The sequence below is a fragment of the Mesorhizobium cantuariense genome, assembly GCF_042647205.1.
Lineage (GTDB): Bacteria > Pseudomonadota > Alphaproteobacteria > Rhizobiales > Rhizobiaceae > Mesorhizobium > Mesorhizobium cantuariense.
Genome location: NZ_JBHRVD010000001.1, coordinates 6910884 through 6968147, shown reverse-complemented (window position 1 = coordinate 6968147; position 57264 = coordinate 6910884). Strand labels below are relative to the sequence as shown.

General features: G+C 64.4%; 50 protein-coding genes and 1 pseudogene (2 of these 51 running past the window's edge). 18 read left to right on the top strand and 33 right to left on the bottom strand.

Annotated features, from left to right (window positions below):
• From ACFOJ9_RS34090 to ACFOJ9_RS34070, 5 genes are all read right to left on the bottom strand, one after another.
• Positions 1 to 393 carry the start of a Gfo/Idh/MocA family protein gene (locus tag ACFOJ9_RS34090; protein WP_378985832.1) on the bottom strand. Its footprint begins 669 nt before the window's first position, so only the first 393 of its 1062 coding nucleotides appear in the window; it begins with the start codon at positions 391 to 393; its stop codon lies beyond the left edge, outside the window.
• A gap of 247 nt (positions 394 to 640) precedes the next feature.
• Positions 641 to 1480, bottom strand: coding sequence for a carbohydrate ABC transporter permease (locus tag ACFOJ9_RS34085; RefSeq protein ID WP_127265686.1), 840 nt, complete (start codon positions 1478 to 1480; stop codon positions 641 to 643).
• A 226-nt stretch (positions 1481 to 1706) separates the two neighbouring features.
• Positions 1707 to 2636 (bottom strand): carbohydrate ABC transporter permease, encoded by a 930-nt coding sequence (locus tag ACFOJ9_RS34080; RefSeq protein ID WP_378985829.1) that lies wholly within the window; start codon positions 2634 to 2636, stop codon positions 1707 to 1709.
• A gap of 229 nt (positions 2637 to 2865) precedes the next feature.
• Entirely contained in the window at positions 2866 to 4125 is a 1260-nt protein-coding gene (locus ACFOJ9_RS34075; RefSeq protein ID WP_378985827.1) for an ABC transporter substrate-binding protein, read from the bottom strand.
• 2 nt (positions 4126 to 4127) lie between these two features.
• Entirely contained in the window at positions 4128 to 5087 is a 960-nt protein-coding gene (locus ACFOJ9_RS34070) for an N-acetylmuramic acid 6-phosphate etherase (protein ID WP_378985825.1), read from the bottom strand.
• Between the two features lie 198 nt (positions 5088 to 5285).
• Here ACFOJ9_RS34070 and ACFOJ9_RS34065 point away from each other — a divergent pair, with 198 nt between their 5' ends.
• The 5 genes from ACFOJ9_RS34065 to ACFOJ9_RS34045 are packed head-to-tail and all read left to right on the top strand — an operon-like array spanning position 5286 to position 10286.
• Positions 5286 to 6167 carry a BadF/BadG/BcrA/BcrD ATPase family protein gene (locus ACFOJ9_RS34065; RefSeq protein ID WP_378985823.1) on the top strand — a complete coding sequence of 294 codons (882 nt, stop codon included), beginning with the start codon at positions 5286 to 5288 and terminating at the stop codon, positions 6165 to 6167.
• The gene (locus ACFOJ9_RS34060) at positions 6164 to 6946 is read left to right on the top strand and encodes a GntR family transcriptional regulator (protein ID WP_063169682.1); all 783 of its coding nucleotides are present in this window, start codon (positions 6164 to 6166) and stop codon (positions 6944 to 6946) included. Before ACFOJ9_RS34065 ends, ACFOJ9_RS34060 begins: the two co-directional genes overlap by 4 nt.
• Positions 6947 to 6960: 14 nt before the next feature.
• On the top strand, positions 6961 to 7995 hold the full coding sequence (locus tag ACFOJ9_RS34055) for an SIS domain-containing protein (protein ID WP_378988236.1): 1035 nt from the start codon (positions 6961 to 6963) through the stop codon (positions 7993 to 7995).
• Positions 7992 to 9164 (top strand): N-acetylglucosamine-6-phosphate deacetylase, encoded by a 1173-nt coding sequence (gene nagA, locus ACFOJ9_RS34050; RefSeq protein WP_378985820.1) that lies wholly within the window; start codon positions 7992 to 7994, stop codon positions 9162 to 9164. Before ACFOJ9_RS34055 ends, nagA begins: the two co-directional genes overlap by 4 nt.
• Before the next feature lie 9 nt (positions 9165 to 9173).
• On the top strand, positions 9174 to 10286 hold the full coding sequence (locus ACFOJ9_RS34045; protein ID WP_378985818.1) for an NAD(P)/FAD-dependent oxidoreductase: 1113 nt from the start codon (positions 9174 to 9176) through the stop codon (positions 10284 to 10286).
• Positions 10287 to 10310: 24 nt separating this feature from the next.
• Here the strand turns inward: ACFOJ9_RS34045 and ACFOJ9_RS34040 are convergent, their stop codons facing one another.
• The 5 genes from ACFOJ9_RS34040 to ACFOJ9_RS34020 all read right to left on the bottom strand — a co-directional run bounded on the left by ACFOJ9_RS34040 (position 10311) and on the right by ACFOJ9_RS34020 (position 19794).
• Positions 10311 to 11825: a malonate--CoA ligase gene (locus ACFOJ9_RS34040; RefSeq protein WP_378985816.1), complete on the bottom strand. Its 1515-nt coding sequence runs from the start codon at positions 11823 to 11825 to the stop codon at positions 10311 to 10313.
• Between the two features lie 181 nt (positions 11826 to 12006).
• Positions 12007 to 12753 carry a GntR family transcriptional regulator gene (locus ACFOJ9_RS34035; RefSeq protein ID WP_378985814.1) on the bottom strand — a complete coding sequence of 249 codons (747 nt, stop codon included), beginning with the start codon at positions 12751 to 12753 and terminating at the stop codon, positions 12007 to 12009.
• Between the two features lie 331 nt (positions 12754 to 13084).
• Positions 13085 to 13759, bottom strand: coding sequence for a ribulose-phosphate 3-epimerase (gene rpe, locus ACFOJ9_RS34030; protein WP_378985812.1), 675 nt, complete (start codon positions 13757 to 13759; stop codon positions 13085 to 13087).
• 214 nt (positions 13760 to 13973) lie between these two features.
• The gene (locus tag ACFOJ9_RS34025; RefSeq protein ID WP_378985810.1) at positions 13974 to 17825 is read right to left on the bottom strand and encodes a DUF7929 domain-containing protein; all 3852 of its coding nucleotides are present in this window, start codon (positions 17823 to 17825) and stop codon (positions 13974 to 13976) included.
• 10 nt (positions 17826 to 17835) lie between these two features.
• Positions 17836 to 19794 carry a hypothetical protein gene (locus ACFOJ9_RS34020; protein ID WP_378985808.1) on the bottom strand — a complete coding sequence of 653 codons (1959 nt, stop codon included), beginning with the start codon at positions 19792 to 19794 and terminating at the stop codon, positions 17836 to 17838.
• 490 nt (positions 19795 to 20284) lie between these two features.
• On the opposite strand from ACFOJ9_RS34020, the gene dnaK reads away from it, so the two are divergent.
• The 10 genes from dnaK (at position 20285) to ACFOJ9_RS33970 (ending at position 27994) form a co-directional block, all read left to right on the top strand.
• Positions 20285 to 22201, top strand: a complete 1917-nt coding sequence (dnaK, locus tag ACFOJ9_RS34015) for a molecular chaperone DnaK (protein ID WP_378985805.1) — start codon at positions 20285 to 20287, stop codon at positions 22199 to 22201.
• A gap of 8 nt (positions 22202 to 22209) precedes the next feature.
• Positions 22210 to 22416 carry a hypothetical protein gene (locus tag ACFOJ9_RS34010; RefSeq protein ID WP_378985803.1) on the top strand — a complete coding sequence of 69 codons (207 nt, stop codon included), beginning with the start codon at positions 22210 to 22212 and terminating at the stop codon, positions 22414 to 22416.
• Positions 22413 to 23543, top strand: coding sequence for a molecular chaperone DnaJ (gene dnaJ, locus ACFOJ9_RS34005; RefSeq protein WP_378985801.1), 1131 nt, complete (start codon positions 22413 to 22415; stop codon positions 23541 to 23543). The genes ACFOJ9_RS34010 and dnaJ overlap by 4 nt, the downstream gene beginning before the upstream one ends.
• 169 nt (positions 23544 to 23712) lie before the next feature.
• Positions 23713 to 24318, top strand: a complete 606-nt coding sequence (gene pmtA / locus ACFOJ9_RS34000) for a phospholipid N-methyltransferase PmtA (protein WP_378985799.1) — start codon at positions 23713 to 23715, stop codon at positions 24316 to 24318.
• A gap of 355 nt (positions 24319 to 24673) precedes the next feature.
• Positions 24674 to 25270: an NADPH-dependent FMN reductase gene (locus ACFOJ9_RS33995; RefSeq protein WP_378985796.1), complete on the top strand. Its 597-nt coding sequence runs from the start codon at positions 24674 to 24676 to the stop codon at positions 25268 to 25270.
• Positions 25267 to 25980 (top strand): orotidine-5'-phosphate decarboxylase, encoded by a 714-nt coding sequence (gene pyrF, locus ACFOJ9_RS33990; protein ID WP_378988233.1) that lies wholly within the window; start codon positions 25267 to 25269, stop codon positions 25978 to 25980. Before ACFOJ9_RS33995 ends, pyrF begins: the two co-directional genes overlap by 4 nt.
• Before the next feature lie 28 nt (positions 25981 to 26008).
• The gene (locus ACFOJ9_RS33985; protein WP_378985793.1) at positions 26009 to 26296 is read left to right on the top strand and encodes a DUF1330 domain-containing protein; all 288 of its coding nucleotides are present in this window, start codon (positions 26009 to 26011) and stop codon (positions 26294 to 26296) included.
• Positions 26297 to 26758: 462 nt separating this feature from the next.
• Positions 26759 to 27073 carry an ArsR/SmtB family transcription factor gene (locus tag ACFOJ9_RS33980; RefSeq protein ID WP_378985790.1) on the top strand — a complete coding sequence of 105 codons (315 nt, stop codon included), beginning with the start codon at positions 26759 to 26761 and terminating at the stop codon, positions 27071 to 27073.
• Positions 27074 to 27075: 2 nt separating this feature from the next.
• Positions 27076 to 27540: an SRPBCC family protein gene (locus tag ACFOJ9_RS33975; RefSeq protein ID WP_378985788.1), complete on the top strand. Its 465-nt coding sequence runs from the start codon at positions 27076 to 27078 to the stop codon at positions 27538 to 27540.
• 43 nt (positions 27541 to 27583) lie between these two features.
• Positions 27584 to 27994 carry a GFA family protein gene (locus ACFOJ9_RS33970; protein WP_378985786.1) on the top strand — a complete coding sequence of 137 codons (411 nt, stop codon included), beginning with the start codon at positions 27584 to 27586 and terminating at the stop codon, positions 27992 to 27994.
• Between the two features lie 379 nt (positions 27995 to 28373).
• Here ACFOJ9_RS33970 and ACFOJ9_RS33965 read toward each other — a convergent pair whose 3' ends face one another.
• From ACFOJ9_RS33965 to ACFOJ9_RS33940, 6 genes are all read right to left on the bottom strand, one after another.
• Positions 28374 to 29432 (bottom strand): D-alanine:D-lactate ligase-like protein, encoded by a 1059-nt coding sequence (locus ACFOJ9_RS33965; RefSeq protein WP_378985784.1) that lies wholly within the window; start codon positions 29430 to 29432, stop codon positions 28374 to 28376.
• A 127-nt stretch (positions 29433 to 29559) separates the two neighbouring features.
• Complete coding sequence (locus ACFOJ9_RS33960) at positions 29560 to 30441, bottom strand: SMP-30/gluconolactonase/LRE family protein (protein WP_378985782.1); 882 nt, start codon at positions 30439 to 30441, stop codon at positions 29560 to 29562.
• Complete coding sequence (locus ACFOJ9_RS33955) at positions 30441 to 31079, bottom strand: 2-dehydro-3-deoxy-6-phosphogalactonate aldolase (protein ID WP_378985780.1); 639 nt, start codon at positions 31077 to 31079, stop codon at positions 30441 to 30443. The genes ACFOJ9_RS33960 and ACFOJ9_RS33955 overlap by 1 nt, the downstream gene beginning before the upstream one ends.
• Positions 31076 to 32035: a 2-dehydro-3-deoxygalactonokinase gene (locus ACFOJ9_RS33950; protein ID WP_378985778.1), complete on the bottom strand. Its 960-nt coding sequence runs from the start codon at positions 32033 to 32035 to the stop codon at positions 31076 to 31078. Before ACFOJ9_RS33950 ends, ACFOJ9_RS33955 begins: the two co-directional genes overlap by 4 nt.
• A complete protein-coding gene (locus ACFOJ9_RS33945) occupies positions 32032 to 32799 on the bottom strand; it encodes an SDR family NAD(P)-dependent oxidoreductase (protein WP_378985776.1) in 768 nt (255 codons plus the stop codon). Before ACFOJ9_RS33945 ends, ACFOJ9_RS33950 begins: the two co-directional genes overlap by 4 nt.
• Before the next feature lie 163 nt (positions 32800 to 32962).
• Positions 32963 to 34312, bottom strand: a complete 1350-nt coding sequence (locus tag ACFOJ9_RS33940) for a putative bifunctional diguanylate cyclase/phosphodiesterase (RefSeq protein WP_292658899.1) — start codon at positions 34310 to 34312, stop codon at positions 32963 to 32965.
• 296 nt (positions 34313 to 34608) lie between these two features.
• Here ACFOJ9_RS33940 and gshB point away from each other — a divergent pair, with 296 nt between their 5' ends.
• Positions 34609 to 35550 carry a glutathione synthase gene (gene gshB, locus ACFOJ9_RS33935; RefSeq protein ID WP_378985774.1) on the top strand — a complete coding sequence of 314 codons (942 nt, stop codon included), beginning with the start codon at positions 34609 to 34611 and terminating at the stop codon, positions 35548 to 35550.
• A gap of 183 nt (positions 35551 to 35733) precedes the next feature.
• A pseudogene (locus ACFOJ9_RS33930) lies at positions 35734 to 37282 on the top strand (YifB family Mg chelatase-like AAA ATPase).
• Here ACFOJ9_RS33930 and ACFOJ9_RS33925 read toward each other — a convergent pair.
• The 9 genes from ACFOJ9_RS33925 to ACFOJ9_RS33885 all read right to left on the bottom strand — a co-directional run bounded on the left by ACFOJ9_RS33925 (position 37279) and on the right by ACFOJ9_RS33885 (position 46299).
• Complete coding sequence (locus tag ACFOJ9_RS33925) at positions 37279 to 38340, bottom strand: ABC transporter ATP-binding protein (RefSeq protein WP_378985772.1); 1062 nt, start codon at positions 38338 to 38340, stop codon at positions 37279 to 37281. The pseudogene ACFOJ9_RS33930 and the gene ACFOJ9_RS33925 sit on opposite strands and share 4 nt — an antisense overlap.
• Before the next feature lie 5 nt (positions 38341 to 38345).
• Entirely contained in the window at positions 38346 to 39158 is an 813-nt protein-coding gene (locus ACFOJ9_RS33920) for a carbohydrate ABC transporter permease (protein WP_378985770.1), read from the bottom strand.
• A complete protein-coding gene (locus ACFOJ9_RS33915; RefSeq protein ID WP_378985768.1) occupies positions 39158 to 40033 on the bottom strand; it encodes a carbohydrate ABC transporter permease in 876 nt (291 codons plus the stop codon). Before ACFOJ9_RS33915 ends, ACFOJ9_RS33920 begins: the two co-directional genes overlap by 1 nt.
• A gap of 75 nt (positions 40034 to 40108) precedes the next feature.
• Complete coding sequence (locus ACFOJ9_RS33910; RefSeq protein WP_378985766.1) at positions 40109 to 41401, bottom strand: ABC transporter substrate-binding protein; 1293 nt, start codon at positions 41399 to 41401, stop codon at positions 40109 to 40111.
• A gap of 123 nt (positions 41402 to 41524) precedes the next feature.
• A complete protein-coding gene (locus tag ACFOJ9_RS33905) occupies positions 41525 to 42541 on the bottom strand; it encodes a Gfo/Idh/MocA family protein (RefSeq protein WP_378985764.1) in 1017 nt (338 codons plus the stop codon).
• Positions 42538 to 43254 carry an N-acetylmannosamine-6-phosphate 2-epimerase gene (locus tag ACFOJ9_RS33900; RefSeq protein WP_378985762.1) on the bottom strand — a complete coding sequence of 239 codons (717 nt, stop codon included), beginning with the start codon at positions 43252 to 43254 and terminating at the stop codon, positions 42538 to 42540. Before ACFOJ9_RS33900 ends, ACFOJ9_RS33905 begins: the two co-directional genes overlap by 4 nt.
• Positions 43255 to 43309: 55 nt before the next feature.
• On the bottom strand, positions 43310 to 44206 hold the full coding sequence (locus ACFOJ9_RS33895) for an N-acetylmannosamine kinase (protein ID WP_378985760.1): 897 nt from the start codon (positions 44204 to 44206) through the stop codon (positions 43310 to 43312).
• The gene (locus ACFOJ9_RS33890) at positions 44190 to 45017 is read right to left on the bottom strand and encodes a MurR/RpiR family transcriptional regulator (protein WP_378985758.1); all 828 of its coding nucleotides are present in this window, start codon (positions 45015 to 45017) and stop codon (positions 44190 to 44192) included. Before ACFOJ9_RS33890 ends, ACFOJ9_RS33895 begins: the two co-directional genes overlap by 17 nt.
• A 139-nt stretch (positions 45018 to 45156) precedes the next feature.
• Complete coding sequence (locus ACFOJ9_RS33885; protein WP_378985756.1) at positions 45157 to 46299, bottom strand: GNAT family N-acetyltransferase; 1143 nt, start codon at positions 46297 to 46299, stop codon at positions 45157 to 45159.
• Between the two features lie 332 nt (positions 46300 to 46631).
• Between ACFOJ9_RS33885 and ACFOJ9_RS33880 the strand changes: the two genes are divergently transcribed.
• A complete protein-coding gene (locus tag ACFOJ9_RS33880; RefSeq protein ID WP_378985754.1) occupies positions 46632 to 47171 on the top strand; it encodes a J domain-containing protein in 540 nt (179 codons plus the stop codon).
• Between the two features lie 47 nt (positions 47172 to 47218).
• Here ACFOJ9_RS33880 and ACFOJ9_RS33875 read toward each other — a convergent pair whose 3' ends face one another.
• The 8 genes from ACFOJ9_RS33875 to ACFOJ9_RS33840 all read right to left on the bottom strand — a co-directional run.
• Positions 47219 to 49387, bottom strand: coding sequence for a malate synthase G (locus ACFOJ9_RS33875; RefSeq protein WP_378985752.1), 2169 nt, complete (start codon positions 49385 to 49387; stop codon positions 47219 to 47221).
• Between the two features lie 151 nt (positions 49388 to 49538).
• Positions 49539 to 51587, bottom strand: a complete 2049-nt coding sequence (locus ACFOJ9_RS33870; RefSeq protein WP_378985750.1) for a hydantoinase/oxoprolinase N-terminal domain-containing protein — start codon at positions 51585 to 51587, stop codon at positions 49539 to 49541.
• Between the two features lie 293 nt (positions 51588 to 51880).
• Positions 51881 to 52963 (bottom strand): transposase, encoded by a 1083-nt coding sequence (locus ACFOJ9_RS33865; protein ID WP_056580349.1) that lies wholly within the window; start codon positions 52961 to 52963, stop codon positions 51881 to 51883.
• A 208-nt stretch (positions 52964 to 53171) separates the two neighbouring features.
• On the bottom strand, positions 53172 to 53798 hold the full coding sequence (locus tag ACFOJ9_RS33860) for a CDGSH iron-sulfur domain-containing protein (protein WP_378985748.1): 627 nt from the start codon (positions 53796 to 53798) through the stop codon (positions 53172 to 53174).
• A gap of 110 nt (positions 53799 to 53908) precedes the next feature.
• On the bottom strand, positions 53909 to 54280 hold the full coding sequence (locus ACFOJ9_RS33855) for a hypothetical protein (protein ID WP_378985746.1): 372 nt from the start codon (positions 54278 to 54280) through the stop codon (positions 53909 to 53911).
• Positions 54281 to 54404: 124 nt separating this feature from the next.
• Positions 54405 to 54761, bottom strand: coding sequence for a hypothetical protein (locus tag ACFOJ9_RS33850; protein WP_378988230.1), 357 nt, complete (start codon positions 54759 to 54761; stop codon positions 54405 to 54407).
• 48 nt (positions 54762 to 54809) lie between these two features.
• Positions 54810 to 56297: a pyridoxal phosphate-dependent decarboxylase family protein gene (locus tag ACFOJ9_RS33845; RefSeq protein ID WP_378985745.1), complete on the bottom strand. Its 1488-nt coding sequence runs from the start codon at positions 56295 to 56297 to the stop codon at positions 54810 to 54812.
• Between the two features lie 12 nt (positions 56298 to 56309).
• Positions 56310 to 57264, bottom strand: the 3' portion of a protein-coding gene (locus ACFOJ9_RS33840) for a PLP-dependent cysteine synthase family protein (RefSeq protein WP_378985743.1). It continues 134 nt past the right edge of the window; only the last 955 of its 1089 coding nucleotides appear in the window; the start codon falls outside the window, past its right edge; the stop codon is at positions 56310 to 56312.

The following is a 57264-nucleotide window of genomic DNA, read 5'->3' as shown; positions in this document are numbered from 1 at the left end:
CCAGGACGGGTGATGGCGCAGGATGTAGCCGATCACCAGCTTCTTGCCATTGGCCTTGGCGGCCGCGACGACGCGTTTGGCATCGGCCACCGTCGTTGCCAGCGGCTTTTCGACGAAGACATGGCAGCCGGCCTCGAACGCCCTCACCGCATAGTCGGCATGGCTGTCGGAGTAGGTGGCGATGCAGGCGACGTCAGGCTTTTCGTCGCGCAGCGCCTCGTCGAAGGAGCGTCGGATGCCGTAGCCGGAAAGCCCTTCCGGCAGCGGCGCGTCGGAGCGGTTGACCAGTGCTGCGATCTGGAAACCCGGATTGGTGTGATAGGCCAGCGCATGGCTGCGGCCCATATTGCCGAGGCCAGCGACGACGACACGAAGGGGCGATTCAGAGCTCACCTAGCTACTCCAGATATTCCAGTTTCTTCTTGAAAGGGTGTCACCCCACCCGGCGCTTCGCGCCGACCTCCCCATCGAGGGGAGGTGGGACGTCGGCGCGAACATCCCATCGCCAACAAGGCTATTCTGAACCGCGACCGCTGGCGGTCGAGAATGAAGCTGTAGCCTTCTACCTCCCCTTGATGGGGAGGTCGGCGCAAAGCGCCGGGTGGGGTGAAGGCTCCAGCAGAGATTTGTAGGTCTCCGCTCACTTGACGGCTCCGGAGGTGATGCCGCGGATCAGCTGCCGCGAGAAGATGACGTAGAGGATCAGCACCGGCATGATCGCCAGCGAGAGTGCTGCCAGGATGGCGTTCCAGTTGGTGACGAACTGGCCGAGGAACAGCTGGGCGCCTAGCGTCACCGTCTTGGTTTCTTCCGACGGCGCCAGGATCAGCGGAAACCACAGGTCGTTCCAGATCGGGATCATGGTGAAAACGGCGACGGTTGCCATCGAGGGCCTGACCAGCGGCAGCACCAGCCGGAAGAAGATGGTGTATTCGGACAGGCCGTCGATGCGACCGGCATTCTTCAGATCGTCGGACACCTGCTTCATGAATTCCGACAGGATGAAGACGGCCAACGGCAGGCCTTGCGCGGTGTAGACCAGGATCAGTGCCGTCAGCGTGTTGACCAGTCCGCTCGCCACCATCAATTGCAGGATGGCGACGGTGCCGAGGCGGATCGGGATCATGATGCCAAGCGCCAGATAGAGCCCCATCAGCGAATTGCCGCGGAAGCGGTATTCCGACAGTGCGAAGGCTGCCATGGCGCCGAACAGGAGCACGAAGAACAGTGAGGCTACGGTGACGACGAGGCTGTTCTGGAAATAGTGGATGAAGTCGCCCTGGCCGATCACGGTCGTGTAGCCGATCAGGTCGAAGGTCTTTGGCGTCGGCGGCGTCAGCGGCGCGCCGAAGATGCCCGCGCGGGATTTAAACGAATTCATGATCACGAGGATCACCGGAAACAGCGCGATCACTGTGTAGGTCAGCAGGATCGCGTGGGCGCCGATGGTGCGGGGCACGGAACGGGTGGCGGTGCTCATTGGAAAGTCTCCTGAACAATCGCGATCCGTGAGGTCGGCGCCCTGGCACCCCCCTCTGTCCTGCCGGACATCTCCCCCGCAAGGGGGGAGATTGGCAGTTTTAGCGTTGCCGCACATCTTGCAACGCTGGAGATTGGCGAAGGTCGAAATGACATCTGATCTCCCCCCTTGCGGGGGAGATGGCCGGCAGGCCAGAGGGGGGTGCTCAAGCTCGACATTTCATCCCTCAGAACTGGTAGCGACGCAGGCGCGTCTGCACGAGGAAGAGGTAGACGCAGACGCCGCCGAGGATGATCAGGAACATCATCGTGGCGATCGCCGCACCCATGTTGGGATCGCCAGTCTGCAGCTGGAAGCCGAAGAAGGCGCGGTAGAGGAAGGTGCCGAGAATGTCGGTGGAATAGTTCGGCCCGGCAAGCGCGCCTTGCGCGGTGTAGATCAGGTCGAAGGCGTTGAAATTGCCAACGAAGGTCAGGATCGAGATGATGCCTATCGACGGCAGGATCAGCGGCAGCTTGATCTTCCAGAACTGCGACAGGCCGGTGATGCCGTCGCATTCGGCGGCCTCGATCACCTCTTCGGGGATCGACAGCAGGGCTGCGTAGATCAGCATCATCGGGATGCCGACGAACTGCCACACCGAGATCAGGCTGAGCGCGGTCAGCGCATATTGCTCCTTGCCTAGCCATGGCGTGAACAGGCTTTTCAGGCCGACAAGATCCATCAGATGCGGCGCCACGCCCCATAGCGGCGACAGGATAAGCTTCCAGGCAAAACCGACGATGACGAAGGACAGGATGGTCGGCACGAAGATCGCCGTGCGGTAGAAGGCGGCAAATCTCAGTTTCGGGCTGGACAGAAGCGCGGCCAGCATGACACCGATCGGGTTCTGCACGATCATGTGGATGATGAAGAACCAGACATTGTTCCTCAGCGCGTTCCAGAAACCCACCGACCAGTTGGGATCGCCGAACAGCATGCGGAAGTTTTCCAGCCCGACGAAGACCTGGTGCTGCTCGATGTTGCGGAACAGCGACAGCTGCAGCGTGCCGGCGAGCGGCAGGATCATGATCGCCGTGTAGACGAGCACCGCCGGCGCCAGAAAGATGGCGATGTGCCAGCGGAACGGTCTTTTCGGTCTGATATCTGCAGCCATGAGTTCGGTCCCCGCTGATCAGGTTGGCAAATGCCGCCAAAGGCGCGGCGCCTCCCTCCCCCTCGAGGGGAGGGTGCCTCGCGAAGCGAGGCGGGTGGGGTCGGTCAAGGCAGCGCGCCATCGACATTTGACCGTGCTTTCCAGCAACGATCAAGTCGCGGCCTGCCTCCACGCCTTCGGCGACATCTCCCCCTCAAGGGGGGAGATAAGCAGCGTTCAGTCTGAGCTCTTACTTGGCCGGCTTGTACCAGCTGTCGAGACCGGTCTGCAGCTTCTTGGCCGCGGCTTCCGGCGTATCGGTGCCGTTGATGACGTTAGCCGATTCAACCCAGGTCTCGTTTTCGAGGTTCGGCGTGCCGCGCGACAGGATCTGGTAGGTCGAGCGGATCGTCGACTTGCACTTGCCGCGCCAGGAGACGAATTCCTGCGCCAGCGGGTCTTCCATCTTCACCGGCGCGGAGTTCAGGCTGAAGAAGCCCGGCAGCGCATTGGCGTAGATGGTGGCGAAGTCCGGCGAGGCGACCCAGGACAGGAAGGTCTTGGCTGCATCGGCGTTCTTCGAAGCCGCATTCAGGCCCATGCCGATATCGGTATGGTCGGAGATGTAGCAGGTGTCGCCGGCCTTCTCGACCGGCGGCGGGAAGGCGCCCATCTTGAACTGCGCCTGGGTGTTGAACAGGCCGATTTCCCACGAGCCGGCCGGGTAGATGGCGGCGCGGCCGAGCGTGAACAGGTTCTGGCTGTCCGGATAGGTCTGGGCTTCAAAGCCGTCGCCGAGATACGGCTTCCACTTGGCCAGTTCCTCATACGGCGCGACCCAGTCCTTGTCGGTCAGCTTCTGATCGCCCTTGATCAGCGCCGCGCGGCCGTCCTCGCCTTTCCAGTAGTTGGGGCCGATGTTCTGGTAGCCCATGGTCGCGGCTTCCCAGAGGTCCTTGGTGCCCATCGCCATCGGGATGTAGGTGCCGTCGGCCTTGATCTTATCGAGCGCGGCGAAGAACTCGTCGCGGGTCTCCGGCACCTTGATGCCGAGCTTGTCGAAGGCGTCCCTGTTGTAGATGAAGCCGTGGATGACCGAGGCCATCGGCACGCAGAAGCTCGCCTTGCCGTCGTCGGTCTGCCAGGCGGACTTGGCCACCGGCGAGAAGTTTTCCATGCCAGGCAGCGCCGAGAGGTCGGCGAGGTTGCCCTTCTTGAACAGTTCAAGCGATTTGTCGAACGGGCGGCAGGTGATCAGGTCGCCCGCCGAGCCGGCGGCGAGCTTGGCGCCGAGTGCGGCGTCATATTCGGTTGGAGCCGACGGTGCGAACACCACCTTGATGCCCGGGTTCTTGGCTTCGAAAGCCGGGATCAGCTTGTCCTTCCAGATGGCAAGGTCGTCGCCGCGCCAGCTCTCGATGTTAAGTGTTACGTCGTCGGCATAGGCAACCCCGGCCGAGCCGAGAATGCTGGTGCCTAGAAGCAGTGCCGTCAGTAGTTTCGTTGTCATGCTCAGTCTCCCTGTTGACCTTTTTCAGGTTCGGTTTTGATGAGAACGGAGGCTTTTGGCGCCTTGCTCCCCTCGATCGCGGAAAGGGCCGGCCGCAGCTTCTGGCCGGCCTCTTCCAGTATCTTCTGCGCCGCGTCAGTGCTGTCGACGCCGGCGGCAAGCAGAATGGCGGTCTTGACCGCGCCGCCGCTCTTCTCGAGCAGGCGGGCCGCTTCGTCCGTGCCGCGCCCGCTGACGGCGGCGACGATGCGCGCCGCGCGGTCGCGCAGCTTGATGTTGTCGGCCATCAGGTTGACCATGTAGCCGTCATGAACATGGCCGAGATGCACCGCGGTCAGCGTCGACAGCATGTTGAGAGCGATCTTCTGGGCGGTGCCCGCGCCCATGCGCGTCGAGCCGGCGATCAGCTCCGGCGGCGTTTCGAGCAGGACGGCCACATCGGCCAGCTTGAGCAGCGGCGTGTCCTTGTTGTTGGCAATGCCGATGGTGGCGGCGCCCCGACGGGCGGCTTCCTCGATCGCCTTGACGGCATAGGGCGTCGTGCCGCTGGCGGAAATGGCGATCAGGCAGTCGCCCTTGCCGAGGCCAGCCTTGGCGACCGCCCTTGCTGCCTCCTCGGTATCGTCTTCCGGGCCGCCGGCCAGTGTCCGGAAAGCTTCGTCGCCGCCGGCGATCAGGATGGCAATGCGGTCACGATGAATGCCGAAGGTGCCCGGCAACTCCAGCGCGTCGGCCAGCGCCATCAGGCCCGAGCTGCCGGCCGCCGCGTAGGCAAGCTTGCCGCCACTCTTCAGCCTGCCGGCGATGATTTCGGCCGCACTGGCGATGGATGGAATGGCGTGGCGCACGACCTTGGCGGCTTCGATCTGCGCATCGGCCAAATAGGAAAGGATGGCGTCCGGGGCCTGGATATCCAGCCCCTCGGCATTCTGGTGAAGCGCTTCGGTGCGCGTTTCGGCCATCCCGGTTCCTCCAATACCAGAACAATACCAAAAAAATACCACTTGTCCACACGCATTAACGAATTCGCTGGCCGGAAATCGCTGAGCCGACGAAATGCATAGGCTTTTCAATAAAATACGGCTTAATCTTTTTGAAACGGAAATTAACCCTTGGCTATTGGTATTTTATTGGTATTATCCGCCTGGAGGAGAAATCACGTGAATTTCGTACTCGGAATCGATGGCGGCGGCACCAGCTGCAGGGCCGCCCTGGCAACAGCGGATGGCGCCGTTGTTGGCCGCGCCAAGAGCGGCGCCGCCAACATCCGCACCGATCTGACCGGCGCCCGCTCGAACATCGTCGAGGCCGCCAGGCAGGCGTTCATCGCCGCCGGGCAGGATCCGGAGCTGATCCCGCAAACGCCCGCAATTCTCGGCCTTGCCGGCGCCAATGTCGGCACCTACCGGCAGCAGCTCGAGGCGATCCTGCCATTCAGCATCAGCCGCGTCGAGACCGACGCCGAAATCGCGCTGGAAGGCGCTGTCGGCTCCGGCGACGGCGCCATGGCGATCCTCGGCACCGGTACCGCCTACATGGCGCGCAAGAACGGCAAGTCGCGCGCCATCGGCGGCTGGGGCTTTCAGGTCGGCGACCAGGGCAGCGGCGCCCGCATCGGCCGCGACCTGCTCGAACAGACGCTGCTTGCCTATGACGGCGTCCGCGCCGGTTCGCCGCTGACGCAGAGCATGCTGGCGGTTTTCCGCAACAATCCGGAGGACGTGGTCGAATTCACCACCAATGCCAAGCCTGGCGATTTCGGCGGCTTCGCACCCAAGGTGTTCGAGCATGCCGAGAAGGGCGACAGCGTCGCCAACTGGATCCTGGACAGGGTGGTCGCCGATGTCGAAGCCTCGCTTGGCGCGCTCGACCTCGCGGACGACGCGCCGCTTTGCCTGCTCGGCGGGCTGGCGCCGCTCTACGCGCCGCGCCTATCAGCGCGCTACCGGGCACTGCTGAAGCCGCCGCTCGACGACGCGCTGGGCGGCGCGGTGCAGATAGCGGTCCGCCTTTTCGCCAGACACGCGGAGGCGGCGCGATGAGCGAGGCCGCCGACCAGATCTTCGCCACGCTGAAACATCAGGCGCAAAGCGGCGCGCCGCTCTATCTGCAGCTTCGCAAGAGCATCGAGGACGCGGTCAATCGCGGCCTGATCGGACCGGGCGACGCGCTGCCCTCCGAGCGCGACATCGCCACCAAGGCCGATATTTCACGCGTCACCGTGCGCAAGGCGGTGCAGGATCTGGTCAAGGGCGGCATCCTGGTCCAGCGGCACGGCTCCGGCACCTTCGTGGCGCCGCGCATGGAGCGCGTCGAGCAATCGCTGTCGCGGCTGACCTCGTTTACCGAGGACATGGCGCGGCGCGGCATGGTGGTGCGTTCGGCATGGCTCGACCGCGGCCTTTACGCGCCCTCGCCCGACGAGATGATGGTGCTTGGCCTGTCGTCGAACGAACTCGTGGCGCGCGTGGCGCGCCTGCGCATCGCCAACGACACGCCGTTGGCGATCGAACGCGCCTCGCTGTCGGCCAGCGTGTTGCCCGACCCGGCTGATATAGGCTCCTCGCTCTATGCGGCGCTGGAATTGACCGGCAACCGGCCGGTGCGGGCGGTGCAGCGCATTTCCGCCGCCAATCTCGGCGACAGCGACGCACGCCTGCTCGAAGTGCCGCCCGGCATCGCCGGCCTGCACATCGAACGCATCTCCTATCTGGCGAGCGGCAAGGTGATCGAATTCACCCGCTCCATCTACCGGGGCGACGCCTATGATTTCGTCGCCGAACTGCGGCTGACAGGGCCGAGCGAAGAGGGCCGACCATGAGCACAGAGCCGACCATGTCGACAGAAATGACCCATATGCGGCGCGAGATCGAGGAGATCCCGCAAGCGGTCGCCCGCCTGCTCGACGGCTCCGGCGCCGTGCTGACCGAGGCCGGGCGCGGCATCCGCGAACGCGACCCGCAGTTTGTCGTCACCGTGGCACGCGGCTCCTCCGACCATGCCGCCACCTTCATGAAATATGCTGTCGAGCTGACCGCCGGCCTCGCCGTCGCATCGGTCGGACCGTCCATCGCCTCGATCTATGGCCGCAAGCTCAGGCTCGCCGGCTCGGCCTGCCTGGCGATCTCGCAGTCGGGCAAGAGCCCCGACATCGTCGCCATGGCCGAAACCGCGCGAGCCGGCGGCGCGCTGACCATCGCCATCACCAACACCGCCGATTCGCCGCTGGCGCGCGCCTCGGACTATGCGATCGATATCCTGGCCGGCCCCGAGCGCAGCGTGGCGGCCACCAAGACCTTCATCAATTCCGCTGTCGCCGGTCTCGCCCTGATGGCGCATGCCACCGGCGACGATGCGCTGCTGGCGGCACTCGCCCAATTGCCCGGGCATTTCCGCAACGCGATCGCCTGTGACTGGATGACGGTGCTGGCCGAAACGATCGAGAAGCAGAAATCGCTGTTCATCCTCGGCCGCGGCCCGTCGGCGGCGATGGCCAACGAAGCGGCGCTGAAATTCAAGGAGACCTGCGGCATGCATGCCGAGGCCTACAGCGCCGCCGAAGTCATGCATGGCCCGCTGGCGCTGATCGGACCCGATTTTCCGGTGCTAGCGCTGGCCGCGCGCGATGCGTCCGAACCGTCCATCACTGAGGCCGCCGACAGCCTGGCGGCCAAGGGCGCGCCGGTGTTCGTCACCTCGGCACTTGCCCAGCGCGCCGTGCGCCTGCCGCATATCGCCACCGGCCATCCGCTGACCGATCCGCTGACGCTGATCGTCTCCTTCTACATGTTCGTCGAGGCCTTTGCCCGCCATCGCGGCCTCGATCCGGACGCGCCGCGCAATCTTCGCAAGGTGACGGAGACAGTATGAGCGACCGTTTTGCCCTGACTGGCGCCCGCATTTTCGACGGCGACGACTGGCATGAAGGCCACGCACTGGTCGTGCGCGACGGCCTCGTCGAGGCTATTTTGCCCACGAGCGCCATTCCTTCGGATATCCGCGTCGTCGATACCGGCGGCGGCGTGCTGGCGCCGGGCTTCGTCGACTTGCAGGTCAATGGCGGTGGCGGCGTCATGCTCAACGACCATCCCGATGTCGCTTCGCTCGAAACCATCTGCAAGGCGCATGCGCCCTTCGGCACGACGGCGTTGCTGCCGACGCTGATCACCGACACGCCCGACATCACCGCCGCCGCGATTGCCGCCGGCGAAGCGGCAGCGCTGAGGAAGCTGCCGGGCTTCCTCGGCCTGCATCTCGAAGGCCCGCATTTGTCGGTCGCCCGCAAGGGCGCGCATGATCCGGCGCTGATCCGGCCGATGACGGATGCCGATCAGGCGATGCTGATCGCGGCGCGGAAAAAACTGCCGGTGCTGCTCACCACCGTGGCGCCGGAATCCGTCGAACCGGCACGCGTCACAGCACTCGCCAAGGCGGGCATCATCGTCAGCCTCGGCCATTCCGACACCGGCTACGCCACCGCCAGCACCTTCGCCGAAGCCGGCGCGAGCGTGGTCACCCATCTGTTCAACGCGATGAGCCAGATCGGCAACCGTGAGCCCGGGCTGGCGGGCGCGGCCATCGACATCGGCACCTTGTCCGCCGGGCTCATCGCCGACGGCATCCATGTCGATCCCGCCACCATCAAGATCGCGCTGCGCGCCAAGCAAGGCCCCGGCAAGATCGTGCTGGTCAGCGACGCCATGGCGACAATCGGCACCGACATGACCTCGTTCACGCTCAACGGCCGCACCATCTACCGCAGGGACGGCAGCCTGCGGCTCGCCGACGGAACGCTGGCGGGCGCCGATCTCGACATGATCTCGGCCGTGCGATTCATTCACCGCGTCGTCGGGCTCGAGCTTTCCGAGGCCTTGCGCATGGCCTCGCTCTATCCGGCGCAGGCGATAGGGCAATCGCATCGACTCGGGCGATTCGCCAACGGCACGGCGGCCGATATCGTCGCGCTGTCGGACGATCTCGACATCAGAAGCGTCTGGATCGGCGGCGACAAGGTTTTTGCAGCCGACAGTGCCCGGTGATATCAGACCATGCATGACGTCGATTGCGTCGTTGCGGGAGCGGGTGTCGTCGGGCTCGCCATCGCCAGGGCGCTCGCTCTGTCGGACCGCGAGGTGCTGGTGGTCGAACAGGCCGGCGCGATCGGCACGGTCACCAGTTCGCGCAATTCGGAAGTCATCCATGCCGGGCTCTACTACACACCGGGCAGCCTGAAAGCCCGGCTCTGCGTCGAAGGCCGCGAGCGGCTCTACGCCTATTGCCGCGAGCACAACATCGCCCACGCCCGCACCGGCAAGCTGATCGTCGCGGTGGAACCGGAACAGCTGGACAGGCTGGGCGCGATCCGGACCAATGCGCGGAGCTGTGGAGTTGGCGATCTCGAAGTTTTGACACCGGCACAAGCCGAAAGCTTCGAACCCGCGCTGCGATGTGCCGGGGCGTTGCTGTCGCCATCGACCGGCATCATCGATAGCCAGGCGCTGATGCTCTCGCTGCGCGGCGACGCCGAGGCCGCCGGCGCATCCTTCGCCTTCCTCACCACCGTTGCCGGAGCTGCAATCGAAGCCGATGGGATGCCGATCGATACGCATGATGCCGATGGCGAGACCTTCACGTTGAAGGCGGGAGCCTTCGTCAACGCCACGGGCCTCGATGCGCAGGCCCTCGCCGGCCGCATCGAGGGCTTCCCGGAAGGTCTTGTTCCGCCGCTCTGGCTAGCGCGCGGCAGCTATTTCTCACTCTCGGGACGGTCGCCCTTCTCGCGGCTGATTTATCCCGTGCCGGTCAATGGCGGCCTCGGCGTCCATCTGACCCTCGACCTTGCCGGCAGCGCGCGTTTTGGCCCGGATGTCGAATGGATCGACAGCGTGGATTATACGGTCGATCCCGGCCGAAGCGCCGCCTTCTACGAGGCGATCCGGCGCTACTGGCCTGGGCTTGCCGACGGCGCCCTGCAGCCCGCCTATGCCGGCATCCGGCCGAAACTGTCCGGGCCGGGCCAGCCGGCGGCCGACTTCATGATCCAGGGACCGGCCGACCATGGCACTGGGGCGATCGTCAATCTGTTCGGCATCGAGAGCCCCGGCCTGACGGCAAGCCTGGCGATCGCCGAGCATGTTTGCGAACTACTGTATCCGGGTTGACCGGCTGCCGGCGCATTTCCAGTTTCAGGATGTGTAGAGACCCTTGTAGGTGTCGCGCAGCAGGTTCTTCTGCACCTTGCCCATGGTGTTGCGCGGCAGTTCGTCGACGAAGATCACCCGCTTCGGGTGCTTGTATTTCGCCACGCGTTCAGCGATGGCGCCGAGAATCTCGGCCCCGGTGATCTGCGATGACGGCGCCCGCACGACGACAGCGGTGACGCCTTCGCCGAAATCCGGATGGGCAACGCCGATGACGGCGCTTTCGCTAACCCCGTCAAGCGCGTCGATCTCGCCTTCGAGTTCCTTCGGATAGATGTTGTAGCCGCCGGAAATGATCAGGTCCTTGCCGCGGCCGACGATGTGGACGTAGCCGTCGGCATCGATGATGCCGAGATCTCCAGTGATGAAGAAACCGTCGGCGCGGAATTCCGCCTTGGTCTTCTCCGGCATGCGCCAATAGCCGCCGAAGACGTTGGGGCCCTTCACCTCGATCATGCCGACCTCGCCCTGCGCAAGTGCCGAGCCGCTGTCGGGATCGGCGATGCGAAGCGTGACGCCGGGCAAGGGAAAACCAACCGTACCGGCGCGCCGCTCGCCCTCATAGGGGTTCGAGGTGTTCATGTTGGTCTCGGTCATGCCGTAGCGTTCGAGGATCGCGTGGCCGGTGCGCTCGCGCCAGGCCTTGTGCGTCTCGGCCAGCAGCGGCGCCGAACCGGAAATGAACACACGGATGTTTTTCGCCGCCTCGCGGCCCAGCCCATCCTGCTGCAGCAGGCGCACATAGAAGGTCGGCACGCCCATCAGGGCGGTGGCGCGCGGCAGCAACGAGACGATGCGGGCCGGATCGAACTTCTGCTCGAACAGCATCGCGGCGCCGGCCATCAGGATGACGTTGGTGGCGACGAACAGGCCGTGCGTGTGGAAGATCGGCAGCGCGTGGATCAGCACGTCATCTCCGGTGAAGCGCCAGCGCTCGACCAGCACCCGCGCGTTCGAAGCAAGGTTCTCGTGGCTGAGCATGGCGCCTTTCGAGCGACCGGTGGTTCCCGACGTGTAGAGGATCGCCGCGAGGTCGCCCTCGCCGCGAACCACGTCATGAAAATCCGACGGCAGCCGCGAGGCCTGATCGGTCAGCGATCCCTCGCCGTCGCGACCGAGTGTGACGGTGGTAGCACCCGATTTCTGCGCCAGCGCATCGATGTCGGCTGCCCTCGCCGGATCGCAGACGACCAGTCGTGGTTCGGCATCGTCGAAGAAATACTCCAGCTCGGTCAGTGTGTAGGCGGTGTTAAGCGGCAGGAAGACGGCGCCGGTGCGCAGGCAGGCGAGATAGAGCAGGACCGCTTCCGGGCTCTTCTCGACCTGCACGGCAACGCGGTCACCGGGTTCGACACCCAGTTGCCGGAGTGCATGCGCCAGCTGCGCCGAGCGCGCCAGCATATCGCCATAGGTGAGCGAGCGGCCATCATCGGTTTCCATCAGCAGACGCCCCGGCGCCGGCATCCGGGACCGGAACGCATCGAACAGATGATTGCTCATGAAGACTTCCCTGGGGTGGCGGAACGGCGGGCCTGCGCATGCGCCTGGAGCGGCATGCATCGGCGGCGAAGAGTTCGCGGTTCCTGGCCGCGCCGTCAAGACCGCGGACAGCGTTTCACGCCCGTCGTGCCAACGCCGAGGCTGCAAGCAATGGGTCGCAAAGACCTGCCGGAAACGGCCACTACCGCCGCGCGCGTGCGCCCTTGCCGGCGACCGCCTGTGACTCGTCGTTCTGCTCGAAGCGTTTCATGCACATGGCGGCGGTCAACTGGTAATGATTGATCAGTGCCTCGACGGCACCGTCGGCATTGCCATCCAGGGCACATTCGGCGATCAGGCGATGCTCGGCGAAATCGTCGCGCTGGACGCCCTCGCCGTCATTGGCCATTTGCCGGTAGCGATAGGCGTGATCGGAAAGCTGATCGCAGAACCCCACCAGCCATTGCGACCGGCAGGCCGAAATCAGCACCCTATGGAAGATACGGTGCAGCCGCTCCCAATCCGGATTGAGCGAGACGAGGTTCTGCGGCGAAAACCGCGACGCGCGGCCCAGGCGATGCAGCGCCAGGACGAGTTGTTCTTCCCATTCGGCCGTGCGGTGGGCGATGGATTCGCGAAGCGCCCGCTCCTCGAGCCAGCAGCGGGTGCGCGTCAGCTCTTCGAGCTCCGACGCGCTGACCGGCATGATGAAGAAGCCGCGCTGGTCGTGGCGCCCGAGAAGCCCTTCCGAGGCGAGACGGTTGAGAGCCTCGCGGACAGGGGAAGCGCCGGCGCCATATTTGGAAACCACCCATTCGACCCGTAGCTTGCTCTCGGTTTCGAGAACACCGCCGAGAAGATCGTCCCGCAATTGCTGATAGACCGTGCTGGCAAGCGTGCTTTTGGGTCCTGCAGCGTCGTCGTTCAGATTGGCAGCTCCGTATGTCACAGCGACTCCTTGTCCCCAAGACTTGTCTTGGGCAATTCGAGTCCGACAGCATTTTCGTACTTGTACCCTATAACGCGCGCCGCCTTGTGCTCAAGCAGAAGATCACGCTATTGTACTTTAGCACAAAGGAATATGCGGCATTCCGAAGCGCGATGCTGTAATTCCGCGCATTCCCACAACCTGCGGAAACTTAACATGTTTTGTATGCACGCAGAAGAATCTGTTCTTTTGTACGCGCGCAACCATCTGTTCTGCCGTGCGTATAGACGGCGAACACCCGAATCGAATCAGACTGCAGGGACGGGATTGACGAAGGGATGAATGCCGTGGGTTAACCGGCGTTGTCGGCTGCCGTCCTGATCGCTTGAATGTTTGCCCGGTAAGCTTCGACGCTGCCGCCTTTGAAGATGGCGGCGCCCGCCACCAGCACGTCGGCGCCGGCAGCGGTGACCAGCGGCGCGGTTTCGGCTGAAACACCGCCGTCGATCTCGATGCGGATCGGCCGGTCGCCGATCAGCGCCTTGACCCGCTTCACCTTGTCGACGATCGCCGGAATGAAGGCCTGACCGCCGAAGCCCGGATTGACGGTCATGATCAGGATCAGGTCGAGCCGGTCGAGCACATATTCGACCACGCTTTCAGGCGTTGCCGGATTGAGCGACACACCGGCCTTCTTGCCAAGGTTCCTGATGGTCTGCAGCGAACGGTCGAGATGCGGCCCGGCCTCGGCATGCACGGTCAAGCCGTCGCAGCCGGCCTCGGCGAAAGCGGCCAGATAGGGGTCGGCCGGAGCAATCATCAGATGGCAGTCGAAGAAGGCCTTGGTGCGGTTGCGGATCGCCTTGATCACCGGTGGGCCAAAGGTGATGTTGGGGACAAAGTGCCCGTCCATCACATCGAGATGGATCCAGTCGGCGCCGGCCGCCGCCACCGCTTCGACCTCATCGCCGAGCCTGGAAAAATCCGATGCCAGCACCGATGGTGCTATCAAGGTCTTTTTGCTCATAGGTGCGGCCTTTCCGAGCGCCCTTTTCATCCGGCCACTCTGGATCGACTGCCTAATGTGCTCCAGCCGACTTGTCGAGTGCGCGGGCGCTGCACGGGCCGGGTAGCGTTGTGGCGTCTCCGATCGTTGCAGCCAATTTCCGCTTGCCCCGGAGCCATAAGAAAAACCCGCCGGATTACTCCGGCGGGTTTCTGGTCTGGCGTCGAGCAGATGATTATTGCTGCTGGAGTTTCAGGATTCTGTCTGGGACCGGATCCTGCTGCTGTTCGACCTGCGGGCTGCGCCGTGGCAGTACCTGCTGCAGCAGCAGGCCCGGGTTGAGCTCCAACGACGGTTGCCCGCGGACCGGCCGGCAGTTCGGATACCGCCCGATCGTGCCTTCCGGGCAGCGCCGCCTGATGATCGGCTGGCACTGGCCATTGATCATCTGCGAGCCCGGTGCGCATTCCACCTCCTGTCTGGGCTTGCGGCATGCACCGTTGATCACCTGCGTCCCACGCGGACAGACACACTCGCCGCGCTTGTTATGGACCTGGCCGCGTATGTCGCACTGCTCCTGCGTCGGCTGCTTGCGCCGGCAGGCATTGCCCTGCACCTCGGTACCCCTCGGGCAGACACAATTGCCGTTGGCGTCATGGACCTGGCCACGGATCGTGCATTGCTCAGGCTTCGGCCGGATCGGGCGGCAGGCTCCGTTTCTGACCTCGGTACCCCTTGGGCAGACACAATCGCCGTCGGCGTTGTGAACCTGACCACGGATCGTGCACTGCTCGGGCTTTGGCCGCATCGGACGGCAGGCGCCATTGCGCACCTCGGTCCCTCTCGGGCAGACACAATCGCCATTGGCGTTGTGGACCTGGCCACGGATCGTGCACTGCTCCGGCTTCGGCCGGATCGGACGGCAGGCGCCATTGCGCACCTCGGTCCCTCTCGGGCAGACACAATCGCCATCGGCATTGTGGACCTGGCCACGGATGGTGCACTGCTCGGGTCTGTCGGTCCTGACGCATTTGCCGTTCTCAAGCCCGGTTCCGCGTGGGCAGACGCAGCGTCCGTCCTCGGTGCGGATCTGGCCTTCGAGCAGCACGCAGCGCTTCGGCTCTTCCGGCTTCGGCACGATACCCCCGCCCGGCGAGCACTGGCCGTTGCGGAAGGTGGAGCCTTCCGGGCAGACGCAGCGACCCGCATCGTTCATGACGAAGCCTGCCGAGCATTGCTTCTTCGTTTCCTGGTTGATGGTGAAGGGATGGCAAGCATAGGCCTTGCCGCGATCGCCCTGCACATTGGTCTGGTCGCCGCCGAGCACGTCGCCGCCGCCCTGCACCCGCGTGTCGGGAGAGAGCACGCCAACACAGTTCTGGCCGCTGACGTTGCCCTGCAGATTGGCCAGGCGGCCGTCGTCGGGAATAACCACGGTGACATGATGCACCTGGCTTTCGCCTGCGCCGAGCGTCAGGTTGGCAATGCAGGACAGCGGCAAGGTTGCCGGCTCCGGCGAACAGCCGAAGGGCGGTTGGATCGATATGATCGAAACGCCTTCCAGCCTGCCGAGACCCTCCACGCCGATCGCATCGCCAATGCGGACCGGCCCGGAGAAGGGGGTCGTTCCGTCATTGGTGATGGTGATCTCGAACGAGCAGGGTTGGCCGAGCTTGCATTCGCGGTCGCCGGTCTTCTCGACACGGATGGTCGAAGAGCCGCCGCCCTTGGCGCAGGCCTGGCCGATCGGATAGACGATGTCGTCACCCGGGGCCGGACCATACGAACCGCGCGCGCAGTTCTCGAACGCGCCATTGGCCGAAACCGTCACGTCGAAGTGGCGGCTGGTTCCGGGTGTCATGACGGCACCGGGAATCTGGCACGACAGCGCATTGGCCGGAACTGGTCCGCACGCCCATTCCGCGCCGTCAGGGGTGACGGTCTGGATCTGGACGGGCGCGCCGCCAGCCACCAGCGTGGCGGCATCGTTGACCCGCACCGGACCGGTGGGGGCAGCGGTGCCAAGGCTGATGACGGTGATGCGGCAAGAGATGACCGCGGCACCGGCGAGCGAGCCGTTGCACACCTTGGTGATGCGCAGGGTCGGCTTGCCGCCGTTGGGATGACGGAAGCGTTCCTTGGCGCAGGCCTTGTTGTTGGTGAGGTCGTTTTCACCAGGGATGGCCTTCACCGCGGCGCAGTTCTCCACCGTGTCCGACTGGTAGCCGGCCGGCATGACCGCCTTGACGACGATCGGTGTCGAGGCGCCCGCAGGCAGCGAGATCCCCGCATTGTCGCAGCGGAACTGGCCGGGGCCGTTCGGTCCGCATGTCCAGGGTGGGCTCGGGCCGAAGGTCGAGGAGGCCGGGGCGCCGCCCGGATAGCTGTCGATCACCGTCAGCGGCCCGTTATAGGTCGATGTGCCGTTGTTGATGATGTCGATCACGAAGTAGCAGATGCCGTCGGCCGTGCAGACCGGGATGCGGGCACGCTTCTTCAGGATCAGGTCGACCTTCTTCTCCACCGGCGGCCGGCAGTCGCGGTCACGGTCGCCACGCCGGCAGACCGGGATCGAGGCACAGCCGCGATCGTTCGACTGGCTGCCGAACAGCGGCTTGCCGCTGGCCCCGTAATTATAGGTGGCGCAGTTGCGCAAGACGCTGCCCTGCCAACCTCCGGCCGGCTTGAAGCCGAGCTTGAGATCGACGGAAGCTCCCGGATTGAGCGTGGTCACCGGATAGGTGCACGTCATCGGGGTGGTGCCGGGCACGCAGACCCAGGGCGGATTGGGCCCTGAATCGAGCGTCGATCCGGCCGGCAGCGTCACCTCGTCGAGCACGATCTTGCCGTGGTAGGCACCGGTACCGACATTGGTGACCCTGATGGTGAAGTCGCAGCCGCCGCCCATCGTGCAACGCGTCACGTCGGCGCGTTTCTCGACCTTGAGGTCCGGCTCCTTGTCCTTGGGCGGGCACCTCTGGTCACGCGGGATGACGATGTCGATCGTCTGCGTGCAGCACAGGCCCCAGCCTTCCTTCGGACCGGCATAGGTCTCGATGCCGGTGACGATGAGGTGGATGACGTCGCCGGGCGATGCGCCGACGATCTTCCAGTTGAGCACACCGCCGCCCGCCGGCACCAATTGGGTGTCGGGTATGATGGTGATGCCGGGCGTGGTCGTCGACACCTGCACCCGCTTGCCGCCCATCTCCGGGCCGACCGGCATGTGGTAGATGAAGGCGCCGCCGCCGGGCACGCAGTCGACCGTGCCGCGTTCCACCTTGAAGCATTCCTTGCCGGGAGGTGGCGGTGGCGGGTTGCACTTGGTGACGTCGATCTTGATCGAGGTCTTCACGCCGGTCTTGAAGTCGCCGTCGTCGGGTTTGCTCGGATCCTGCGACGGGATGACGGTCCCGGCGCCCGGTCCGGCGGTCACCGTGATCAGGCCCTGGTTGTCGACGATCGTCGGCGCGGGAAATGCCGCATGATCGATCTTGGCCGTGATCGCGAAGTTGATGACGCGCTCGTTGGCAGCACCGACGCCGTCGAGATCGGAAGTAGAGATGCGGAAATCGGAAACGGTGGCAGTATCGTTCGGATTTGCCGACGTGCTGATCGTCGCCCCCGGCAGCGGTCCACCAGACGAATCCGTACCGTCGCCGGACACATTGACGTTGACGATCTCAAGGCCGTGAGGAAGCTGGTCCTTGAAGTCGACCCGGACCTTCTTCAGCCTGGCCTCGAGGCTCGGGTCGGCAAGGCCCTGCGGATCGCCGCGCAGGCCGAAGCTCAGCGAATAGACGACGTAGTCGCAGCCTCGTTGAGTGCCTTTCTTGGTGAAGAAGGGTACGACCCGGTCGGGCCTCGGAGTGATGACGCGCGAACTGTCGAGATCGAGCTTCAGCTCCGGGGTGATCGGGACGGCGTCTTCCGCAAAGCCTTGCACCGGGGTCAGCATGGCGACCGCGATACCGGCCGCCATCAGCCAGCGCGCGCCGCGCCTGGCGTATGACAGGGGTTTCATGATCGTCTCCATGACGGTTGTTTGAGTGTTCGTTGCAAGCGGGGAGAGTGCGAGATTTTTCATCTTCCCCTCCTCAACGTTCGCAGCTGACGGCTGGGGTTCTGAGCGGCAAAGTCATCTTGCAGCAAGGGTAGTAGCCACCCTTGTCCTTGTCGGACTTCCTGTAGAAGCAGAGCCCGACATCGACTGTGTCGCCCGGATAGTGGCCGGTGATGTCGACCGTGTAGGGCTTGCCGGGCGCATGCGACTGGGATGACGTCACCCCGACGCCTGGCGTCCTGGACTGGGCCTTGATCGAATCGCCGCCGAAGCCGGCATGGTCATGGAGATAGAGATCGGCCTGGAGGCCGCGAGGCGCGCAGTAGTACCTGATATCCTCGACATCGATGCACGGAGGCAGATTGCCGGGCGGTGGGAAGTCCGGCGGGTAGAAGGGGGGCAGGTAGCCGCCCGGGATTTCTTCATAATAGCCGGCGCGGCCCTCGCAAGGATGCCAGACGGCAACGTCGCCGACATGACCCTCGACCTCCGGGTCTTCGAAATAACCGTCGAAATCGACGAACCAGGAGCCGAAGGGCGGCACATTGGCCGGCTTGACCAGCTCTTTCGGCGTGATCTGCACGCCATGCACGGCCAGCGGCCCGCCAGCGGTGAGCTGTTCGGCGAGAGCCGGATTGTCGCGCAGCTTGTCGCCTGACTTGACCAGCGTCTGCGTGCAGACCGAGGTGTCGAGATTGCCGTCGGCGTCATAGCCATATTGCAGGTCGAGACCGCCGGCCGACTGCCGGTTGCCCTGCGGGAAGCCGACCGCATATTCCTGCGGCATTTCCACCCAGACCGATTCGGTTGCCGGATCGTCCGGGTTCTCGCGCCAATAGCGGATGACCTCGCCCTTGCCGGAATCGGCGAACTGGCTGTAGTCGTAGCGGTTCTCGACCGGGCCGCGCTGGGCCAGGTACATGAAGCCGCTGTTGTCGAAGGCGATATCGGTGACGGCGTAGTCCTTGTCGGCCTTGACCGTCAGTTCCCAACGCGGGTCGCCGGCAAAGGTGCCGTCGCGGGCGATGCCCACCGACCAGATTTCCGACTTTTCGCCGACCGAGTAATAGAGCCGGCCGCCATGATAGGAGACGCCCCAGACGCGGCGCTCGTCCTGCGTGTAGCCCCAGCTGTCGGGGTCTTCGCTGTCGAAGGCAGCACCCTGTATGTCCATCACCGAACCATCGTCGGCGACGGGAGCCAGCCCATGCGCGGGACGGCCGGCAACGCCATGGTCGAAGCTGTCGATCAGATTGCCGTCGGCGTCGATGCGATGGATCAGGCCGGTGTCAAGGTCGGAGGCAAAGAACTGGCGGTGGCTGGCGTCGAAGGTGAGATTGCCGATGCCGGGCCCGCTGTTGGTGTCGATGTCGGCGAATTTGGAGACCTGGCCGGTGATGCCGTCGATTTTCCAGACGGTGCCCGGCCCGCCACCGTTTTCGGTGCCGAACTGGCCCTCCATGAAGGTGGCGCCGGCCGCGCCGCGACGCTGCCGCTCGGGGCGGCCGTCATCGTCAGCGTCCGGCGTGACGATGCGGATGCCATGCAGCGAGGTGGAGCCGGCGTAGAGATCGGGAATGCCTGACGGAACGCCGTCGCGCACGCCGTCGTCATAGGTGACGCCGAACACCTGGCCGATCTGCTCGGCCGTCACTTCGAAGGGCGGCGGCGTGTTGACGAGCTGGCCGGAGGCTGGTCCGCCCAGATGCGAGACGTCGAAGACGCGCAAGGTGGCGCGGGTGGGATCGATGAAGGTTTCGTCGACCGGATCGACGCCGGGCGGCAGGCCCTCGTCGAAATTGGGAATGATGGTGCCGGAAAATCCGGTCACCGCCATCGAGCCGGGATAGATGATCTGGGTTTCCTGCGCCTGCGCGGCGCCCAGCCACAGACCGGCGGAGAGCGCCAGCGCCAGCAATCCGCTGCCTGCATGCGCAGCGCGGCGCAGGCCGCCGTCAAGAGAAGACGCGAACGAGCCGCGGATGCGAGACATGACACTCCCCCCGTAGTCGACGGGAGAAACGCCCGGTCTGGCCGTGCAAATCAGGGCAAGGCGCGGCGTTCCGGCTCGTTCTTCCCTGATCGAATTGTCTGCTTTCCTCATTGTCACGATACGCCTGCTCTTACGCAGGGTCAACGGAATCAGCGGAAAGCCCAGCGCATCGACCCCATCCCGAAGGCGGTGGTCGCGCCGAGCTCCTGTTGCTCCCGGAGACCGCGGAGTCTCTGGGTTCTTGGTCATGGGGGGCTTCCTTTCCGGGCCGCACCATGCGGCACCTGGACATCAGTCGCAGGCGGAGGTGGAAAGGTTCATGGAAGCCTTGCGCAGAATGCTTGCGCGCGATGCCGCCTGTTCTTATATACGCGCCAAGCCGTTCGGCGCCGGAATGCCGGTTGCCGGAACGGGATTTCTTGTGAACAGGGGCTTTCGTCGGAACGCCTTACCGGGTCCTGAGAGCCTGCTTAGCGGAGAGACTAGAAAAATGGCAAAAGTAATCGGTATCGATCTCGGCACCACCAACTCCTGTATCGCCATCATGGATGGCAAGGAGCCCAAGGTGATCGAGAATGCGGAAGGCGCGCGCACGACGCCTTCCATCGTCGCCATCTCAGGCGACGACGAACGTCTCGTCGGCCAGCCGGCCAAGCGCCAGGCGGTCACCAATCCTGAAAACACCATCTTCGCGGTCAAGCGCCTGATCGGCCGCCGCTATGACGATCCGGTGACGGAGAAGGACAAGAAACTTGTCCCCTACAAGATCGTCAAGGGTGACAATGGCGATGCCTGGGTCGAGGCCGGCGGCAGGAAGCAGTCGCCCTCGCAGATCTCGGCCATGATCCTGCAGAAGATGAAGGAGACGGCGGAAGCCTATCTCGGCGAGAAGGTCGAGAAGGCGGTCATCACCGTTCCGGCCTATTTCAACGACGCCCAGCGCCAGGCAACCAAGGACGCCGGCAAGATCGCCGGCCTTGAAGTGCTGCGCATCATCAACGAGCCGACCGCGGCCGCACTCGCCTATGGCCTCGACAAGAAGGAAGGCAAGACCATTGCCGTCTATGACCTTGGCGGCGGCACGTTCGACATTTCGGTGCTCGAAATCGGCGACGGCGTGTTCGAGGTCAAGTCGACCAATGGCGACACTTTCCTCGGCGGCGAGGACTTCGACATGCGCCTGGTCGAATATCTGGCGGCCGAGTTCAAGAAGGAACAGGGTATCGACCTGAAGAACGACAAGCTTGCCCTGCAGCGCCTCAAGGAGGCGGCTGAAAAGGCCAAGATCGAGCTGTCGTCCACCACGCAGACCGAGATCAACCTGCCCTTCATCACCGCCGACGCGACCGGTCCGAAGCACCTGACGCTGAAGCTGACGCGCGCCAAGTTCGAGCAGCTGGTCGACGATCTCGTCCAGCGCACCATCGATCCCTGCAAGGCGGCGCTCAAGGATGCCGGCCTGAAGGCCGGCGAGATCGACGAAGTGGTCCTGGTCGGCGGCATGACCCGCATGCCCAAGATCCAGGAGATCGTGAAGCAGTTCTTCGGCAAGGAGCCGCACAAGGGCGTCAACCCCGATGAGGTCGTCGCACTCGGCGCCGCTATCCAGGCCGGCGTGCTGCAGGGCGACGTCAAGGACGTGCTGTTGCTCGACGTGACGCCGCTGTCGCTCGGCATCGAGACGCTGGGTGGCGTGTTCACGCGGCTGATCGAACGCAACACGACGATCCCGACCAAGAAGAGCCAGGTGTTCTCGACGGCCGAAGACAGTCAGTCGGCCGTGACCATCCGCGTCTTCCAGGGTGAGCGCGAAATGGCCGCCGACAACAAGGCGCTCGGCCAGTTCGACCTGGTCGGCATTCCGCCGGCGCCGCGCGGCGTGCCGCAGATCGAGGTCACCTTCGACATCGACGCCAACGGCATCGTCAACGTCTCGGCCAAGGACAAGGGCACCGGCAAGGAGCACCAGATCCGCATCCAGGCATCGGGTGGCCTTTCGGACGCCGACATCGAGAAGATGGTCAAGGATGCCGAGGCCAATGCCGAGACCGACAAGAAGCGGCGTGCGCTGGTCGAGGCTCGCAACCAGGCCGAGGCGCTGGTGCACTCTTCCGAGAAGTCGCTGAAGGAATATGGCGACAAGGTTTCGGAAGCCGAGCGCACGGCGATCTCCGACGCGATCGCGGCCCTGAAGACCGCGACCGAAGGCGACGACGCGGCCGACATCGAGGCCAAATCGCAGGTGCTTGCCGAGGCTTCGATGAAGCTCGGCCAGGCCATGTACGAGGCCTCGCAGAAGGAAGCGGCCGAAGCCGACGCCAAGGCCGATGCCGCCAAGGACTCTGACGTGGTCGATGCCGATTTCGAGGAAATCGACGAGGACGACGACAAGAAGAAGTCGGCCTGAACCGTTTGATGGCAAGATATGCGGAAAGCCCGGCGCAAGGCCGGGCTTTTTTGCAACCCCTTGCAGAAAAACAGCGGATCTCGCCAAAAAAATGCGGGCAAACCCGCGGCGACACTGGCATCGCGGTTCCATCGCACCTAAATCGAAACGTCGGTGCCGCAAAAGACGCAACAATGCTTGAAGACGTTGAGCATCCGGACAGCGGGAAAAAATGAAAGCTGATTTCTACGAAACGCTGGGCGTCCAGAAAGGCGCCGACGAGAAGGAGCTCAAGGGCGCTTTCCGCAAGCTCGCCATGCAGTTCCATCCCGACCGCAACCCCGGCGATCATTCCTGCGAGCACAAGTTCAAGGAAATCAACGAAGCCTACGAGACGCTGAAGGACCCGCAGAAGCGTGCGGCCTATGACCGCTTCGGCCACGCCGCCTTCGAACAGGGCGGCATGAATGGCAGCGCGCAAGGCTTTGGCGCCGGCGGCTTCGCCGATATTTTCGAGGATATTTTCGGCGACATGATGGGCGGGCGCCAGCGCCGCTCGTCGGGCGGCCGCGAACGCGGTGCCGATCTGCGCTACAATATGGAAATCTCGCTGGAAGAGGCTTTTGCCGGCAAGACCGCGCAGATCCGCGTGCCGGCGTCGATCTCATGCTCGGAATGCTCGGGCAGCGGCGCCAAGCCCGGCACCCAGCCCGTCACCTGCTCGATGTGCAACGGCCACGGCAAGGTGCGCGCCACGCAAGGCTTCTTCTCGATCGAGCGCACCTGCCCGCAATGCCAAGGGCGCGGCCAGACGATCAAGGATCCATGCCCGAAATGCGCCGGCCAAGGCCGCGTCACCGAGGAGCGTTCGCTATCGGTCAACATCCCGGCCGGCATCGAGGACGGCACCCGCATCCGCCTTGCCAATGAAGGCGAGGCCGGCCTGCGCGGCGGACCGTCGGGCGACCTTTATATTTTCCTGGCGGTCAAGCCGCACGAGTTCTTCCAGCGCGACGGCGCCGACCTCTATTGCAATGTGCCGATCTCGATGACGACAGCCGCTCTGGGCGGTTCCTTCGAGGTGACGACGCTGGATGGCACGCAGACCAAGGTGAAAGTGCCGGAAGGCACTCAGAGCGGCCGCCGGTTCCGGCTCAAGGGCAAGGGCATGCCGGTGCTGCGCCAGCCCAACATCGGCGATCTCTACATCGAGACAGCGGTGGAGACGCCGCAGAACATGTCGCGGCGCCAGCGCGAGCTGCTGGAGGAGTTCGAACAGCTCTCCTCGCAGGACAATTCGCCTCAATCGAGCGGCTTTTTTTCCCGCATGAAGGATTTCTTCGAGTCCTTCGGCGAGCGTTGATGGGCGCTGGCCGGCGGCGGAAGCCGGTTTGGGCAGCGAAAATTCGCGAGACGGGTCGCGCCTTGAGACGCGACGAAAATTATCTTATCCACGACATGAGCCTGGCCCCGCCTTGCCTTGCACCGCTCAGGTGTTATGTAACTTGCGGGGAGCACTGAGGAGAGCTTGCATGACACGTGGCCCTGGACTGCGGAAGGCGCTTGTCGAGAAGTTCGACGACGAACTCAAATTCTTCAAGGGCTGGATCGACAAGCCGAAGACGGTCGGCTCGATCGTGCCGACCAGTTCGATCACCGCCCGCAAGATGGCCTCGATCGTCAATCCGAAATCCGGCCTGCCGGTGCTCGAGGTCGGGCCCGGCACTGGAGTCATCACCCGCGCCATCCTGGCCCAGGGCGTGCGGCCCGAAAACCTCTACGCGGTCGAATATTCCACGGATTTCGTGCGTCACCTGCGGCGGCTCTATCCCGGCGTCAACGTCATCGAGGGCGACGCCTTCAACCTCAACGCCACGCTTGGCGACAAGAGCGGGATGATCTTCGATTCCGTCGTTTCGGGCGTGCCGCTGCTCAACTTTCCGGTCGCCCAGCGCATCGCCTATATCGAGAGCCTGCTCGACCGCATCCCGTCCGGACGGCCGATCGTGCAGCTGACCTATGGCCCGATGTCGCCGATCCCGGCCGGCCGCGGCAATTATACGGTCAAGCATTTCGATTTCATCCTCCGCAACATCCCGCCGACCCAGCTGTGGATCTACCGCCGCGAAGCGCATTAGTTCCTCCGCGCGGGGTTGTTCGCGGATCGCCAGTGCTGACCGAATACCTTGGCGATGGCGGGAACATCCCTCGCTTCGTCATCCACGGGCGGAGCAAGGAGCGCAGCGACGCAGCGCAGACCCGAGGATCCATGCCGCGACTTCCGAGCGCCGCTACGGCGCAAGATTCTGCACCGCGGCACTCTTCGATCAAGGTCGCGGCATGGATCCCAGGGTCTCCGCGACGGAGCTTCGCTCCTGCTCCGCCCAGGGATGACGAAGCCCGGGGGCTTCTGCTAATCCCAAACGTTTTATCGCGCCAGCGCGTTGATTTGCTCGATCCTTGGCTGTACCTGTCCGGGAACAAGGGTGGCCAATGGCAGTGATCCCGAAAATCCTCGTCTTTGCCGGCTCGGTGCGCAGCGGCGCCTACAGCGGCAGGACCGCCGACGTGGCGCAGAAGGAACTTGCCATGCAAGGCGCCGAGGTGACCCGCATCTCGCTCGCCGACTATCCCTTGCCGATCATGGACGAGGATCTGGAAAAGGAAAAGGGCGTTCCCGAAAACGCTCAGAGACTCGGCCGTCTGGTGATCGCCCATGACGGGCTGCTGATCGCCACGCCCGAATATAACGGCTCCATTCCGCCGCTGCTCAAGAACACGATCGACTGGGTGAGCCGGGTGCGCAGGGATGCCGGCTGGCCGGTCAGGCCGCTTGCCGGCAAGGTCGCCGGCCTCTGCTCATCCTCCAACGGGCACTTTGCCGGCATCCGCTGCATCAACCACCTGCGCGCCGTTCTGGTGCGCTGCCAGATGGAGGTGGTGACGCCGGAATGCTCGGTGCCCGAGGGCGGCGACGCCTTCGACGAGGACGGCAATTTCCGTGACGAAAGACTGCACAAATCGATGGAGCACCTATGCCGCACGCTGATCGAAACCTCGCGCATGCTGTCCACCCGGATCGCGACATGATTGCCGGCACCTTGCAGGCCCAATCCATGCAGGAAAGACTGATCGTCGGCCTCGACGTGCCGACCGTGAAGGAAGCCGAGCAGGCGGTGCGCGAACTCGACGGCGTCGTCTCCTTCTACAAGATCGGCTACCAGCTGGCCTTCGCCGGCGGGCTCGATTTCGCCAAGGAACTGGCCAGTGGCGGCACCAAGGTCTTCCTCGACATGAAGCTGCTCGACATCGATCACACAGTGGCCAAGGGCGTCGAGAACATCGTCAAGATGGGCGTGACCATGCTGACCATCCACGCCTATCCCAAGGCGATGGCGGCGGCGGTGGAAGCAGCGCGCGGCAGCGATCTTTGCCTGCTTGCCGTCAGCGTGCTGACCTCGATGGACGAGCAGGACATGATCGATGTCGGTTACGAGTATGACCCGCATACGCTGGTGCTCAGGCGCTCGGAACAGGCGCTGCATGCCGGCATGGGCGGCATCGTCTGCTCGGCCGCGGAAGCCGAAGCGGTGCGCCGCATCGTCGGCCCCGACATGGCGGTGGTAACGCCCGGCATCCGGCCGGCGGGCAGCGATCACGGCGACCAGAAGCGCGTGGTGACGCCGGGCCAGGCAATCCGCAACGGCTCCAGCCACCTCGTCGTCGGTCGCCCGATCGTCGCGGCCGCCAACAAACGAGAAGCGGCCGAAGCCATCTTGGATGAAATGCGCTCGGCATAATTTCCCAAGAAAAATTCGGAGACAAGACATGCCCAAGGGATACTGGATCGCTCGTGTCGATGTGCGCGACGCCGAAGGCTACAAGGACTACGTCGCCGCTGCCAAGCCTGCCTTCGAGCGCTTCGGCGCGAAATTCCTGGCCCGCGGCGGCGAACATGAAAAGGCCGAAGGGTCCGGCCGCGCACGCAACGTCATCATCGAGTTCGAATCGCTCGCCGCCGCACATGATTGCTACCACTCGCCGGAATACCAGCGCGCTGTCGCCATCCGCCAGAAGGTCGCCGACGGCGAGATTGTGCTGGTCGAGGGCGCCTAAAATCCGCCTGGAGCAGTTTTGACGAATCGCGGACGTGACGGACTGCATACCTTGGCGATTGGCGCAAACGCCCAGCGCCTTCGTCATCCACGGGCGAAGCAAGGAGCGTAGCGACGCAGCGCAGACCCGAGGATGACGAAGTTGGGAGGCTTCGGCCAATCTCGAATGCTTATGATGGTCCACCCAAACGAACGATGAAATCTCGGCCGTCGATAGGCATCCTGTCAAATCCCTGCTGCAGCGCTAATAGCAGGACTTCAGACGAAATCCTGCAGGTTCGCGTCCGCAGCTTGGCGCCGCCAAGCAGGGCTCCGACATCAGGTACATGGCCGGCGCGCGACCCATCGCGCAATCGACGTCCGAGTCCGAATAGCCGCATCCAACCTTGCGAGGCCGGATAATTGACGGTTGACATGCAGGTATTTACCTGCATATTATAGCTTCACAGATTGAGTGAGGCCGATGGACGCTGACAAGGTTTTCAAAGCGCTGGGCGACCCGACACGCAGAAGGCTGCTTGACCTTCTGTGCGAGAAGAACGGGCAGACGCTCGGCCAGCTTTGCGACCATCTGGACATGGCAAGGCAGTCCGCCACCCAGCACATCGACCTGCTGGAGGCGGCCAATCTGGTGAGCACGGTCAAGCGTGGCCGGGAAAAGCTGCATTTCATCAACCCCGTGCCGCTGCACGAAGTCTACGAGCGCTGGGTGCGGAAATTCGAACGGCAGCGGCTCAGCCTGCTGCACGACCTGAAGCAAGAACTCGAAGGAGAATGACAATGACCAAGGAAACGACCAGCTTTGTCTACGTGACCTATATCCGCTCGACGCCGCAAAAGGTGTTCGAGGCCATAATCAAGCCGGACGTCGCAAGGCGCTACTGGGGCCATGAGAATGTCTCCGACTGGAAGGCGGGATCGAAATGGGAGCATATCCGCGCCAATGACGAACGGACCGTTGAACTCGTCGGCAAGGTCGTCGAGATTTCGCCGCCGACCCGTCTCGTCATCAGCTGGGCGAACGCTTCGCAGGCCGACGATCCGTCGAAAACGAGCCGGGTGACCTTCGGCATCGAGGAATACGACACCATGGTGCGGCTCACCGTCACCCATGACGAGCTCGAAGCCGGCAGTGGCATGGCGAAAGGCGTCAGCCAGGGATGGCCGGCCGTGCTATCCAGCCTGAAATCCTTCCTGGAAACCGGCAGCGGCATCGACATTTTCGCCAAGCCGAAATCGGCCTGATGCCCTTCGATATCACGCCGAACCAAGCCAGTGGAGAACGACAATGACCAAGCGCTATAGCGGCGGATGCGCATGCGGCGCGATCCGCTATGAAACAAGCGGTGAGCCCATCTTCCAGAACCACTGCCAATGCCTTGATTGCCAGAAGCGCTCAGGCACCGGCCACGGATCCTATCTGACCTTCGGCCAGCGCGCCGATATGGCAATCACCGGCCAGGTGAGCACCTGGCGGGTGGCGAGCGCCAGCGGCAACGAAAAGATCCACACCTTCTGTCCAACCTGCGGAACGCCGGTCTTCCTGATATCGGTCGCCATGCCTGAACTGATTGCTATCCACGCGACCAGTCTTGACGACCCGGAACAGTTCAATCCGCAGATGGTCACCTACACGAGCCACGGCCACGCCTGGGACAAGATGGACCCGGCTTTGCAGGCAGTCGAGCGAATGCCATAGGGGGTAAACTTGCTGGAAGTATCCAATCTCCTGAGGTACGGTGTAGGCGCTTACAGGGGGCACTACATGGCCGGAGGCAATCGGCACTCACCAATCATCAAGGCCCTTTTGATAGCACAGATGCTCGTTGGCGCCGCATTCGTTGGCTTCTGGCTATGGGAGGGGAAAGCCACCATCCCAAAACATGGCGGTGGCGTGCAAATCCTTGATCGGGTCCAAGATCCGTACCTCTATTGGTTTCTACTCATCGCAATTTCATTCGCTCTCGTCGCCCTCCCGCTTCGGTACCTCTACCAAGGTGCTCCGAAGCGCTAGGCGGTACGGGAGAAGCGTCAAGGGCAAGCGATTGCGGCCGCAACGCTGCCAGGGTGCGACGGCGCTAGCCTTTCAGCCGGCTGGCAGCCGTTTCGGCCATCGCATCGGCGAGCTCCGCGCCCCATTGAGACCGGCAATAGGCGCGGAAATCGAAGCAGGGCAGGCCGGGGCAGACCTCGAACTCGATCAGATGAACGGTGTCGTCGGCCTCGACCCTGCAATCGACGGAAAACACGTCGCGCAGGCCTAGCCCGCTCATCAACCGCTCGGCGATCGCGCGAATCCCGGCGTCGGCGGCCGGCTGGACATCGCCAACCGCCACCAGCTCGGGTTCTACGTAAAGCCCGGCTGCCTTGGCCGCCTCGCCGGTTTCACCGTAAAGCGCCAGGCTGTCGGCCATGGTCTGGAAATCGGCCCCTGAATCGACAAAGGCGATGCCGAGCGCTTCGACGCCGGCTTCCGGCGTCACGCCGAGGAAACTGGCGCGCACATTGCGGCCGGCGACATAGGGCTGGACGACGACATCGTCGCGGTAGGCGGCGAAGACGCGCCGGCTGAGCTCCAGCGCATGGCCGAGATCAGCCACGCGCGAATCCGGCCAGATGCCGATCTTGGCGCCGAGCCGGTTGGGCTTGACGAACCAGCCGGCGGTAGACGCCGGCGGCTCGACCAGCCATTTGCCGTCGCGCGCAAGCCCGGCTTGCGGCACCGGCAGGCCGAGTGCGCCAAGCACCGCGCCGGAGCGGAACTTGTCCTGGCAGAGTGCAAACAGCGCATCGTCGGCGCCGATCGTCTTGAACCCGCCCAGTCGCGCCAGAGCGGGTGCGGCGCCGCCGCGGAAATAGGCGATGCCGTCGGTCAGCGTCCAGACCAGCGTCGTGCCGGGATCATCGCCGGCGAGCACGCCCGCGGCGTCGTCGAGCGCCACCGGCGTGAAAGACAGGCCGCGTGCCTGGCAGGCACGGCCAAGCGCCTCGAATTCAGCGGCGAGGTCGGTTGACTGCGCCAGATAGGACGCGATTTCGGCGGCGCGCTCTGGCGCATGACCGTCGGCGACCAGCCGCTCGAAACAGGCCTTTTCCGGCTCATGAACGAGGATCAGTCCTGGCTTGCGGCTCGGCATGAGATGAACGGTTCCCGGCGGTACGATCGCCTACCATCGCACGGTGAAGGCGTCGGGCTCTCGCGAAACCGACACGGCGCCGGCGGTTGCGTGACAACGCAACCGCCGGCCGCAGAATGCGGTTCGATCAGGCGATCAGCACACGCGGCTCGAAGCGGCCATTGACGGGAATATCGAGCAGAAAGGTCATGCCGCCCTGCAGATCCAGCAGACGCTGCTTCTCATCCTTGCCCGACCAGGCGGAGGTGACCGCCAACCGGTCGGCCTTGGCGCCGACAAAGGCCGGGCAGGATGGCTGCGTCACCGGCATGGCGACCGTGCGGACGAGCTTGCCGTCGGGTCCATAGGCTTCAATGACGCTGCCGCCCCAGACGGCGTTCCACAGGATGCCGTCGCGGTCGAGCACGGACCCGTCGATATAGCCCTTGGCCGAGCGGTGATCGACGAACACCTTCGGCTCACCGGCAGGCAGGCCGGTCGCCGGGTCGCAGGCGACGCGCATCAGCAGCCCGGTCGAGGTGTCGGTGTAGTAAGCGATCTTGCCATCCTGCGAAAAGCAGATCGAGTTCGACACGGTGATGTCCGAAAACAGGCGGCGCAGTTCGCCCTTGAAAAACCAGTAGATCGAACCGGCGCCCTTTTCCTCCTTCTTGCCCATCGTGCCCATCCACAGGGCACCGCAGGGATGGACCCGGGAATCGTTGGAGCGCGTGACCGGGTTGTCGGCCTCAACAGGTGTGTGCAGCGTCAGTTTGCCGGTCGCGACATCGCGGACATAAAGGCCGGTCTCTGTGGCGATCAGTTGGCGCTTCTCGTCGATGACGGCGATGGCGCTCGCCATCCGGCCAAGCTCATGGACGGTGGTCGCGCCGCCGGACAGGCGCTTTTCCAGAAGCTGGCTGTTGACGATGTCGAACCAGAACAGCGTATCGGTGGCGGGATCGTAGCTCGGCCCTTCGCCCAGCTGGCAGACGTGATCTGAAAAAACCGAAACGATCGCTTCACTCATCATGCTTCTCCGAACACCGCATCCCAGGCCGTAACGGCGGCGCGTGCGCGCGCCGCGACGTCGTCGACGCTCATGCCCGGCTTGAACAGGCTGGAGCCCAGTCCAAAGGCCGTCACGCCCGCCGCCTTGTAGCCGGCAAAGTCTTTTTCAGAGACGCCGCCGACGGCGCCGACCACCGTCTGCGCCGGCAACACCGCGCGCATCGCGGAAATACCGCCGGCGCCGAGCACGCTCGCCGGGAAGAATTTCAGGGCCGAGGCGCCGAGCTTGATCGCCAGGAAGGCTTCGCTCGGCGTGAACACGCCGGGCATGGTCACCATGCCGTAGTGCGTGGCACGCGCCATCACCTCGGCATCGATGTTGGGGCTGACCAGCAACCGACCGCCGGCCTTGTGCAAGCCATCGACATCGGCTGGCGTCAGCACCGTGCCGGCGCCGACCAGGGCGGTTTTCGGCAGCACGTCGACAATCCGGGCGATCGACGAAAACGGCTCGGGTGAATTGAGCGGCACTTCGATGGCCTCGATGCCGGCGTCGAACAGTACCTGGCCGATTGCGATCGCCTCGGTCGGCTTGAGGCCGCGCAGGATGGCGACCAGCCCGCGCTTGAGCTTGGGAAAAGGTGCGGTCTGGCTCATAGGGCTGCTCCAATTCTGGCGATCATGCCATTCTCGCGCGCCGCCTCGACGAGGCCGGCACGCACCGCCTCGTCGGCATCGACGGTTCGCACGCCGAGCCCGGCGAGGCCGAGCGCCTCACTGTAGAGCGTGGCCAGCGCGCCGGAGGCAACCAGCACGACAGGTTCCGCGCCGGCGCCATGGCGGCGGCTGGCGGAGGCGATTTCGCCGCCGATCAAAAGCCCGGACAGGCAAGCCGCGGCATCGTCGGCTTTCAGATCCTGGAGCAGTCCGGCGGCGCGGATGGAAAACAGCCGGGAGGTGACATCGCCGCCTTCGCCCAATGCGGTTTCGCACCAACGTCGGAAGAACGGATTGCCAGAAACAACCGGTCCTGGATGTTCGCCGAGCGAATGGCGCAGGATCGAGTGGGCGGCAAGCACGGAAAACAGCTCTCCGGTCGGCCAGGTGCCGAAACCGGCAACGGCGCCGTCCTCGACCAGCACCCATTTCGAATGGGTGCCGGGCATGCAGACCAGCTGGCGTCCCTTGGCCGGCAGGCCGGCGCCGGCAAGCTGTGTTTCCTCGCCACGCATGACGTCGGGCGCGTCAGTCAGACGCTGGGCAAGGCCCGGAACGATGCGGATGTCGCGGCTCTGGCCGGGCACCCCAGCCGCACCGGCCAGGATGGCACGGAGCGGCGCTGGCACCGTCACATACGGCGCCTCCAGCCAGCCCTGGCGGGAGCCGGCCATGCCGCAAATGATGACGGGCAGCGCTTCCGGCGCTCCCATCGCCGCCAGATGCCCTTCGAGAAGGACCGAAAAGCCCTTTTGCTGGGCGGTGATCAGGCCGTCATCGCTGCGGCGTTCGGCAACAACCTTGCCCTGTCCGTCGATCAGCCAGACCCGCATGCGGGTCGTGCCCCAGTCGACGGCGGCCAGCGCCGGCGCGTTGCCAGCAAACCCTGGGCTCACAGGAAACCTCCATCGACGATCAGCATCTGCGCGGTCAGCATGCGCGATGCGTCCGAGGCCAGGAACAGAACCGTGCCGACGATGTCGTCCGGCTGCATGACCTGCTTGATGCACTGCTTGGCGACATGGGCGGCAAGCGCCTGTTCGGTCACCCAGAGATCCTTCTGCCGCTCGGTGATCACCCAGCCGGGCGCAATGGCGTTGACGCGGATGCCGTCCACGCCGAGCTTGCCGGCCAGCCCCTTGGTCAGGCCCAGGATACCGGCCTTGGCAGCGGTGTAGGACGGCATGTCGGGATGGTTGATGAGATAGGATGTCGAGGTGAAGTTGATGATCGAGCCGCCGCCGGCCCGCTTCATGCCCGGCGCCACCGCTTGCGCGGTGAAGAAATGCGGCCGCAGATTGATGGCCTGGTTGTTGTCCCAGAATTCGACCGTCACGTCCTCGACGGCGTGGCGTTCGTCCCAGGCGGCATTGTTGACCAGCACGGTGACATCGCCATGCGCCTGCGCCGCCCTGGCCGCCGAGGCCTGCAAGGCCTCGACGTCGCGCAAATCGGTCTTGAGATAGAGCGGCCGCCGGCCGAACTCTTTCTCGATGCGGTCGGCGAGGATCACGCTTGGGCCGTCGGCGATGTCGATGAAGGCGACATTGGCGCCCTGGCGCACAAAACCCTCGGTCAGTGCCGCGCCGATTCCGGAGCCGCCGCCGGTGATCAGCACCGAGGTTCCTTCGAGGTCGGCAAAATGCGCCGATGGCATCATCGTTCTCGTCTCCCAGCGTGGCCGGCGCGCATCCTAGCCACGCAAGGCGCGCGGGCAAGGGCGAACCGTCGAATTTCAGGGCTTATGTCAGACAAAACGACAATGCGCCGCACTGAACACGCGGCGCCATCATCAGGATTGGCGGCGGCTTCGGGATCGAATGTCAGATCGCCTTGGCGCGCAAGGCACCGCGGAAGGAATCGCGGAGATAGCCGAGCGTGGCGTCGGCATCGACCGGCTTGCCGAACAGATAGCCCTGCCCGCCGGCGCAGCCGAACTGGACGAGGCGATCGGCCTGCGCTTCCTGCTCGATGCCTTCGGCGACCACGTCCATGCCGAGCCCCTCGCACATGGCGAGAATGGCACGGATGATGTGTTCGGACGGTCTATCATCGAGAATCGAGGAGACGAAGGCGCGGTCGATCTTGAGCTTGTCGAAATGGAATTCGCGCAAGCGGCCGAGCGAGGACTGGCCGGTGCCGAAATCGTCGAGCGAGACACGGATGCCGACACGGCGCAGATCCTCGACGATCTGCGCGGCCGAGGCAGGGTCGTTCATCAGGCCGGTCTCGGTGATCTCGATCTCCAGCCGGCGCGGATCGAAGCCGGTGCGGTCGAGGATCGCCAGTATGTGCAGGCCGGTGTTCTGGTCGACGAGCTGCGAGGGCGACAGGTTGAACGACAGGAACAGGTCCTTCGGCCAGCTTCTGGCGGCCTCCGTCGCCTTGCGCAGCACCAGCTGCGATAGCGGGCCGATGATGCCGCGCTCCTCGGCGATGGGAATGAAGACGGTTGGCGGCACCGAGCCGAGATCGCGGTCGGTCCAGCGCGCCAGCGTCTCGAAGCCGATGGTGCGGCGCGTGTTGAGATCGACGATGGGCTGGAAATGCGGCTCCACCTCGCCGGCCGAGACAGCGCGGCGCAGCGCCTGTTCGATGCGGGTGACGCGCTTGGCCGCTTCTTCCATCTCGCGGGTGTAGACGACGACGCGGCCACGGCCGGAACGCTTGGCGTGGTAGAGTGCCGTTTCTGCCTTGTTGATGAGGATCTCGGTGGTCTCGTCGCCAGAATAGAACAGCGAGCAGCCGACCGACGCCGAGAGCCTGGCGGTGCGTTCGCCGACATCGTAGGGCGCCGACAGGATCTCGATCAGCATGCGCGATTTTTCGGCCGCCGCTTCCTCGCTGAACACCAGGGGGTAGAGAAAGGCGAACTCGTCGGCGCCGATGCGGCAGACCGTGGAGTGGCCATCCATCGAGGCGCGCAGCCGCATCGCGACCTGGATCAGGATATCGTCGCCGGCCTTGTGGCCGAACAAATCGTTGATCGGCTTGAAGCCGTCAAGGTCGAGAATGCCGACGGTAAACGGCGCCGGGTCGTCGGCACGATCGGCGATCAGGCGATCGACCTTGTCGAAGAAGCGGCGATGGTTGCCAAGCCCGGTCAACGGATCTGTGAATGCCAGATCCGTGCTCTCCCTGTTTGCCTGACCGGTGCCAAACGAAGTTTGCATCGGTGTCCCTGTTTTGTGACGTCGGAATTTATTTCCAGACTGGCAGCAAACCCTTTAGGAAACGTATCGCGAAATCGATTTTTCGCGGCAAACCGCGACCTGTTCCGAAGGATCGACGCGAGGTGCTCATTCGGACTCAAGAAAACGAAGACGCGCAAGCCGCCTTGTCACCAAATGACCGGCAGGGCCGAGCTTACGGTTGTCTGATGCCAATCTTCAAAAGGTCGCGATTGGCAGACGGGCAGTGAGCCTGTACAGGCAAGACAGTCGCCCATCAGAGCCGCCGGAGACCCGCCATGAAGCTGAAAATCGCCGTCCAGATGGACCACATCTCCACCGTGTCGATCGCCGGCGACACCTCGTTCGCACTGTCGCTGGAGGCGCAGCGGCGCGGCCATCTTCTGTTCCACTACACGCCCGACCGGCTGTCGCTGCGCGACGGCAAGGTGTTTGCCCGCATCGAAGAAATGCAGGTGCGCGACGAGAAGGGCAGCCACCATTCGCTGGGCGAGAAGGTGCGTACCGATCTGTCGGAGATGGACGTCGTGCTGCTGCGCCAGGATCCGCCCTTCGACATGAACTACATCACCACCACGCACATCCTCGAGCGTATCCATCCGAAAACGCTGGTCGTCAACGACCCGGCATGGGTGCGCAACAGCCCGGAAAAGATCTTCGTCACCGAATTTGCCGACCTGATGCCGGACACGCTGATCACCAAGGATCCGCTCGAAGTTGCTGCCTTCCGCAAGGAGTTCGGCGACATCATCGTCAAGCCGCTCTACGGCAATGGCGGCGCCGGCATCTTCCATCTGCTCGAGGGCGACCGCAACCTTGCATCGCTGTTGGAAATGTTCGGCCAGATGTTTCGCGAACCCTATATCGTGCAGCGCTATCTCAAGGACGTGCGCAAGGGCGACAAGCGCATCATCCTGATCGACGGCGAGCCGGTCGGCGCCATCAACCGAGTGCCGGCGGAGCATGATTCCCGCTCCAACATGCATGTCGGCGGCCGCGCCGAAAAGGCCGAGCTGACGGAACGCGAGCGCGAGATCTGCGCCCGCATCGGGCCGTCGCTGAAAGAGCGCGGCTTCATCCTCGTCGGCATCGACGTCATCGGCGACTACATGACCGAGATCAACGTGACGTCGCCCACCGGCGTGCGCGAGGTGCAGCGCTTCGGCGGCGCAGACATCGCCAGCCTGTTCTGGGACGCGGTCGAGGACAAGCGGAAGTAACCGTTTTCATTTTGTCTTAACCATGTTCCGCTTTTGCAACTTGGCTCTGTTCGGCTGCAACCTACGCGCTCAACTGTTCCTGTAATGTTCTTGATTTGACCAAGGAATTGTGATTGTCTCCCCTAGGGGCCGTTCCTGGCCCGATCGCACGGGCTGGGGCAAGCCCATATCCGGGGGCAGAAAATGGTGGCGCGGGTTCGCACGGTCGCTTTCCAGGGCATCGAGGCCGTGCCGGTCGACGTGCAGGTGATGATCGCGCCCGGCAAGGTCAACATGCACATCGTCGGCCTGGCCGACAAGGCAGTGGCCGAAAGCCGCGAGCGGGTGCAGGCAGCACTTCATGCTTCCGGCCTGTCGATGCCGTCGAAGAAAGTCACGGTCAACCTGGCGCCCGCCGACCTGCCCAAGGAGGGCGACCTGCCCAAGGAGGAGTCACTACGATTTGCCGATCGCGCTCGGCCTGATGGCCGCACTTGGCGCCATTCCGGGCGACATGCTGGCCGGCTATGTCGTGCTTGGCGAGTTGTCGCTCGACGGCACGATTGCCGCGGTCGCCGGAGCCTTGCCAGCGGCGATCGCCGCCAATGCCGAGGGCAAGGGCCTGATCTGTCCGTTCGCCTGCGGGCCAGAAGCCGCCTGGGCGGGGCGGGAATTCGACATTCTGGCGCCGCGCAGTCTGATCGCGATTGCCAATCATTTTCGCGGCACGCAGGTGCTGTCGCGGCCGGAAGCCGGCATCCACGCCGCAGCGCGCGACCTGCCCGATCTTGCCGACATCAAGGGACAGGAGACCGCCAAGCGGGCGCTGGAGGTGGCGGCGGCCGGTGGGCATAATCTGCTGATGATCGGGCCGCCGGGCTCGGGCAAGTCGATGCTGGCGCAGCGGCTGCCGTCGATCCTGCCGCCGCTGGCGCCGAAGGAATTGCTGGAAGTCTCGATGATCGCCTCGGTGGCGGGTGAGCTCGGCGAAGGCAAATTGACCGACAGGCGGCCGTTCCGCGCCCCGCACCATTCGGCTTCGATGGCGGCGATGGTCGGCGGCGGCATAAGGGCGCGGCCCGGCGAAGTGTCGCTCGCCCATCACGGCGTGCTGTTCCTCGACGAATTTCCCGAGTTCACGCCGCAGACGCTCGACGCGCTTCGCCAGCCACTGGAGACCGGCGACTGCATGATCGCGCGGGCCAACCATCGCGTCACCTATCCGGCGCGTATCCAGCTGGTGGCGGCGATGAACCCGTGCCGCTGCGGCATGGCCGGCGAGCCGGGCTATCGCTGCCTGCGCGGCGAGCGCTGCCGCACCGACTACCAGGCGCGCATTTCGGGCCCGTTGCTCGACCGCATCGATCTCCGGATCGAGGTGCCGGCGGTCTCGGCCAGCGACTTGATCCGGCCCGACCGGGCGGAGAAAAGTGCCGATGTGGCGCTGCGCGTGGCGCGCGCCCGCACCATCCAGCGCGAGCGGTTCGAACGGCTCGGCGCTACCCGAGCCACCACCAACGCGCATTGCGCGCCCTCGGTGATCGAGGAGATCGCCATGCCCGACGCCGCTGGCCTGTCACTGCTCAAGGACGCCAGCGAAAAGCTCGCCTTTTCGGCGCGGGCCTACCACCGCGTGCTGAAGGTGGCGCGGACCCTCGCCGATCTCGAAGCCAGCGAGACCGTCGGCCGCATCCATCTGGCCGAAGCGATCTCTTATCGCATGAGCTCGGAGCGGATGGCGCAGGCGGCTTAGCGAACGCGCATCCCTTGCGCGTCGAAAATGCGCGTGCGGCCGGGCTGGAAGCGCAGCGTTATGGTCTCGCCGAACCCCGGCTGGTCCTCGCGCCGCTCGGCAACCACCGTTTCGCCGCTCGGCAGCACGCCGTGAACGTAGGAGGTCGATCCGAGGCGCTCGGTGACGTCGACGGCAAGCGAAAGCTCGACTCCTTGCTTCTCGTCGAGATGTTCCGGCCTGATGCCCAGGCTGACCTCCTGGCCATTGCTTAATCTCGACGCCAGGTGAGAGATGTCGACCCTGGCATCGCCGACGCGCAGCGCCTTGCCGTCATCGGCCACCGTCGCCTTGAGGAAATTCATGCGCGGCGAACCGATGAAGCCGGCGACGAAGGCATTGTCGGGATCGTCATAGAGCGACAGCGGCGTGCCGACCTGCTCGATTTTGCCGGCCTTCAGCACGACGATCTTGTCGGCAAGCGTCAGCGCTTCGGTCTGGTCGTGCGTCACATAGACCATGGTGCGGTGGATCGACTGGTGCAGGCGCTTGATCTCGGCCCGCAATTCCGTGCGCAAGGCCGCGTCGAGGTTCGACAGCGGCTCATCGAACAGGAATAGCTTGGGGTCGCGCACCAGCGCCCGGCCGATGGCGACGCGCTGCCGCTGGCCGCCGGACAACTCACGTGGCTTGCGACCCAGCAGCGGTTCGATCTGCAGCAGCTTGGCCACCGCATCGACCTTCTCGCCGGATGTCTTGCGGTCTAGCCCGCGCATCTTCAGCGGGAAGGCGATGTTCTCGGCCACCGACATGGTCGGGTAGAGCGCATAGGACTGGAACACCATCGCCACGTCACGATCGCGTGCCGGCAGGTTGGTGACGTTGCGGTCGCCGATGACGATGGTGCCGGAATCGATCGGGTTCAACCCGGCAACCGCATGCAGCAATGTCGATTTCCCGCAGCCGGATGGCCCGAGCAGCACGACGAAGGAGCCCTCCTCGACCTCGACCGAGATGTCATCCAGCACGCTGACCGCACCGTAGGATTTCGACACCGACCTTATCGACAAATTCGCCATCGGATCTAACCCTTCACGCTGCCGAGTGTCATACCGCGCACAATCTGCCCCTGGACCAGAATGCCAAGCACGATCATCGGCAGCATGATGAGGGTGGCGGCGGCGGTGAGCGCGCCCCACTGGATGCCCTGGAATGTCAGGAACGAGGTGATACTGACGGGAAGCGTCTGCGTGTCGCGGCCGGTCAGCACCAGGGCGACGAAGAACTCGTTCCAGGTGAACAGCACGCACAGGATCAGCGTCGCCACCATGCCGCCGCGGGCTGCTGGCAGATAGACATGCCAGAACACGCTGAACTCGCGCGCGCCGTCGACGCGAGCCGCATCGCGCAATTCCTTTGGGATGTCGTCGAAGAAGGTGATCAGCAGCGAGATGGCGAACGGGACGTTGACGAATGCATAGGCCGCAATCAGCAGCCAGTGCTGGTTCAGCGCGCCGATCCGCGTCGCCAGATAATACATCGGGATGACGAACAGCAGTGCCGGGGCGATGCGCAGGCTGAGGATGAATTTTTCCTTGGAGCGGCGCAGGTCGCCCGGCTGCTGCGCCAGCCCGTAGGCGGCGACCGAGCCAACCGCCACCGCCAGCGCGCTGGACAGGATGGAGATGATGAAGGAGTTGGCGAAGGCGCTGAGGAAGCCGCGGTTGGCGAACACCGTGCGGTAGTTTTCCAGCGTCGGACTGAACAACCAGACCGGCGGAATGGCGAACGCATCGCGCGTCGTCTTGAACGAGGTGACGACGACCCAGTAGAGCGGGAACAGCACCGCCAGCAACAGCAGAAGCAGCCCGAGATAGAAACCCGCACGCCTGGCCATCAGCGCTCTCCCGCTTTCGGGAACAGAACACTGTACATGGTCAGCAGCGCGACATTGGTGAAGATGGTCAGGATGATGGCGATGGCCAGCGCGTAGGAGATGTCGAAATTGGTGAAGGCGGCGATGTAGCCATAATAGTTCAGCGTCTCGGTCGACAGCGCCGGTCCGCCGCGGGTCATGATGTAGAAGAGATCGAAAGCCTTGATGCTGTCGATCGCCCGGATCAGCGCGACGATGGCGAGCGCCCGGCGCAGCATCGGCAACAGCACATACCAAGTGACCTGCCATTCGCGCGCGCCGTCGACGCGGGCGGCATTGAGCGGATCGGTCGGCGCCGATTCCAGTGCCGCCATCACCAAAAGGATGACGAAGGGCGTCCACTGCCAGATGTCGGCGATAAGCACCGAATACAGCGCCAGCTGCGGGCTGCCCAGCCAGTCGACCTGCGACAGGCCGGCCAACGACAGAAGATAATTCGCCATGCCGGTGGCCGGATCGAAGAGGAAGCGCCAGGTCAGGCCGACAACCACCGGCGTCATGATGATGGGCACCAGAAGCAGCGTCCTGACCAGCCGCTTCATGGCGAAGTCGCGGTCGAGAAAGAGCACGACGGCGAGCCCGAGCGCGATTTCCACCACCGTCGCCAGCGTCGTGAACAACACCGTGCGCCACAGTGCCGCCATGGCGCGTGGATCGCCGAAGAAGCGCAGATAATTGTCGAGGCCGACGAATTTCTCGCGCCCGGCGCGCATCAGCGACAGGTCGTGCAGCGAAATCCAGACCACGAACAGCGTCAGCGCGACCGATGCCACGGTCAGGCAGAGGATGATCGGCTGGAAGAAGTGCCTGGTCGGGTCCGACGCTGTTGTTGCCACGATGCTCAATCCATCAGTTCAGGATATCGCCCTGCCGCGCACAGGGAGCGCACGCCGCAGGGCACGCCTGCCCGCTTATCGGGCGAGCGCGGCGTTGTTGGCTTCATCTGCCTCTTTCAGGGCGTCGGCGGTACTGGCGGTGCCGGAAAGCGCCTTGGAAACGGCAATGCCGGTGTTGTTGATGATCTCATTGGCCTGCTCGACGGTCGGCAGATATTGCGGATTGCCGGCGTTGATGGCGGCAATCATGCCTTCCTTGAAGGCGCCGTAGCGCTTGTTGAAGCTGTCACTGTTGAGCACTGCAAGCGATGTCACGCCGGAGTTGGGATCGGTTTCGATCGCCTTCAGCTGCTGCTCCTTGGCGGTCGCCCAGGCGGCGAAGAACGCGGCCGCCTCCTGGTTCTTGCATTCGGCCGAGACATACATCGAATGGACGGCAAGCGACGACGAACCGCCCTTGGGCGAGGACGACTTCATCGGCACCGGCACATAGCCGACCTTGCCGACCACCGAGGAGGCGGCGGGATCTTCATTGTAGGCGCCGTTGACCGTGGCATCGAGCGTGATCGCCGCCTTGCCCTGCTGGAACAGCAGCCGGTTTTCCTCCCAGCCGAAATTGGCGACGCCGACCGGGCCGTAGTCCTTCAGCACCTTGGTGAAGGCGTCGAGTGCCGCGACCCCCTCCGGCGTTGCCAGCGCCGATTTGCCGCTGGCATCGAGAAACGACCCGCCGAAGCCCCAGAGATAGGCGGCCCAGACATAAACGCCCTGGATGCCTTGCTGGCCGCGCATGGTGATGCCGGCGATCTGCTTGTTGGTCTTTTCCGAAATCGTCTTGGCCGCGTTCTCGATGTCCTCGAACGTCTTGGGTACGGGGAGACCATACTGTTCGAACAGGTCCTTGCGGTACATGACGAAGGTGCTCTCGCCATAGACCGGAAGCCCGTAGACCTTGCCGTCGAGAACATTGGTGTTGAAATAGCCGGGCACGAAATCGGCCTTGTCGAACTGCGCGGCATGCTTGGCCAGGAAGTCGTCGAGCGGCACGATGAAGCCGGACTTCACGAATCCGGGCAAATAGATGATGTTGTTCTGGACGACGTCATAGCGTCCGGACTTGGAGGAGAACTCCAGCAATTCCTTTGCCGTGATATCGCCCTCGGGAACGATTTCGAGCGCGACGTCGATGCCGGTCTGTTGCTTGAATTCCGGCAGCATCCTCTGGATGGCGTCGGTTGTCGGATGGCCTTCGAGCAGCACCGACAGTTGCACCCCGTCGAACGGCTTGTCCTGCGCAGAAGCCGGCAAGGCCGTGGCAAGTGCGGCGATGGCCGCGGTAAGCATCAACACATTGCGTCTGGTAAGCATGTTTTCGTCTCCCATTGTTGGGCCGCTTGGCCTCGTTCAAATTCTCTCTATCTGTCTGTTTGGGCGTGATCTTTTCTGAGAACCAGTTTGCATTTTTCGCTTCGCTGACCTTCGGTTCGGGATCTAGCCGAGGCGCACGATTTCGCCGCTCTCCGCCGATTGCATCATCGCCAGTGTCAGTTCGAGCGAACGAAGCGCATCGCGGCCGCTGGCGATCGGCATGTCAGCGCCATCCAGCCAGCCCAGCAGGCCGCTGAGCTGACGCGCCAGGTCGCCGTCGAGGCGGCCGTTGACGACAGGCCAATGCTGGGTGTCGATCTCGCGCGAGCTTTCATTGCTGGCGTAGTAGAGGCCACTGTCGCCGCACTGGACTTCGAACGAGCCTTCGGTGCCGATCAGCTCCATGCGGGCATCGATCATGTGGCGGGCGCCGGCCGGCAGCGACCAGGCACTTTCGAAATTCACCACCGTGCCGCCGGAAAAGCGCACGATGGCAGCCAGGCTGTCCTGCGTGCCGGAGGCGCCGAGCAGCCTGTCGGTCTGCTGGGCGTAAACGGAGACCGGGTGCTGCCCGACGAGCATCCACAGCACCATGTCGACGTCGTGCACGGTGACATGCAGCGCCAACGGCAGCTTGCCGCCATAGCGCTTGGGGCCCTCGGTGCGCGCGCTGTTGCGGCGGGCATAGATGTGGATCGGCTCGCCGATCTTGCCCGATGTCATCAACTCCCTGGCCGCCGCGTAGCGCGGGTCGAAGCGCAGGAGATAACCGACGCCGAGCTTGACCTTGGCCGCCTCGCATGCCGCGATGATCGCCTGTGCATCCTCGACCTTGGAGGAGATCGGCTTTTCGACGAAGACGTTGATGCCGGCCCGGGCAACTGCAACCGCCGGCGCCAGATGCAGATTGTCGGGGGTGCAGATCGAGACGAGGTCGAGGTCGCGCTCGGCTGCCAGCAGCGCCTCGTGGCTGGCGTAGACCTGGCAGCCCGGCGCCTTGGCGGCAACAGCGCCCGCCAGATCCAGATTGGGATCGACAATCGCCGCCAGTTCGCAACCCACCATGTTGGCGAAGATCGCGGCGTGCATCGAGCCCATGAAGCCCGCACCGATGACGGCGACGCGGCGGCGTTCGATCATGACTGGTTCCTCTTCAATTGCGGGTTGGCGCTCCAGGATGCGACCTGGTCGACGAAGCCACGGGTGATGGCGTCGGGCCGCGTGATGGCGCCGCCGACAACGATGAAACGGGCGCCGAGCTCGAAACAGCGGACGGCCTCTTGCGGCGTCCAGATGCGGCCTTCGGCGACAAACGGCAGGCCGGCGCCGGCAAGCTGTTCCATCAGCTTGAAGTCTGGCCCGCGCTGCTGGTTCGAGTAAGGCGTATAGCCGGCCATTGTGGTGCTGATGACCGAGGCGCCGGCATCGATGGCGCGCTTGCCTTCGTCGAGCGTGCTGACATCGCCCATCGACAGGCGACCCCTGGCCGCGATCGCGTCGAGCATCGCCCTGAGATCCGCCGGACGCGGGCGGTTGGTGGCGTCCAGCGCGACGATGTCGGCGCCGGCGTCGATGATCGACGCCACATTGGCAAGCGTCGGGGTGATGTAAATCTCGGTGTCGGCACGGCGGGCCTTGATCAGGCCGATGATGGGAACGCCAACCCGGCGGCGGACGGCCTCTATGTTGGCGGCACCCTCGATACGAACACCAGTCGCGCCGCCGAGGACAACCGACCGGGCAATGGCGGCAATGTGCTCAGGAGCGTCGAGCGGCATGCGGGATTCGGCCTGGCACGAGACAACCAGCGTTCCATCGAGCTGAGCGAGCACATCGGCTTGCACCTGGGGCATCTCCTTCGAGCGTTACCCCCCTAGACAACCGTGGATGAAACTTTTTGTCAAGCAATCATTTGTGATGAAGATTTTCGCCACAAAGCAGCGCCGCCCCAAGCAGGCCGGCGTCGGCGCCCGCCTGCGCGGCGACGATCGGCCGCTGGAAAATGCGCGGCAGCTGCAGGGAACGTGCCTGCAGCGCCTCGAGGAAGCCGTTTGCCAGGCCGACGCCGCCGCCGACGGCGAAGCAATCGACATCGACGGAAGCCGTCAGATCGGCAAAGGCGTCGACCAGCGCATCGACGGCAGAGGCGATCACCTCCGCGGCGATCCTGTCGCCTTGCGCAGCGGCTTCGAACAGGTCAGGCGCGCCAAACGGGCGGCCGAGCCGCTCGCTGCCGCGACGGGCAAGTGCGGTGCCCGACGCGATCGTTTCCAGGCAGCCGCGGCGGCCACAACCGCAGGCGACACCGCCGGGGTCGGACATGGTATGCCCGACATGGCCAGCCAGCCCGGTGGCGCCTGTCAGCAAGCGGCCGTCGACGACCAGGCCGCAGCCAATGCCGGTGGAAACCGTGAAGAAGGCGAAATTCTTGAAGCCATGGCCGGCGCCGACGGAGAATTCGGCCCAGGCCGCCGCCTGGGCATCGTTGACGACCAGCGGCGGCACGCCGAGCGCCTTCTCGAGCGCCTGGGCCAGCGGATAGCCGTTCTCGATCGGCAAGGTCTGCGGATTGAGCGCGGTCAGCGCCCCGTCGCGAACGATGCCGGTGGTGGCGACGGCGACGGCGCCGACCGCGTGTTTCGGTGCCAGGCTGGCAATCGCGGCGACAAGATCGTCACCTCTGCCGGTCCTCGGCGTCGCCGTCTGCCGCCGGTCGAGCACTTGCCGGCCGAGGACTTCGGCGGCGGCAATCTTGGTGCCGCCGATGTCGATCGCCAGGACAGGGCGCTCAGAAGCTGCGGTCACTCACCACCTCCGCCGTGCGGCCAAGCAGCACCAGCCGTGCCGGATCCTGCCGCGTCATCTCGGCCACCAGCGCATCGACGATCAGCAGCTGGCTGATCTTCGACGGGAAGGCACCGCCGGTCAGCGGCGTTTCCGGCCAGGACGCGATCAGGGCAAGATCGCAGGCGGCGACCAGCGGGCTCTTCGAGCGGTTGGAGATGCCGATGACGAAGGCGCCTTGCGATCGGGCCAACTCGGCGATGCGCACCGCGTCTATGGTCGAGCCCGAGCTCGAAATCACCACCTGCACGGTGCCTGGCTGCGTGGTTCCCGCCGCCATGACCGCCAGATGCGCATCGCCGAGCGCACGGCTCAGCTTGCCGATGCGGGTCATCTTGTAGGCTAGATATTGCGCCGTGATGGCGGAGGCGGCGATGCCGAAGCAGTCGATCGCCGTCGCCGCCAGCAGCTGTCGAGCAGCCCTGGCAATGTCTTCCCTGACAATCAGCTGCTCGGTCTCGCGCAGTGAGATGATGGCGGTTTCCACCAGCCGCTGGATGTCGTCGGTCGGCAAGCCGATGTCCCTGGCCCGCTCGTCGGTCGCCAGTTCCTTGGCGAGCGCGAGCTTGAAATCCTGGAAGCCGGTAAAGCCCTGGTCGCGGCAGAAACGCATGACGCTGGCCTCGGACGAGGCGGATGCCTCGGCAAGCTCGGTTATGCTCTGGCGCAAGGTGGCTTCGGGTTGCGCCAGCACCGTGTCGGCGACGCGCGCCAGCGCCGGCGTCATGTCTCCAGCCGCCGCCCTCAGCGAGGCAATAAGCGCATGTGTCATGGAATTCCCTGCTGCTACGATTCTTCTTGCCCGAGCATGATCTTATCCAAAAACCGATTCCCACTTCTTGGGATCATGCTCGATCCCTGTTTGAGCATGATCTCGTCCAAAAACCGGTATCCACTTTTTGGGATCATGCTCAGAAATGCTCCGCCACCCAGGGCGACGGTCCGGCGAAGAGCTGGTCACACAGGCGTATGTCCGCCGCAGTACCGACGACCTGGCCATACTGCGCCAGTTTCGAGGCGCTGCGAAAGCCCGTGAATATCTGCACGAAGGCTGGGGTCTGCAGGGCGATGGTCGGGTACTCGCCGGTCGCCTTGCGCACCTCCACGCCACCGGCCTTGATCTCGATCTCCAGCGCCGTCTCCGCCTGGCCGATCCGCAGCGCCAGCCCGGCCGCGTCGACATGATAGCCACGCTGCCGCAAGGCGGTGGCGGGATCGAGCACCCTGGCCAGCCACTCCTCCTGATGGGCAAGACGCCAGCCCTTGTCCGGCATCGCCGCCACCAGATCGTCCTGCGGGCCGCCATGCCAGCGCACCACAGGATAAACCGAGCGGAACCTGGCCAGGAAGGAAAGCACGCCTTGCGCTGCCTCCGGAGAGCCGGCGTACCAGTCGCGGACCATCAGGCAGGCCTCGTCGCCCATGTCGAGGATGAGATAGGCCGCGTCATCTTCAGCCAGATAGGCGGCCAGCGCATCCGTCGGCTTTCGACGCAATTCATTCCAATGCGGTTGGCCACGGCTGAGCAGCCCGGCTTCCCGGGCCGTCTTGGCGGCATAGGCGCCGGCGATGCGCGGATCGTCCAGATCGACGCGTTCGAAGGCGAGCTTGCTTGCGGCCGGCAAGCTGGCCGTCTCGGCCTCGTAGATGATCTCGTGGCCGGCGAGCTCGAAACCGCTCTTGCGATAGACCGGCCGCGTCGAGGCAAACAGCGTGGCGATGGCCGCACCTTTGCCTTGTGCCTCCGCACACAAGGCATCGACGAAGGGGACGGCCAGGCCCCGGCCGCGATGCTCCGGCGCGATCGCCAGATGGGCGATGTTGGCCGCCCGCACCGGCTTGCCATGGAAGACATGCGCCGTCTCGAGCAGCGCCGCACAGGCGGCCGCCTTGCCCTCGCTGCGCAGCAGCCGCAGCGAGGAGAGGCCGACATTGGCGATGTATTCCTCGGACCGCGTCTTGCCGAAGCCGAAAGCCCAGCTTAGCAAGGACGCGATCTCAGGGCCGTCCTTGGCGGTGGCCGGCTCGACCGCGGGTATGAAGTTTTTTTTCATATCTTTTCCATATTTGGAGATTTCCATCATAGCTTGAAAATATCCATACGCAACCGTCAACTCGGCTGCGGCGCCTCGTCGCGTTGGTGACGCCGCGTCGCCTTCCGCGATCACGCCATAACCGCCCCCCAACGAATCGACCATCTCTGCAGTGCGGACCTGATTGTCCGCTTGGCCGGCGTCCTCCCCCACCCAACGGCCCCCACCGAACGGGCGCCGGCCATTTTCTTCCTCTTCACCAGTCATCGACGCCGGACTAAAGTCTTGGCGGCTGCATTGGACATTCCTTATTCAGACAATACGAATATGATTGCGGTTGAGGGTGTACCGCTATGTTCATAGACTATTACGAAGTTTTGGAAGTTAGCCCGAACGCCAACTCGGAAACGCTGGAGCGCATATTTCGCTATTTTGCGATGCGCTATCATCCAGACAATCAGCACACTGGCGACGAAGCCCGCTTCAGCGAAATCGTCGAAGCCCACAATACGCTCAAGGATCCGGTCAAGCGCGCTCAATACGACATCGCGTATAGAGACCATGCCGGCCTTCGCCGCGAGTTGACCGAGGAAGCCAGCAACACCAAAGGCATCGAGCGGGATGTCGTGATCCAGGCCAAACTGCTGTCGCTGCTTTACGCGAAGCGCCGGCACGACGTCACCAATCCTGGGGTCGGAGATGTAGAGCTCGAACGCCTGTCAGGCTGTCCGCGAGAACATCTCGAGTTTCATCTCTGGTATCTGAAAGCAAAAGGCTGGATAGCAAGAGTGGAGAACGGGACGATCGCGATTACGGTAGAGGGCATCGATCGCGCCAACTCCGAACACCGCCGCGATCCCACTATTCGGCTCCTGGACCATACAGGTTCCTAACGCCTCTGGCTGGAAGCCAGGTCAAAGACCCCGCAGCCTGTGGTTCTTTAGCCCTGCTTCGCTTTCAGCTCCAACCGCCGCGCGTGCAGCACCGGCTCGGTGTAGCCGTTGGGCTGAACGCGGCCTTTGAGCACCAGATCACAAGCGGCCTGGAAGGCGATCGACTTGTCGAAATCGGCCGCCATGGGCTGGTAGAGCGGGTCGCCCGCATTCTGGCGGTCGACGATATCAGCCATGCGCTTCATCGTCGCCATCACCTGTTCCTCGCTGCACACGCCGTGATGCAGCCAGTTGGCGATGTGTTGTGAGGAGATGCGCAGCGTGGCGCGGTCTTCCATCAGGCCGACATCGTTGATGTCAGGCACTTTCGAGCAACCGACTCCCTGATCGATCCAGCGCACGACATAGCCGAGAATACCCTGCGCGTTGTTGTCGAGCTCCTTCTGGATGTCTTCCGGCGACCAGTTCGGACTCACCGCGACGGGCACCGACAGGATGTCGTCGAGCTTTGCCTTGGACCGGTTCTTCAGTGCGGCCTGAACGGCGTGGACATCGACCTTGTGGTAATGCGTGGCATGCAGCGTCGCCGCCGTCGGCGACGGCACCCAGGCGGTGTTGGCGCCGGCCTTGGGGTGGGCAATCTTCTCGACCAGCATCGCCGCCATCAGATCGGGCATCGCCCACATGCCCTTGCCGATCTGGGCATGGCCGGCCAAGCCGCATTCCAGCCCGGTATCGACATTCCAGGCCTCGTAGGCGGAAATCCAGGCGGCCTGCTTCATGTCGCCCTTGCGGATCATCGGGCCGGCTTCCATCGAGGTGTGGATCTCGTCGCCGGTTCGGTCGAGGAAGCCGGTGTTGATAAACACCACCCGCCCCCTGGCCGTGCGGATTGCCTCCTTGAGGTTGACGGTGGTGCGCCGCTCCTCGTCCATGATGCCCATCTTGATGGTATTCTTGGCCATGCCGAGCAGCGCTTCGACGCGGTCGAATATCTCGACGGCGAAGGCAACTTCCTCCGGCCCGTGCATCTTGGGTTTCACGACATACATCGAGCCGGCGCGGGAATTGGCGCGGCGGCCGTTCGGCCCGACATCGTGCAGCGCGATCAACGCCGTCATCGCCGCATCCAATATGCCTTCCGGCACCTCGTTGCCGTCGCGGTCCAGAATCGCCGGGTTGGTCATGAGGTGGCCGACATTCCTGACCAGCATCAGCGAGCGGCCGGGAACGGTCAGCGTGCCGCCGGCTGGCGCGGTGTAGGAGCGGTCGGGATTGAGCCTGCGGACAAAACTCTTGCCGCCCTTGGTGATCTCTTCCGCCAGATCACCCTTCATCAGGCCGAGCCAATTGCGGTAGACGACCACCTTGTCCTGCGCATCCACCGCCGCGACCGAATCCTCACAGTCCTGAATGGTGGTCAGCGCCGATTCCAGGATGACATCGGCGATGCCTGCCGGATCGGTACGGCCGATCTGGTTGTTGCGGTCGATGACGATCTCGATGTGCAGCCCGTTCCGCACAAGCAGCACGGCATCGGGATTGGTGGCATCGCCACGGTAGCCGACGAATTGCCTGGGGTCGGCCAGCGTCGTCGAGCCGGCACCGGCGCTCAGCCGCAACGCGCCCTGCGCCAGCGACAGACCATTGACGCCGGCCCATTTGCCCGAGGTGAGCGGGGCAGCCTCGTCGAGAAAGGTCTTCGTCCAGGCAACGACCTTGGCGCCGCGCGCCGGATTGAAGGCTTTGCCCTTTTCGGCGCCATCCGTTTCGGGGATGGCATCGGTGCCGTAGAGCGCATCGTAGAGCGAGCCCCAGCGCGCATTGGCGGCGTTCAGCGCATAGCGGGCATTCATCACCGGCACGACCAGCTGCGGTCCGGCAACGATTGCGATTTCCAGGTCGACATTGTCGGTCGACACGCTGAAGGCCGGGCCTTCCGGAACGATATAGCCGATCTCCTTGAGGAAGGCCTTGTAGGCCTCCATGTCGACGGGGGCGCCGTGGTCGCGATACCAGCCGTCGAGCTTCTCCTGCATGGCGTCGCGTTTTGCCAGCAGTGCCCGGTTCTTGGGCGCGAGGTCATGGACGATGGCCGAAAAACCGTTCCAGAAGGCGTCCGCCTCGATGCCCGTGCCCGGCAGCGCTTCCCTGGCCACGAACTCATGCAGCTCGCGGGCGATCCGCAATCCGGCGATCTCGATGCGATCGGTCATCAGGCTACTCCAGATGAAAGGCTTTGCGGGCCTTTGGCATGTCAGGGGTGCAGGGTCAATTCAGCTTAGGGTGAAGGGGACATATTTAGCGGCCGGTGACGCTGCCAATCTCCCCCCGTGTGGGGGAGACTGGCAGCTTCGCCGCCTCATTCTAAACCGCAATCCTTGGCCTTCCCGAGGCCACCGCCACCACATGCGCCTCGATGAACATGCGCTGGGCTTCGACGGTTGAGACGCGGAATTCGGTCGCGACGTCGATCTCGGCGCTGTCGGTGCCGGCATCCCTGGCGCGTTGGGCGACGATGGCGCGGACGTCGGCCTCGGCCGCTGCGATCGCCGCCGCCTCGTCGAGGAAATCGCGCACGGTTTCACCCGAAGCAAGACGAAACAGCCCTTCCTGGGGCTGGCTGACGCGCGCCTCGGCCGACACCCTGACCTGGCCGACGACGGCGCCGAGCGCATTGGCGACATCGGTATCTTCCGGCACCACGCAGTCATTGCCGATCAGCGGCGGCAGGCCGGCGTAATGCAGCGGCGCCGAGGCGCCAAGGCCGATGACCGGGCGGTCGAGCGCCACGCTCAGCCGTGCAATGCCGGGATGCGCGTCGACGGCGCGCTGCACCAGCGCATGCGCCACGGTTGACGCGCCATCGAGGCCGTCCTCGGCAAAGGCGGTTTCGAGGATATATTCGGCCGACCAGCGCGTCAGCGTCACCAGCACCCGCTCCGAGATCGCTTCCGGCGAAGCCGCGATGAACTGGCCACGGCCGTCGCGCTTGCGGGCGAACAGTTCGGCGCCGAGGCGCGCGGCGACCGGATCCCAGTTCGCCTGCTTGCCCAGCACGTGGGCGGCGTCCGACGGGGTGAAGCCGGCGACATGCACCAGCCCGCGCGACACCAGCCGGTTCAGCGTCGCGTTCTGCGCGTTGGAGGTCAAAAGCCTGTCGACAGCGAGCGGTACGGCACCAATCAGCTCGTAGAGCTTGGCTTCGGCGCCGGTCAGCCCGGCGGCGAGCCGGTCCGGCACGCCGGTGCGCACCGCGAAGCGGCCGTCCATGCGGCCGGGATTGGGCGCCCGCAATTGCCGTTCGAGTTCCGATGTGACGGCGTTGCCATGCGCCATGCCGGCCAGCGCCAGCGGCACCAGGCGGCGCGGTCCAAGCAGGATCTTCGGGTTGAGCGCGCCATCTTCCAGCGTCACTTCGGAATCGCCACCGAGGCCGAAGGTGCGCATGGCGACGGCCTCGACCATGGTGCGGAAGCCGCCGACGGTGGCGCCTTCCGGATCGAGCCTGGGCCGGCCGCCGTCGAGCACAGCGACGTCGGTGGTGGTGCCGCCGATGTCGGACACCATGGCATTGTCGAGCCCGGTCATGTGGCGGGCGCCGACCAGGCTGGCGGCCGGGCCGGACAGGATGGTCTCGATCGGCCGCTGGCGCGCAAACGCGGCCGAAACCAGCGCGCCATCGCCGCGCACCACCATTAGCGGTGCTGCGATGTTGCGCTCTTCGAGAAAACCTTCGGTTGCCGCGACCAGCCGGTCGATCATCGAGATCAGCCTGGCGTTGAGCAGCGTCGTCAGCGCCCGGCGCGGGCCGCCGAGCTTGGCCGACAGCTCGTGGCTTGATGTGACCGGCAGGCCTGTCTTTTCGCGGATCAGCTCGCGGGCGGTGATCTCGTGCGCCGGATTGCGGGTGGCGAAATAGGCGCAGACGGCAAAGCCGGACACCGAGGCGCCGAGTTCCGGCAACGCAGCCTCCAGCCCGGACAGGTCTAGTTTCGCAGCATTGCCGTGCACGTCGTGGCCGCCCGGACAGAACACCGCCGGATCGGTGCCGAGGGCGGCCTTCAGCCCGTCGCGGGCGAGGTCGCCCTCGGAAAAGCCGATCATCACCAGAGCGACGCGACCGCCCTGGCCCTCGACCAACGCATTGGTGGCAAGCGTCGTCGACATCGAGACCAGCTTGATCGCGGCGGGATCGGTGCCGGCCTTCCGCAGCACCGCGTCGACGGCGCCGGAAATGCCGACGGCCAGATCATGCCTTGTGGTCAGCGCCTTGGCCTTGGCCAGCACCTTGCCCTTGTTCGGCCCCTCTTGCGGGCCTTCCGTCTCAGACCACAGCACGGCATCGGTATAGGTGCCGCCGGTGTCGATCCCGAGGAACAGCGGCTTTGGCTTTGGCTTGGTCTTGGCGGTCATTTCTGATGGCGGTCCAGGTGGGGAATTTACGTGTCCCTGCCCTTAGCCGATACGGAGCGGGCGATAAAGCTGCGAGCGCTGGGCCACGTGTAATCTCCCCCCTTGAGGGCATATGCGCTAAGATAGCTTCGGCATGGACTGAAATTTGCGCTTTCGTGGTGGCTCACGCCATCGATGTCGCAAGGCATGGAGATTTTGGCGCAGGGCTGCCAAGGGAGGTTGAGCAAAGATCGCTGCGATCAGAGAGGCGACGATCTGGCGGGTGGCGCGCCACAGCAGCGGGCGCCCGTCGCTCAAGGGGGAGAGACACCCAACTCCTGCGAAAGGGGTTCGGTCACAAGCGCGATGAGGAAGTGGGCAAGAATCCAAGGCTTTGCGATCCTTGGGTCTTTGGCTGGAGGCGCGCGCAGTCCGATCAGGCTCTTCAGACGCTTGAAGGCGAGCTCGATGCGCCAGCGCATGCGATAGAGCTTGAGAACTGTGCCGGAGGGAAACTCCTCCTGGTCAAGCGAGGTCACAAGGATGACAAAGCCGGCGGCAATCAGCGTCTCCGGTTGAACCTGCTTGCCCTTGGCCTTGGCTTCCTTGTTGATTTTGCGCCGCGCTTCTTGTGTCGCAGCCTCGGATTTGCGCAAGGCGATCAGGCGCATCTTCAGGGGCTCGCCCTTCTTGAGGCCCAGCCAGACAGGCGTTTCGATGACCTCCTCCCGGCAGCTCTTCAGGTGGCCGATGAGATCGAACGCCTTGCCGTTGGCGTCGAGCCATCGCACATTCTTCCACGGCGCGCGCACGACAACGTCGCCGTCTTGCGCCATGACCTTTGCGATCCGCTCGGCCTGCAGATAGGCGCGGTCGCCGATGCGGATCTCGCCCGGCACCACCGGCACGCGGTCGATCAGCTCGGCCTCGCTCTGGTCGGTGATCTCGAGGAAATCGAACTGCTCGCGCTCAAGATCGAAGGCGCAGTGCATACGCCAAAGGCCATTGTTCTTCTTCTCATGCACACCCGCCTTGGCAACCGATGTCGCATCGAGGATGCGGATCAGCCGGCCCTTAGGCAAGCCTTCCTCCTCGCGCTTCAAAAGGTGCCCGATCAACTGCTGCAGCCACGGCCCTGCATTGCGCAGCCGGCCGAGCAACGCCACGTCCGAGATGTCGGCGATCCCGCTTGCCGCCGCCCAGGCCACGACGCCCCGCATGCCCACCTTGCCAAGGCAGTAAGCCAGTGTCAGGCGCAACAGATCAGTAGCCGACCTGACGCCCCGCGGCCGCAGAAACGCCTTCGTCTCGCGGGCACTCCCTGCAATCAACTCTTCACCGCCGAGGAGCTCAATCGTCTCGGCCCAGCCGTCATCTACAAGCGATTCGTGAGTCATCGCAGCGTAGAATCACAACCGATTCCCCACTGCAACACCTATCTTAGCGCATATGCCCGCAAGGGGGAGATGGCCGGCAGGCCAGAGGGGGTCGCCGCGCGTGAAGCGCTGACCTCATCTTCGCCCTTGCATGGCGTCGCGTCAGGACGTGCCGACCCCCTCTGTCGCCTTCGGCGACATCTCCCCCTCGAGGGGGGAGATTATCCGCTCAACCCACAAATCCGACCTTCTTGTGTGTCCCGTCGCAAAACGGCTTGTTCGCGGAATGGCCGCAGCGGCAGAGGAAGGTGCGTTGCGTGCGGTCGATCGTGTGGCCGGTGCCGGTGACGATCTCGACATTGCCTTCGAGCTTGAGCGGGCCGTTGGTGGTCGGCGTCACCTTCAGCGGGCCATTCCTCGCCTCAAGCGCCGGCGTGTCCTTCAGCGGCGGCTCGCCGGTGGCGGCAAAACCTGACTTGTTGTGGCTACCGTCGCAGAACGGTTTGTTTTCCGAGGCGCCGCAGCGGCAGAGCGTGGCGCGATTAAACGTTTCGCCATCGAGCACGATCTCGGCATGCACGGTCAGCGGGCCGTTTTCGCGCAGCCGCACGGTGTTGACCACCGGCGGCTGCTCCTGCGGCCCGCCATCCTTTCTGATGTAGGTGATGGCGCCCGAGGGGCAGCTTTCGGCTATCGCCACCACCTTCTCGACGCTGGCCGCGTCGGGATGGATCCACTGGCCCGGCGCGTTGGGCACGAAGACGTGCGGATCGCCGAGCACGCAGTTGCGCGAATGGATACAGCGCCTGCCGGAGAATCCGACGTCGATCTTGTCGCTTTCGACCATACCGGCCATGGCTGAGCTCCTTTTGCCTGAAGCACGTCGCATCCGAATGGACGCGGCGCGCTCTGGGTATTCGCGCAAGCTATGGCTCGGACAGGAAAACCGTCAAGCTGGCAACCCGGTCAGGGGATCAGATCGATCTCCTCGGTCTCGCCGCCACTGCAGGTGTAGCAGCAATCCTCGCATTTTTCCTTGTTGCCGGGGCCGACGCCCCAATAGGTGCCCTCGTCGCCATCGACCCAGGCGCCGTAGCAGATCGATTCGCCCTCGTTGCACGATATCGGCAGCTGTTTGGTCTCGCCATCGTCGAGGAAGTAGTCCTTGTCCTCGCCCGGCCAGACATAGTCGCGGTCCTGGCTGTAGAGCTCGACGCGCATGGCGTTGGGGTGGCTGTTCTTGATGGCGAAGGTGATATCGGCGGCGTGCGCGGCCGGCGCAAACAGCATCACGAGAGACAGCGCGACCAGCGTGCGGCGCGCAAAGGTGTAAAGCATGGTAACCCCCTGAAATAACGGCCCACCCGGCCGCGGGGCGACCATTGCATGCTGCATTGAATCGCTAAAGGGATGATTGCAACAATTCCCGGACTGATTTTGGGGATATCGGCGTGCCTCTTGCCTATGGCACCAGATCGATCGTCTCGGTCGAATGCTCCATGCAGATGAAGCAGCAAGTGTCGCAGGGCTGGTCATTGTCCGGCCCGACGCCGGCGGAGATGCTGTCGTTGCCATCGACCCAGGCGCCGTAGCAGATGTGTTCGCCCTGATTGCAGGAGAGCGGCACGGATTTCTGCGCGCCGGGGTCGATCAGGAACACCTTGTCGTTGCCCGGCCAGACCGTTTCGCGGTCGCGGCTGAACAGCTCGACGGCGACCGCTTCCTTGCGCAGGTTCTTGATGAAGAAGGCCATCTCGGCGGCCTGCGCCGAGGTGGTGAAGAGCAAGGCCGCCAGTGCAGCCATACGAAAGAGCGTCACCATCGGACCTCGCGAATCAGAGCGGCAGAATCGCATGCCTGCCGGTGACTAGGAAGACGCGGCACCCTGCGGTGCGATCTCGTGCCCCAGCCGCACCGTTTCACGCACCAGAAGATCGAGATCCGTGCGCCTTGTGCGATGGTTGGTGATCGCCACGCGCAGCCAGTGCTCGCCATGCACCGTGGTGTCCGACAGCGCTGCAATACCTTGTTCCTGCAGCCGCAGCATGATCTCGGTGTTGAGCGCCTTCAGCGCCTCGCCCGCCAAACCGGGCTGATAGCGGAAGCAGGCGATGTTGATGGTCGGCAATGCCGCCAGCTCCAGCAGCGGCTCGGCCTCGATCAGCCCTGCGAGATAGAAGGCTTGGGCGATGTTCTGGTCGATCAGGCGGCCGAATTTTTCGACGCCATGCTCTTTCAGCGCCATCCACACCTTGAGCGCGCGAAAGCCGCGCGATGTCTGCAGGCCGTAGTCGTGCAGCCATTCGCCGGAAGCGAGGCCGCGCGGCGTCGATTCCAGATATTCCGGCGTCACCGCGAAGGTCCGGCGATGTGCCGCGGCATCCCTGACCAGGGCGCAGCCGACCTCGAATGGCGCGTGCAGCCATTTGTGCGGATCGAGCGCGACCGAATCGGCCCATTCGATACCGGCGACGCGATGGGCATTTTCAGGCGCAATCGCAATCAGCGCGCCGATGCAGCCGTCGATATGGAACCAGAGGCCTTCTTCATGCGCCAGCCTGGCAAGCGCCTGCAAATCGTCGATCGCCCCGGTGTTGACCGTGCCGGCGGTGCCGATGACGCAGGCCGGCTTGAATCCGGCCGCACGGTCCTCTGATATCGCCGCCCGCAAGGCAGCGATGTCGATGCGCAGTCCGGCATCGGTCGGGATGCGGCGCAGCGCCCGGTTGCCGAGGCCGAGCGCTTCCATCGCCTTGCGGTGGCAGGAGTGGATCTGGTCCGAGCCATAGAAGCGCAGCGGCTTTTCGATGGCGGCAACGCCATGCTCGCGCACGTCGATGCCGGCCTTGACGTTGCGCGCCACGGTCAGCCCGATGATGTTGGCCATCGAGCCGCCGCTGACCAGCGTGCCGCCGGCAGAAGCGGGAAAGCCCAGCATCTCTTTGCACCAGTTGACCACCTGGCCGTCCATCAGCCCGGCGGCGTGGTTGCCGCCGCCGAGGTTGGAGCCCTGGATTGCGGCCAGGAAGTCGCCGAGCGCGCCGGTGAAGTTGCTCGACCCCATATACCAGGACCAGAAGCGCGGATGGATGTTGCCCATCGGATAGGACATCACCGTGCGGGACACCTCGCCATAGACAGCGTCCAGCGGCGCCGGCGATCGCGGCAGCGGCGCCGCGAAGGCCTCTCTCACATCGGCCGGCATTTCCCGCCAGACCGGGCGGTCCCTGATATCGCGCAGATAATCGACGGCATCATCGATAACCTGGTGCGACAGGGCCTGCACATCGGCCCAGTCCGGGGGATCGAGCGTTTCCTCGGCCACCAGGCCGAGGGGTTCTTGCACGGCATCCACGGCAGCCTCCCGTCAAGCCGCCGGGAACTGGCAGCCGGGCGTCGAGCGCGACAGGGCGATCTCGTCGGCGTCCATCTCGGCCTCGATGCCGTCGAACAGCGGCGTCGACATGTAGCGCTCGCCGGTGTCGGGCAGCACGCACAGGATCACCGCGCCGGCCGGTGCCTTCTCCGCGACCTGCCGCGCCACGGCAAAAGTGGCGCCGCCGGAAATGCCGGTGAAGATACCTTCCTGGCGCGCCAGCGCCTTGGCCCATTTGATGCCCTCTGGTCCGGCAATCGGCATCACCTCGTCATAGAGGCTGGCGTCGATCGCTTCCTGCAGCACGTTGGGGATGAAATCCGGCGTCCACCCCTGGATCGGGTGCGGCTCGAAGGCGGGGTGGCTGGCAGCGGGCGCGCCATCGGCACCGCGCTGCTGCGCCTTGCCGCTGCCGATGAGCTGGGCGTTGGCCGGCTCGGACAGCACGATACGGGTTTCCGGCCGCTCGCGGCGCAGCACACGCGCCACGCCGACGACCGTGCCGCCGGTGCCATAGCCGGTGACGAAGCAATCGAGCCGCGAGCCGGCGAAATCATTGACGATCTCGCGCGCCGTCGTTGACTCATGGATGGCGGCATTGGCGGCCGTCTCGAACTGCCGGGCGAGGAACCAGCCATTGGCCTCAGCCAGTTCCACCGCCTTCTTGTACATGCCGAAACCCTTCTCGGCGCGCGGCGTCAGCACCACCTTGGCGCCCAGCATGCGCATCAGCTTGCGGCGCTCGACCGAAAAGCTGTCGGCCATGGTGACGACCAGCGGATAGCCCTTCTGCGCGCAGACCATGGCCAGGCCGATGCCGGTGTTGCCGCTGGTCGCCTCGACCACCGTCTGGCCCGGCTTCAGTGCGCCGCTGCGCTCGCCCTCCTCGATGATGTTGAGCGCCAGCCGGTCCTTCACCGAGGCGCCGGGATTGAAGTACTCGGCC

Bases quoted from the DNA above. Each gene is read 5' to 3' on its own strand.
- ACFOJ9_RS34085 (WP_127265686.1), bottom strand. From the start codon at position 1,480: ATGAGCACCGCCACCCGTTCCGTGCCCCGCACCATCGGCGCCCACGCG.
- ACFOJ9_RS34080 (WP_378985829.1), bottom strand. From the start codon at position 2,636: ATGGCTGCAGATATCAGACCGAAAAGACCGTTCCGCTGGCACATCGCC.
- ACFOJ9_RS34075 (WP_378985827.1), bottom strand. From the start codon at position 4,125: ATGACAACGAAACTACTGACGGCACTGCTTCTAGGCACCAGCATTCTC.
- ACFOJ9_RS34070 (WP_378985825.1), bottom strand. From the start codon at position 5,087: ATGGCCGAAACGCGCACCGAAGCGCTTCACCAGAATGCCGAGGGGCTG.
- ACFOJ9_RS34060 (WP_063169682.1), top strand. From the start codon at position 6,164: ATGAGCGAGGCCGCCGACCAGATCTTCGCCACGCTGAAACATCAGGCG.
- ACFOJ9_RS34055 (WP_378988236.1), top strand. From the start codon at position 6,961: ATGTCGACAGAAATGACCCATATGCGGCGCGAGATCGAGGAGATCCCG.
- nagA (WP_378985820.1), top strand. From the start codon at position 7,992: ATGAGCGACCGTTTTGCCCTGACTGGCGCCCGCATTTTCGACGGCGAC.
- ACFOJ9_RS34045 (WP_378985818.1), top strand. From the start codon at position 9,174: ATGCATGACGTCGATTGCGTCGTTGCGGGAGCGGGTGTCGTCGGGCTC.
- ACFOJ9_RS34040 (WP_378985816.1), bottom strand. From the start codon at position 11,825: ATGAGCAATCATCTGTTCGATGCGTTCCGGTCCCGGATGCCGGCGCCG.
- rpe (WP_378985812.1), bottom strand. From the start codon at position 13,759: ATGAGCAAAAAGACCTTGATAGCACCATCGGTGCTGGCATCGGATTTT.
- ACFOJ9_RS34025 (WP_378985810.1), bottom strand. From the start codon at position 17,825: ATGAAAAATCTCGCACTCTCCCCGCTTGCAACGAACACTCAAACAACC.
- ACFOJ9_RS34020 (WP_378985808.1), bottom strand. From the start codon at position 19,794: ATGTCTCGCATCCGCGGCTCGTTCGCGTCTTCTCTTGACGGCGGCCTG.
- dnaK (WP_378985805.1), top strand. From the start codon at position 20,285: ATGGCAAAAGTAATCGGTATCGATCTCGGCACCACCAACTCCTGTATC.
- ACFOJ9_RS34010 (WP_378985803.1), top strand. From the start codon at position 22,210: ATGGCAAGATATGCGGAAAGCCCGGCGCAAGGCCGGGCTTTTTTGCAA.
- dnaJ (WP_378985801.1), top strand. From the start codon at position 22,413: ATGAAAGCTGATTTCTACGAAACGCTGGGCGTCCAGAAAGGCGCCGAC.
- pmtA (WP_378985799.1), top strand. From the start codon at position 23,713: ATGACACGTGGCCCTGGACTGCGGAAGGCGCTTGTCGAGAAGTTCGAC.
- ACFOJ9_RS33995 (WP_378985796.1), top strand. From the start codon at position 24,674: ATGGCAGTGATCCCGAAAATCCTCGTCTTTGCCGGCTCGGTGCGCAGC.
- pyrF (WP_378988233.1), top strand. From the start codon at position 25,267: ATGATTGCCGGCACCTTGCAGGCCCAATCCATGCAGGAAAGACTGATC.
- ACFOJ9_RS33985 (WP_378985793.1), top strand. From the start codon at position 26,009: ATGCCCAAGGGATACTGGATCGCTCGTGTCGATGTGCGCGACGCCGAA.
- ACFOJ9_RS33980 (WP_378985790.1), top strand. From the start codon at position 26,759: ATGGACGCTGACAAGGTTTTCAAAGCGCTGGGCGACCCGACACGCAGA.
- ACFOJ9_RS33975 (WP_378985788.1), top strand. From the start codon at position 27,076: ATGACCAAGGAAACGACCAGCTTTGTCTACGTGACCTATATCCGCTCG.
- ACFOJ9_RS33970 (WP_378985786.1), top strand. From the start codon at position 27,584: ATGACCAAGCGCTATAGCGGCGGATGCGCATGCGGCGCGATCCGCTAT.
- ACFOJ9_RS33965 (WP_378985784.1), bottom strand. From the start codon at position 29,432: ATGCCGAGCCGCAAGCCAGGACTGATCCTCGTTCATGAGCCGGAAAAG.
- ACFOJ9_RS33960 (WP_378985782.1), bottom strand. From the start codon at position 30,441: ATGAGTGAAGCGATCGTTTCGGTTTTTTCAGATCACGTCTGCCAGCTG.
- ACFOJ9_RS33955 (WP_378985780.1), bottom strand. From the start codon at position 31,079: ATGAGCCAGACCGCACCTTTTCCCAAGCTCAAGCGCGGGCTGGTCGCC.
- ACFOJ9_RS33945 (WP_378985776.1), bottom strand. From the start codon at position 32,799: ATGATGCCATCGGCGCATTTTGCCGACCTCGAAGGAACCTCGGTGCTG.
- ACFOJ9_RS33940 (WP_292658899.1), bottom strand. From the start codon at position 34,312: ATGCAAACTTCGTTTGGCACCGGTCAGGCAAACAGGGAGAGCACGGAT.
- gshB (WP_378985774.1), top strand. From the start codon at position 34,609: ATGAAGCTGAAAATCGCCGTCCAGATGGACCACATCTCCACCGTGTCG.
- ACFOJ9_RS33925 (WP_378985772.1), bottom strand. From the start codon at position 38,340: ATGGCGAATTTGTCGATAAGGTCGGTGTCGAAATCCTACGGTGCGGTC.
- ACFOJ9_RS33920 (WP_378985770.1), bottom strand. From the start codon at position 39,158: ATGGCCAGGCGTGCGGGTTTCTATCTCGGGCTGCTTCTGCTGTTGCTG.
- ACFOJ9_RS33910 (WP_378985766.1), bottom strand. From the start codon at position 41,401: ATGCTTACCAGACGCAATGTGTTGATGCTTACCGCGGCCATCGCCGCA.
- ACFOJ9_RS33905 (WP_378985764.1), bottom strand. From the start codon at position 42,541: ATGATCGAACGCCGCCGCGTCGCCGTCATCGGTGCGGGCTTCATGGGC.
- ACFOJ9_RS33900 (WP_378985762.1), bottom strand. From the start codon at position 43,254: ATGCCCCAGGTGCAAGCCGATGTGCTCGCTCAGCTCGATGGAACGCTG.
- ACFOJ9_RS33890 (WP_378985758.1), bottom strand. From the start codon at position 45,017: ATGACACATGCGCTTATTGCCTCGCTGAGGGCGGCGGCTGGAGACATG.
- ACFOJ9_RS33885 (WP_378985756.1), bottom strand. From the start codon at position 46,299: ATGAAAAAAAACTTCATACCCGCGGTCGAGCCGGCCACCGCCAAGGAC.
- ACFOJ9_RS33880 (WP_378985754.1), top strand. From the start codon at position 46,632: ATGTTCATAGACTATTACGAAGTTTTGGAAGTTAGCCCGAACGCCAAC.
- ACFOJ9_RS33875 (WP_378985752.1), bottom strand. From the start codon at position 49,387: ATGACCGATCGCATCGAGATCGCCGGATTGCGGATCGCCCGCGAGCTG.
- ACFOJ9_RS33870 (WP_378985750.1), bottom strand. From the start codon at position 51,587: ATGACCGCCAAGACCAAGCCAAAGCCAAAGCCGCTGTTCCTCGGGATC.
- ACFOJ9_RS33865 (WP_056580349.1), bottom strand. From the start codon at position 52,963: ATGACTCACGAATCGCTTGTAGATGACGGCTGGGCCGAGACGATTGAG.
- ACFOJ9_RS33860 (WP_378985748.1), bottom strand. From the start codon at position 53,798: ATGGCCGGTATGGTCGAAAGCGACAAGATCGACGTCGGATTCTCCGGC.
- ACFOJ9_RS33855 (WP_378985746.1), bottom strand. From the start codon at position 54,280: ATGCTTTACACCTTTGCGCGCCGCACGCTGGTCGCGCTGTCTCTCGTG.